The 56,879-nt window shown below is 60.2% G+C and carries 56 protein-coding genes, 2 tRNA genes and 1 other RNA gene (1 of these 59 running past the window's edge); 33 read left to right on the top strand and 26 right to left on the bottom strand.

What is annotated here, in order from left to right:
• The 4 genes from LJE93_01430 to ffs all read left to right on the top strand — a co-directional run.
• Nucleotides 1–291: the 3' portion of a nucleoside deaminase gene (locus LJE93_01430; protein MCG6947563.1), read on the top strand. Its footprint begins 189 nt before the window's first position; the window shows 291 of its 480 coding nt (coding positions 190–480); its start codon lies off the left edge, out of view; its stop codon occupies nt 289–291.
• An 18-nt stretch (nt 292–309) separates the two neighbouring features.
• Nucleotides 310–399 (top strand) — tRNA-Ser (locus LJE93_01425).
• A 26-nt stretch (nt 400–425) separates the two neighbouring features.
• Nucleotides 426–515 (top strand) — tRNA-Ser (locus LJE93_01420).
• A 26-nt stretch (nt 516–541) separates the two neighbouring features.
• An RNA gene (ffs, locus tag LJE93_01415) (signal recognition particle sRNA small type) lies at nt 542–641 on the top strand.
• 55 nt (nt 642–696) lie between these two features.
• Here ffs and LJE93_01410 read toward each other — a convergent pair.
• Complete coding sequence (locus LJE93_01410) at nt 697–1,803, bottom strand: hypothetical protein (GenBank protein ID MCG6947562.1); 1,107 nt, start codon at nt 1,801–1,803, stop codon at nt 697–699.
• A 59-nt stretch (nt 1,804–1,862) separates the two neighbouring features.
• Here LJE93_01410 and LJE93_01405 point away from each other — a divergent pair, with 59 nt between their 5' ends.
• Entirely contained in the window at nt 1,863–2,720 is an 858-nt protein-coding gene (locus LJE93_01405) for a hypothetical protein (GenBank protein ID MCG6947561.1), read from the top strand.
• 69 nt (nt 2,721–2,789) lie between these two features.
• On the opposite strand, the gene selB is transcribed toward LJE93_01405, so the two are convergent.
• Nucleotides 2,790–4,697, bottom strand: coding sequence for a selenocysteine-specific translation elongation factor (selB, locus tag LJE93_01400; protein MCG6947560.1), 1,908 nt, complete (start codon nt 4,695–4,697; stop codon nt 2,790–2,792).
• Nucleotides 4,698–4,873: 176 nt separating this feature from the next.
• Between selB and LJE93_01395 the strand changes: the two genes are divergently transcribed.
• Complete coding sequence (locus LJE93_01395; GenBank protein ID MCG6947559.1) at nt 4,874–5,443, top strand: class IV adenylate cyclase; 570 nt, start codon at nt 4,874–4,876, stop codon at nt 5,441–5,443.
• Nucleotides 5,440–6,402, top strand: coding sequence for an NTP transferase domain-containing protein (locus LJE93_01390; protein ID MCG6947558.1), 963 nt, complete (start codon nt 5,440–5,442; stop codon nt 6,400–6,402). The genes LJE93_01395 and LJE93_01390 overlap by 4 nt, the downstream gene beginning before the upstream one ends.
• Before the next feature lie 80 nt (nt 6,403–6,482).
• On the opposite strand, the gene LJE93_01385 is transcribed toward LJE93_01390, so the two are convergent.
• Complete coding sequence (locus LJE93_01385; protein ID MCG6947557.1) at nt 6,483–7,103, bottom strand: hypothetical protein; 621 nt, start codon at nt 7,101–7,103, stop codon at nt 6,483–6,485.
• A gap of 109 nt (nt 7,104–7,212) precedes the next feature.
• Nucleotides 7,213–7,560, bottom strand: coding sequence for a ComEA family DNA-binding protein (locus tag LJE93_01380; GenBank protein MCG6947556.1), 348 nt, complete (start codon nt 7,558–7,560; stop codon nt 7,213–7,215).
• Nucleotides 7,561–7,868: 308 nt separating this feature from the next.
• On the opposite strand from LJE93_01380, the gene LJE93_01375 reads away from it, so the two are divergent.
• The 4 genes from LJE93_01375 (at nt 7,869) to serS (ending at nt 11,521) form a co-directional block, all read left to right on the top strand.
• Nucleotides 7,869–8,489, top strand: coding sequence for a UbiX family flavin prenyltransferase (locus LJE93_01375; GenBank protein ID MCG6947555.1), 621 nt, complete (start codon nt 7,869–7,871; stop codon nt 8,487–8,489).
• Entirely contained in the window at nt 8,477–9,367 is an 891-nt protein-coding gene (gene ubiA, locus LJE93_01370) for a putative 4-hydroxybenzoate polyprenyltransferase (GenBank protein ID MCG6947554.1), read from the top strand. The genes LJE93_01375 and ubiA overlap by 13 nt, the downstream gene beginning before the upstream one ends.
• Before the next feature lie 69 nt (nt 9,368–9,436).
• On the top strand, nt 9,437–10,093 hold the full coding sequence (locus LJE93_01365; protein ID MCG6947553.1) for a deoxynucleoside kinase: 657 nt from the start codon (nt 9,437–9,439) through the stop codon (nt 10,091–10,093).
• A 144-nt stretch (nt 10,094–10,237) separates the two neighbouring features.
• Nucleotides 10,238–11,521, top strand: coding sequence for a serine--tRNA ligase (gene serS / locus LJE93_01360; GenBank protein MCG6947552.1), 1,284 nt, complete (start codon nt 10,238–10,240; stop codon nt 11,519–11,521).
• Between the two features lie 141 nt (nt 11,522–11,662).
• On the opposite strand, the gene LJE93_01355 is transcribed toward serS, so the two are convergent.
• Nucleotides 11,663–12,238, bottom strand: coding sequence for an HDIG domain-containing protein (locus LJE93_01355; GenBank protein MCG6947551.1), 576 nt, complete (start codon nt 12,236–12,238; stop codon nt 11,663–11,665).
• A gap of 198 nt (nt 12,239–12,436) precedes the next feature.
• Between LJE93_01355 and glnA the strand changes: the two genes are divergently transcribed.
• From glnA to LJE93_01330, 5 genes are all read left to right on the top strand, one after another.
• Complete coding sequence (gene glnA, locus LJE93_01350; protein MCG6947550.1) at nt 12,437–13,768, top strand: type I glutamate--ammonia ligase; 1,332 nt, start codon at nt 12,437–12,439, stop codon at nt 13,766–13,768.
• Between the two features lie 608 nt (nt 13,769–14,376).
• The gene (locus LJE93_01345) at nt 14,377–15,804 is read left to right on the top strand and encodes a cytidylate kinase family protein (GenBank protein MCG6947549.1); all 1,428 of its coding nucleotides are present in this window, start codon (nt 14,377–14,379) and stop codon (nt 15,802–15,804) included.
• Nucleotides 15,805–15,838: 34 nt separating this feature from the next.
• Entirely contained in the window at nt 15,839–17,371 is a 1,533-nt protein-coding gene (locus LJE93_01340) for an SLC13 family permease (protein ID MCG6947548.1), read from the top strand.
• 47 nt (nt 17,372–17,418) lie between these two features.
• A complete protein-coding gene (locus LJE93_01335) occupies nt 17,419–18,051 on the top strand; it encodes a carbonic anhydrase (protein ID MCG6947547.1) in 633 nt (210 codons plus the stop codon).
• A gap of 88 nt (nt 18,052–18,139) precedes the next feature.
• Nucleotides 18,140–19,201 carry a hypothetical protein gene (locus LJE93_01330; GenBank protein ID MCG6947546.1) on the top strand — a complete coding sequence of 354 codons (1,062 nt, stop codon included), beginning with the start codon at nt 18,140–18,142 and terminating at the stop codon, nt 19,199–19,201.
• Nucleotides 19,202–19,232: 31 nt separating this feature from the next.
• Here LJE93_01330 and LJE93_01325 read toward each other — a convergent pair whose 3' ends face one another.
• From LJE93_01325 to LJE93_01290, 8 genes are all read right to left on the bottom strand, one after another.
• Nucleotides 19,233–19,679 carry a ferritin family protein gene (locus LJE93_01325; protein ID MCG6947545.1) on the bottom strand — a complete coding sequence of 149 codons (447 nt, stop codon included), beginning with the start codon at nt 19,677–19,679 and terminating at the stop codon, nt 19,233–19,235.
• Between the two features lie 29 nt (nt 19,680–19,708).
• Nucleotides 19,709–20,959, bottom strand: a complete 1,251-nt coding sequence (locus tag LJE93_01320; protein ID MCG6947544.1) for a serine hydroxymethyltransferase — start codon at nt 20,957–20,959, stop codon at nt 19,709–19,711.
• Between the two features lie 47 nt (nt 20,960–21,006).
• Entirely contained in the window at nt 21,007–21,441 is a 435-nt protein-coding gene (gene rpiB / locus LJE93_01315) for a ribose 5-phosphate isomerase B (protein MCG6947543.1), read from the bottom strand.
• A gap of 9 nt (nt 21,442–21,450) precedes the next feature.
• Complete coding sequence (gene dgt, locus LJE93_01310) at nt 21,451–22,794, bottom strand: dNTP triphosphohydrolase (protein MCG6947542.1); 1,344 nt, start codon at nt 22,792–22,794, stop codon at nt 21,451–21,453.
• Nucleotides 22,791–24,002, bottom strand: coding sequence for a hypothetical protein (locus tag LJE93_01305; protein MCG6947541.1), 1,212 nt, complete (start codon nt 24,000–24,002; stop codon nt 22,791–22,793). Before LJE93_01305 ends, dgt begins: the two co-directional genes overlap by 4 nt.
• Nucleotides 23,981–24,781 carry an acetyl-CoA carboxylase, carboxyltransferase subunit beta gene (gene accD / locus LJE93_01300; protein ID MCG6947540.1) on the bottom strand — a complete coding sequence of 267 codons (801 nt, stop codon included), beginning with the start codon at nt 24,779–24,781 and terminating at the stop codon, nt 23,981–23,983. The genes LJE93_01305 and accD overlap by 22 nt, the downstream gene beginning before the upstream one ends.
• A gap of 127 nt (nt 24,782–24,908) precedes the next feature.
• The gene (locus LJE93_01295; GenBank protein ID MCG6947539.1) at nt 24,909–25,136 is read right to left on the bottom strand and encodes a hypothetical protein; all 228 of its coding nucleotides are present in this window, start codon (nt 25,134–25,136) and stop codon (nt 24,909–24,911) included.
• Between the two features lie 11 nt (nt 25,137–25,147).
• Nucleotides 25,148–28,123: a TonB family protein gene (locus LJE93_01290; GenBank protein MCG6947538.1), complete on the bottom strand. Its 2,976-nt coding sequence runs from the start codon at nt 28,121–28,123 to the stop codon at nt 25,148–25,150.
• Nucleotides 28,124–28,356: 233 nt separating this feature from the next.
• On the opposite strand from LJE93_01290, the gene LJE93_01285 reads away from it, so the two are divergent.
• The 8 genes from LJE93_01285 (at nt 28,357) to LJE93_01250 (ending at nt 34,271) form a co-directional block, all read left to right on the top strand.
• Nucleotides 28,357–29,112, top strand: coding sequence for a YebC/PmpR family DNA-binding transcriptional regulator (locus tag LJE93_01285; GenBank protein ID MCG6947537.1), 756 nt, complete (start codon nt 28,357–28,359; stop codon nt 29,110–29,112).
• A gap of 12 nt (nt 29,113–29,124) precedes the next feature.
• Complete coding sequence (ruvC, locus tag LJE93_01280) at nt 29,125–29,610, top strand: crossover junction endodeoxyribonuclease RuvC (protein ID MCG6947536.1); 486 nt, start codon at nt 29,125–29,127, stop codon at nt 29,608–29,610.
• A gap of 180 nt (nt 29,611–29,790) precedes the next feature.
• Nucleotides 29,791–30,447, top strand: a complete 657-nt coding sequence (locus LJE93_01275) for a MotA/TolQ/ExbB proton channel family protein (GenBank protein ID MCG6947535.1) — start codon at nt 29,791–29,793, stop codon at nt 30,445–30,447.
• 14 nt (nt 30,448–30,461) lie between these two features.
• A complete protein-coding gene (locus tag LJE93_01270) occupies nt 30,462–30,911 on the top strand; it encodes a biopolymer transporter ExbD (GenBank protein ID MCG6947534.1) in 450 nt (149 codons plus the stop codon).
• A gap of 12 nt (nt 30,912–30,923) precedes the next feature.
• On the top strand, nt 30,924–31,421 hold the full coding sequence (locus LJE93_01265; protein ID MCG6947533.1) for a biopolymer transporter ExbD: 498 nt from the start codon (nt 30,924–30,926) through the stop codon (nt 31,419–31,421).
• 13 nt (nt 31,422–31,434) lie between these two features.
• Complete coding sequence (locus tag LJE93_01260) at nt 31,435–32,157, top strand: TonB family protein (GenBank protein MCG6947532.1); 723 nt, start codon at nt 31,435–31,437, stop codon at nt 32,155–32,157.
• Nucleotides 32,158–32,166: 9 nt separating this feature from the next.
• Nucleotides 32,167–33,003 carry a DUF4388 domain-containing protein gene (locus tag LJE93_01255; protein ID MCG6947531.1) on the top strand — a complete coding sequence of 279 codons (837 nt, stop codon included), beginning with the start codon at nt 32,167–32,169 and terminating at the stop codon, nt 33,001–33,003.
• Between the two features lie 35 nt (nt 33,004–33,038).
• Nucleotides 33,039–34,271 carry a tetratricopeptide repeat protein gene (locus LJE93_01250; GenBank protein ID MCG6947530.1) on the top strand — a complete coding sequence of 411 codons (1,233 nt, stop codon included), beginning with the start codon at nt 33,039–33,041 and terminating at the stop codon, nt 34,269–34,271.
• Between the two features lie 53 nt (nt 34,272–34,324).
• Here the strand turns inward: LJE93_01250 and LJE93_01245 are convergent, their stop codons facing one another.
• Both LJE93_01245 and ftsE read right to left on the bottom strand, forming a co-directional pair.
• Nucleotides 34,325–35,179 (bottom strand): hypothetical protein, encoded by an 855-nt coding sequence (locus LJE93_01245; GenBank protein MCG6947529.1) that lies wholly within the window; start codon nt 35,177–35,179, stop codon nt 34,325–34,327.
• Complete coding sequence (ftsE, locus tag LJE93_01240; GenBank protein ID MCG6947528.1) at nt 35,176–35,844, bottom strand: cell division ATP-binding protein FtsE; 669 nt, start codon at nt 35,842–35,844, stop codon at nt 35,176–35,178. The genes LJE93_01245 and ftsE overlap by 4 nt, the downstream gene beginning before the upstream one ends.
• Nucleotides 35,845–35,946: 102 nt before the next feature.
• Here ftsE and LJE93_01235 point away from each other — a divergent pair, with 102 nt between their 5' ends.
• Nucleotides 35,947–36,678, top strand: a complete 732-nt coding sequence (locus tag LJE93_01235; protein ID MCG6947527.1) for a polyphenol oxidase family protein — start codon at nt 35,947–35,949, stop codon at nt 36,676–36,678.
• 7 nt (nt 36,679–36,685) lie between these two features.
• Here LJE93_01235 and rlmN read toward each other — a convergent pair whose 3' ends face one another.
• Both rlmN and LJE93_01225 read right to left on the bottom strand, forming a co-directional pair.
• Complete coding sequence (rlmN, locus tag LJE93_01230) at nt 36,686–37,726, bottom strand: 23S rRNA (adenine(2503)-C(2))-methyltransferase RlmN (GenBank protein ID MCG6947526.1); 1,041 nt, start codon at nt 37,724–37,726, stop codon at nt 36,686–36,688.
• Complete coding sequence (locus LJE93_01225; GenBank protein MCG6947525.1) at nt 37,723–38,085, bottom strand: hypothetical protein; 363 nt, start codon at nt 38,083–38,085, stop codon at nt 37,723–37,725. Before LJE93_01225 ends, rlmN begins: the two co-directional genes overlap by 4 nt.
• Nucleotides 38,086–38,174: 89 nt before the next feature.
• On the opposite strand from LJE93_01225, the gene LJE93_01220 reads away from it, so the two are divergent.
• The 4 genes from LJE93_01220 (at nt 38,175) to LJE93_01205 (ending at nt 41,117) form a co-directional block, all read left to right on the top strand.
• Nucleotides 38,175–39,146: a phosphotransferase gene (locus LJE93_01220; GenBank protein MCG6947524.1), complete on the top strand. Its 972-nt coding sequence runs from the start codon at nt 38,175–38,177 to the stop codon at nt 39,144–39,146.
• Nucleotides 39,147–39,166: 20 nt separating this feature from the next.
• Nucleotides 39,167–39,367, top strand: a complete 201-nt coding sequence (tatA, locus tag LJE93_01215; GenBank protein MCG6947523.1) for a twin-arginine translocase TatA/TatE family subunit — start codon at nt 39,167–39,169, stop codon at nt 39,365–39,367.
• A gap of 142 nt (nt 39,368–39,509) precedes the next feature.
• Nucleotides 39,510–40,724, top strand: coding sequence for a sensor domain-containing diguanylate cyclase (locus LJE93_01210; GenBank protein ID MCG6947522.1), 1,215 nt, complete (start codon nt 39,510–39,512; stop codon nt 40,722–40,724).
• A gap of 81 nt (nt 40,725–40,805) precedes the next feature.
• The gene (locus tag LJE93_01205; protein ID MCG6947521.1) at nt 40,806–41,117 is read left to right on the top strand and encodes a BolA family transcriptional regulator; all 312 of its coding nucleotides are present in this window, start codon (nt 40,806–40,808) and stop codon (nt 41,115–41,117) included.
• Here LJE93_01205 and LJE93_01200 read toward each other — a convergent pair.
• The 4 genes from LJE93_01200 to LJE93_01185 form a co-directional block, all read right to left on the bottom strand.
• Nucleotides 41,094–42,299, bottom strand: coding sequence for an aminotransferase class V-fold PLP-dependent enzyme (locus LJE93_01200; GenBank protein ID MCG6947520.1), 1,206 nt, complete (start codon nt 42,297–42,299; stop codon nt 41,094–41,096). The genes LJE93_01205 and LJE93_01200 overlap by 24 nt on opposite strands.
• An 8-nt stretch (nt 42,300–42,307) precedes the next feature.
• A complete protein-coding gene (locus LJE93_01195; protein ID MCG6947519.1) occupies nt 42,308–43,000 on the bottom strand; it encodes a GntR family transcriptional regulator in 693 nt (230 codons plus the stop codon).
• A gap of 78 nt (nt 43,001–43,078) precedes the next feature.
• Nucleotides 43,079–44,197 carry a hypothetical protein gene (locus LJE93_01190; protein ID MCG6947518.1) on the bottom strand — a complete coding sequence of 373 codons (1,119 nt, stop codon included), beginning with the start codon at nt 44,195–44,197 and terminating at the stop codon, nt 43,079–43,081.
• The gene (locus tag LJE93_01185) at nt 44,194–45,726 is read right to left on the bottom strand and encodes a cytochrome ubiquinol oxidase subunit I (GenBank protein ID MCG6947517.1); all 1,533 of its coding nucleotides are present in this window, start codon (nt 45,724–45,726) and stop codon (nt 44,194–44,196) included. The genes LJE93_01190 and LJE93_01185 overlap by 4 nt, the downstream gene beginning before the upstream one ends.
• Nucleotides 45,727–45,984: 258 nt before the next feature.
• On the opposite strand from LJE93_01185, the gene LJE93_01180 reads away from it, so the two are divergent.
• Nucleotides 45,985–46,452 carry a transcriptional repressor gene (locus LJE93_01180; GenBank protein ID MCG6947516.1) on the top strand — a complete coding sequence of 156 codons (468 nt, stop codon included), beginning with the start codon at nt 45,985–45,987 and terminating at the stop codon, nt 46,450–46,452.
• Nucleotides 46,453–46,592: 140 nt separating this feature from the next.
• On the opposite strand, the gene tyrS is transcribed toward LJE93_01180, so the two are convergent.
• Both tyrS and LJE93_01170 read right to left on the bottom strand, forming a co-directional pair.
• Complete coding sequence (tyrS, locus tag LJE93_01175; GenBank protein ID MCG6947515.1) at nt 46,593–47,816, bottom strand: tyrosine--tRNA ligase; 1,224 nt, start codon at nt 47,814–47,816, stop codon at nt 46,593–46,595.
• 27 nt (nt 47,817–47,843) lie between these two features.
• Nucleotides 47,844–49,838, bottom strand: coding sequence for a hypothetical protein (locus tag LJE93_01170; GenBank protein ID MCG6947514.1), 1,995 nt, complete (start codon nt 49,836–49,838; stop codon nt 47,844–47,846).
• 27 nt (nt 49,839–49,865) lie between these two features.
• On the opposite strand from LJE93_01170, the gene LJE93_01165 reads away from it, so the two are divergent.
• Nucleotides 49,866–50,816, top strand: coding sequence for a hypothetical protein (locus LJE93_01165; GenBank protein ID MCG6947513.1), 951 nt, complete (start codon nt 49,866–49,868; stop codon nt 50,814–50,816).
• Nucleotides 50,817–50,829: 13 nt separating this feature from the next.
• Complete coding sequence (locus LJE93_01160; protein MCG6947512.1) at nt 50,830–51,345, top strand: ferritin; 516 nt, start codon at nt 50,830–50,832, stop codon at nt 51,343–51,345.
• A gap of 12 nt (nt 51,346–51,357) precedes the next feature.
• Here LJE93_01160 and LJE93_01155 read toward each other — a convergent pair whose 3' ends face one another.
• A complete protein-coding gene (locus LJE93_01155; protein ID MCG6947511.1) occupies nt 51,358–52,224 on the bottom strand; it encodes a RimK family alpha-L-glutamate ligase in 867 nt (288 codons plus the stop codon).
• A 38-nt stretch (nt 52,225–52,262) separates the two neighbouring features.
• Here LJE93_01155 and LJE93_01150 point away from each other — a divergent pair, with 38 nt between their 5' ends.
• Nucleotides 52,263–53,648: a DUF4388 domain-containing protein gene (locus LJE93_01150; GenBank protein ID MCG6947510.1), complete on the top strand. Its 1,386-nt coding sequence runs from the start codon at nt 52,263–52,265 to the stop codon at nt 53,646–53,648.
• A 20-nt stretch (nt 53,649–53,668) separates the two neighbouring features.
• Here LJE93_01150 and LJE93_01145 read toward each other — a convergent pair whose 3' ends face one another.
• Both LJE93_01145 and LJE93_01140 read right to left on the bottom strand, forming a co-directional pair.
• A complete protein-coding gene (locus LJE93_01145) occupies nt 53,669–55,879 on the bottom strand; it encodes a GAF domain-containing protein (GenBank protein MCG6947509.1) in 2,211 nt (736 codons plus the stop codon).
• An 80-nt stretch (nt 55,880–55,959) separates the two neighbouring features.
• A partial coding sequence (locus LJE93_01140; GenBank protein ID MCG6947508.1) for a hypothetical protein occupies nt 55,960–56,879 on the bottom strand: 920 nt, incomplete at its 5' end.

The raw sequence follows: 56,879 nt of genomic DNA, 5'->3' as shown, positions 1-56,879 counted from the left end.
ATTGCCCTTCGAGCCGCCGGCCGACTGGTCGGTGATTGGCGCCTCTCCGACTGCACCCTTTACGTGACGCTTGAACCCTGCGCCATGTGCGCCTCCGCGTGCCGCGAGGCGCGACTTTCGCTCGTCATCTGGGGAGCAGGTGACGATCGGGCTGGCGCCTTTGGTTCAGTGATCGATCTCGCCGGGGACCCTCGACTCGGCCCCGAGCTTGCCCATCGTGGAGGCCTCGAAGCCGAAACCAGTCGCCAACTCCTCACGCGGTTCTTTGCCAAACAAAGGCAATCATCGTAGAATGCGACGCCCGAATGCGGAGAGGTGCCGGAGTGGTCGATCGGGGCGGTCTCGAAAACCGTTGACCTTTCACGAGGTCCAAGGGTTCGAATCCCTTCCTCTCCGCCAGCTTCTTTGACAAAAACACGATGTCCGGAGAGGTGTCCGAGAGGCCGAAGGAGCACGCTTGGAAAGCGTGTGTGGGGGTAACTCCACCGCGGGTTCGAATCCCGCCCTCTCCGCCACCTTTGGTTCGTGAGCCCGGCATGGAGCTCGGGCCCTGTGCATCGTCGTCCTTCGAACCGTGTCAGGCCCGGAAGGGAGCAGCACTAAGGGGGAACGCGACGAGTGCCGCAGGTCGCCTGGGCTCCATGGCGGGCTCGCTTCATGTTGGTCACTAAACCGCGCGCGGTCTGTGACCCAAGATCACTCTCGGTTCGAAAGACTTTCCGGTCCGAAACGCTCGAGAATCGCCTCCGCGGCGAGGGCTGCTCCACTCCGATTTGACGGTTCTCGAGGTGTATCTTCGAGAACGCGTCGCGCGCCTGTCAGCCATATTCCGCTCAGCAGTTCCTCCTCCGTGATCTTCTCAGCCACCATGTGTTCCTCCACCCAGCGAGCGAGCACCGGCGACTCAGGGAATCGGGAACGTTCGAGGTACAGCATGCCAGAGCGCGTGCAGTAGGCTTCCGCAACCGTGCTGTAGCCGAGCTTGCTCACAACCAAGTCGGCTGCCCCGACGAGGTCCGGATGGTAGATCTGCGCGTGAAAGGGGAGCAGGAGCAACCGGCCCCGTCGATGAATTCCAGTCGTTGATCCGCCGGGCACCACGATCCACGGACCGTCGTCGAAGCCAGTTTTCGAAAAACCGTGAGCATCCCACGAGACGCCGCCCATGCTCACGACGATCATCGGGTCGTCAGTAGAAACACCGAGGATCTCGCGCACCTTCGCTGGTTGAGTGCGTGGCATCCTCGCCACCGGAGGCACGTCGATCCAACCTTCCCTCGCATCGCAGAATGGTTCCGCTCGGATCTTCAGGTCGGCCAACAAAAAAACTTCTGACAACCGTCGGCCATGTTCCACGAGTTGCGGAGGTGCTCCCGGATAGCTGTTGTAGACCCAGTCCCAAGTGAAATTCGCAACCAGCGCGGAGGGGAGCGTCGCAGCCTTGGCGGCGGCAAGGCCGAGCGGCGAGATGTCAGCTATGACCAACGAGCACCGACGGGTTCGGAGCTGACCGGCCAGTTTTCGGATTGTTTCGGCTTCGTTCTCGCGAGCGTCGGCCAAGCGAACAACGGTAGCTTGGAGATCCTCGGACAGCGGTGATCTCTGGACCAAGCCGACATCACTCGGAAAACAACGGTAGCTAAACTTTCGCGAAAGAGATTCGGCAAAGAACCAGCGCGGCACCTCCGTGTAGATGTCGAAATGCATCTCCGGACATAGCAGGGTCATGGCCTCCATCACCGCGCAGGCGCGCGCCGCATGCCCGAAACCGTGAGGGGACACGAAATACGCCACCCGAAACATGGCGGTTGAGTGTACTACGCAGCGCATTGCGTCGATTCTGTACGTGGTACGATTTGCCTGTGAAACGTCTTGTCATGATCATCGCTATGCTGCTTATCGGCACGGGCTCGGTGGCCGCACAAAGCGCATCGGACCGGGCGTGGCAACAGCGACTGGACCTCGAGATCCCCCTGCCGGTGCCGCTCGTGGAGTTGCTTCCGGTCAATCCGTTCTCGGTGAGAGTCGACGAGACGCCAACCCTGGTCCAGTCAGAGGTTCCCCGCAAGGTCGAGGCCCGGGGTACGGCGACGGTAGCCGCCTTCGTTGATGCCAAGGGTGTGTGCCTCGGAGCCGTTCCGCTCGAGCTGCCCGTTCCTGGCCTCACCGCGTCCATCGTGGAAGATCTCTCCAAGACGCGCTTCGAGCCCGCGACAGCTGGCAATGCACCCCAGCCATCGTGGGTGGTGCTTGCGATCGGGATGGAAGGCAAGATCAAGGAAAGCCAGATCGTCGACCAGACGCTGGAAATGCCCGATCCGGCAAGACCGCCGGTTCCGTCGCCACCAGTGATCATGGTCCCGCCGGGCAGTTTGCGCGACCTCAAAGCGACACCGCACGCGCAGCTCACCAGCCTGCCAGTCCCACGCCGCGTCAAGGTCAACGCACCATCCCGCGAAGACGAAATCTACATCCACGCCTTGATCCACGTCAATCAAGCCGGGCGCTGCGACCGTTATGTGCCGTTGGAGCTCTACGACGCCGTCGACCGGTGGTTTTCCGCCTTTCTCGCCAGCTGGCAAATGCAGCCTGCGAAGCGAGATGGGGAGCCGATCGCGGTGTGGGTGGTGTATTCGGGCCGAGTCAGAATGAAGCTCTCCGGCATGTCGTCGACCACTGCGAGAGTTGTGCAAGACCGCGAGTACTCGCCAGCGCAGTAATCGGAGTCGTCAGTTCTCGGTTCACGGTACGTGGTCTCGGCGGTACAGCTGATCACGGTTCGCTGGCGGCTATGTGCGCCTCACGATTTTGCGCCGATTCCCTTGACGGATGGTCACGCGCTCCGAGTCAAGCCACTCCAGAATCGGAATCGCCAGTTTGCGGGTGAGGTGGAACAGTTCCTTGAAATCGCCTACCGCAAAATCCTCGACGTTCCACTCCCGTACGCGGCGAGACACCTCGTCGAGCACCGCCCGGTGAATGAGGTATTTCCCTTCCAGGCGGACCAGTCGATGGCGCTGGATCAGGTATTTGCAGATGCCTTCGACGGCAGCTGGTTTCACGCCAAGACGGCTGGCGGCGTCCGAGGGTGATGGTGCCTCGAAGCCGTCGTTCCGGTACAGCTCCTCGACCTTTCGCGCCAGCGCTTCTCCCGCCTCGGTCATGTGACTCGTCTTGCCCGGAGGCACTACCCGTCCCTCTGATATCTCGATGACGCCGCGAACTCGTAACTCTTCGAGATAGTGGTCTGCCAACTCCAGGGCAGGCCTTTTCAGGAGCTTCCCGACAAAATCCCGCGCCGGGATACCAGCCGATACGACCTCTCCTTCGAGCCTCCGTTTCAGCTCGTCCTCCGCCTGTTCTGCAAGCTCGACCAGCCGTGGTGTGGCCACCAAGACCGCCGGTCGCGTCGGAAGCGCATGCACCGAACCTCTTTCGAGCAGACGCCCGAGAGGTGCTTCGATGGCATCAGTCCGGACACCGAGCCGGCCGGCCATGGCCGAGGCGGTCAGGCCAGCGAGGCCTTCGCGTTGAATCCAGCTTTCCAGCAACTCCGGCCAAGCACCTGGATGAACGCCGGGCAATCGGTCGAGGTTCGCGCTGTCACGCCGTCGCCATCGTCGCAGGTGGGGATCGATCACCATTCCACCGGCAAAGGTGTTGACCGGTGAGGGGCGCCTGAGAACATATCGGTCACCAGGGAACAACAGCATCGGCTGGCGCAACGATATCTGGGCGGTTGCGCGTGCGCCAGGTGAGAGGGGACGCACCGAGAGACGATCGATTCTCGCTGGCACCCGTGCCGCGAGAGCGTGAATTTCAACCGCGTCGCCTTCATCGAGAGGACCGGGGGAGGAGGTCAGCAGCTCGAGATCGACCGTCACGAGCTGAGTGGTTTCCCACGGACCGGGCGCAATCAACTGATCGCCTCGTTTGATGGCCTCGCGGGCAACGCCGGCGAGATTGGCAGCAACCCTTTCGCCCGCCTCGACACGACTGCGCTCCTCACCGTGGACATGGAGTCTCCGCACCCGCGCGCTCATGCACCGGGGGAAAACCGTCACATCGGCACCAACCTCGATTTCGCCCCAGAGCGATGTTCCGGTGATCACCGTACCCGCCCCGGTCAGGCTGAAGACGCGATCAACCGGCTCGCGGTACGGGCGCCCCTCGATCTGCCGTGGGATAACCTCCCGCGCCTGATCAATCAGAACCCGCCGGAGTTCGGGAACGCCGCTTCCCGTGTACCCAGAGACCGGCACGATCGGGACGCCGGCAAATGCCGTCGGGTCCAACAGTTCACGAATTTCCTCCGCAACGAGATCGATCATCTCCTCGTCCATCAGATCGGCCTTGGTGAGGGCGACCGCACCCCCCGGCACACCCATCAGTCGAATCACATCCAGGTGCTCCCGTGTTTGCGGCATCACCCCCTCGTCGGCCGCCACGACCAGGAGGGCGAGATCGATCCCCGACGCACCGGCGATCATCGTGTGAACGAGGCGCTCGTGGCCGGGAACATCGACGAAGTGCAGTTGAATGTCGTTGTCCGTCAGCTGGGCGAAACCGAGATCGATCGTGATGCCTCGCGCCTGTTCCTCGGGCAAACGATCGCAGTCGGTGCCCGTAAGCGCCCTGACGAGCGTCGTTTTGCCGTGGTCGATATGACCTGCCGTGCCCCAGACAACGTGCCTCATCCGTTCATGGTACACGGTCTCCAAGTCGGCTACGTGGCGTCCGTTCGTGGACCCGTATAAGCTCTGGGAGAGGCCCGTGGGGCCACTTCGCCACCTTTTGCCGCGCTACCGAGAATTCTCCGTTCGTGGTGGTGATCGCGATCGGACGCTTCTGCAACGAAAGGTCATTGGTGATCATGTCGACAAGCGACCATTCCGAATTCGAGTTCAAGATTGCCGTGGATGAATTGAAACCGATTCGATGCGCCCTTCGTCAAGTCGGGGCGACTCTGCTTCAGCCGATGGCGCGGGAAACCAACCACCTCTACGACACCGAGGACGGGCGAATCGGAACAGGGGGGTTCTTGCTTCGCCTACGTCACCACGCAGAGAAGAACGTGATCACTTTCAAGGGGCCGGCTGATTTCCATGGCGCAATCAAACAACGAACCGAGTATGAGACGGATGTCGCCAACCCCGAAGCAATGGCTGAAATCCTCGACCGGCTCGGATTCCGGGTGGTCCTCCGATACGAGAAAGACCGCGAGGAGTGGCAGATGGACGGCATTTCGGTCGTTCTCGACCATACTCCGATGGGAGACTTCGTCGAAGTGGAAGGGCCTCCCGAGAAGCTCGTGGCAGCTGCGACAACTCTCGGGCTCGATATATCCGACGCTGCTCGTGGGTCCTACGTAGACCTCTGGCAGGATTACAGGACTCGTCATCCCGAGCTCAACCTGCCGCGCGATATGGTCTTCGGCGTATGAGTGCTCCTGGCTTCAAGACTGCGATGGTCCTTGCCGCCGGTCGTGGAGTCAGAATGCGTCCCCTGACCGCGGTCCTTCCGAAACCCGCATTACCGCTGCCGGATGGCCCGGTCATCGCGTCCGCGCTGCGTCTGGCGGCATCGGCCGGAGCGGAACGAATTGTGATCAACCTGTGTCACCTCGCGGAGGAAATGGCTGCAGCTGTGGCCGACGTTTCGCTCCCGGGTGTGAAGATCGAGCTCTCATTCGAACAAGAGCTGATGGGAACCGCCGGCGGTCTCGCGACGGCTCGTGACCGGGGATTGCTCGGAGACGAGGGGTCGATCCTGGTTATCAATGGCGACGGCGTCTTCGGTCTCGATCTGCGGGATCTGTTCGACCGCCATTTCGGCCGGGAGGACCTCGTGACACTCGCGTTGCTGCCTCACCTCGATCCAGCGAGATGGTCGCGCATCCTCCTCGGTACCGATGGCGCAGTCGAGACCATTCTCCCTCCCGGCAGCGCTGGCGATCAGGAAGCGTCGTTCCTCTATCCAGGCGTAATGGCGGTTCGTCTGGAAGCTGTCGAAACTCTGCCCTCGGACCCGGCTGAGGTGCCAGCCACTCTCTGGAAATCAGCCTATTCGGCGCGACGATTCGGCGGCGTCGTCGTCGCCGGCCACTGGCGAGAGGTCGGCACTCCGGGCGACTACCGCGAGGCAGTCTGCGCCTACCTGTCTGGCTCGACGGTCATCCACCCATCCGCGGTGGTCGGCTCGCAAGCCAGAATCACGAACTCGCTTATTGGAAGAGGGGCGTCAGTGATGGATGATGCGACCATCGAAGATTCGGTGGTCGCGGAGGGAGCCGCCGTGCGTGCAGGGGGGTTGGTAAGAGCGTCAGTGCTGCTCGGAGAAACGACTGTCGCCCCGGGAGAAGCCGTCGTGCATGATGTCCGAGCTTTCACCCCTGTGCGGTGAGTAGCCTTCCGCCAAAGGCAAACAGACTGGGCGTTCGGATCAAGCCTGACTTCGTAATCCGGAAGCAATCTGACTATCGTTCAGAGCCCCTCTGATTTCCATTTCGGCCAACCCGACCGCCACACCCGTGAAATCACCCGCCCGGTTCCTCCGTAGACGCGCAGAACACGCATTCTCGCTCGATGGTCCGTGAGGTAGAGCGAAGCGGGTGTCGCCGTGCCTCGCGGGGTGAAGGTGATAATGTTCCCACGTCCGGCACGAACCGGGTCGGAGAGATTCCCGCGCAAACGGCCGCGTCCGGAGGGATCGGGCACGTACTCGCCCTGCAGGATTCCGAGCCCGGCGCCGCCCGCCTCGAAATGGAGAATTTCTCCGACCACTGGATCGACCTTGGCCCGGATGTCGCGACTACGAATTCCATCCCCATCACCATCTACAGCGATGAAGCACCGCCACGAACCGTCAGCACGCTCCTCAAAAACCGCTGCAGTCGAACACGCGTTCATCACCGCGAATGCTCGGCATCTGAAAAGCAACCCCTTGAGCTGACTGGCAGCCGCCCGCAGTGCTGCTGCGCGCCTCAATTCGCCGAGGTCCGGCAGCGCTATCGAGATGACTATTGCGAGAACCACCACGAACAAGATTGTCTCGACCAACGACATGCCGCGCGCCCTTGAATCAGGCGTACCTCTCACTATCATGATCACCTCCTGTCAAAAACGCGGCCCCGAAGGGCCGCATCCCGTCCACGCTGAGTTATCTCGCCCGACCGGCCCCGCCAATCGTGGCCTCTCGGACGAGGGTTGAACATCAGTCTTCGACTCTCGAGCCGACGGTCGAACGTGCCAACCTCACCTTGGTGTTCAAGGTGGTCGCACCGCTGGTGACGATGTATGGCTTGAGCTTTTCGAAGGACCTTTCTCCGATGCCCTTGACCGCGATGATCTCGTCAACCGAGCGGAAAGGGCCGTTCGCCTCTCGGAACTCGATGATTCGGCCAGCCAACGCTGGACCTACTCTCGGCAGCAACTGCAGCTCCTCGGCGGAGGCGTTGTTGATGTTCACCACCCCGTTCGGCTGCTGGCCATCAGCGGCTCCCGCCGCAGCACTGAGGACTATCGCGATCACAAGGCATGAGAGGCAAATTCTTCGCTGCATCGTTTTTTCCTTTCGTTGGTTTGTTGATCGTTGGGGCTACAGACGGGTTTTCAATCATCCATGGCTACCTCCTTTTGCTCGAGGAGGCCGAGAGCATCGCCCGTGCCAACAGCTGGAATTCGATCTAGTGTTTTTTTTTCAGGTATTTAGACTGAATAGCCCAAGTCTCGCGGTAAATCGCGTGACAATATATTCTGACAACTTCCCGCGAATACCTTCCACGTAAGGTGGAATAAAATTTTGTCGGTGTCTGGCTGCTATACTCCCCCGATGACTCGGATGCACCCTACCGACCACAGAATCGGACTGTGACCGTGAGCCGTGATCTCGCGCTGCTGGTTTCGGGCGCCTCGGGTTCGATCCTCGCGAAGCAGTTCGCGATCGCCGCGCTGACCGGCGGCGAGGTCGACGCGCTGCATCTCGTTGTCACCGGTGCAGCGGGAAAGGTGCTCTCCCACGAACTCGGTCCCGAGTGGGCCAGTGCAAGAGCATTCCGGGAAAGTCTTCCGCTCGACGACGGCTTGCGCGCGAGGATCCGGCCTTACGCGGACTCGGATCTCGCTGCCCAGATCGCCTCCGGGTCTCATCGGCTGCACGGCGTCATCGTCCTTCCGTGTTCAGCCGGGATGGCGGGCTCGCTGGCCAACGGGATCTCGCGTGGCCTCGCTCAGCGCGTGGCGGATGTCGCACTGAAACAGCGGTGGCCATTGTTACTGGGTATCCGCGAAACGCCGATGTCGTCGATTCTCCTCGAAAACCTTCTGAAGCTCGCGAATGCCGGAGCCCACATCGTGCCACCACTGCCGGCCTTCTATCTCAAGCCGGATGACGCGACCGCGCTACGGCTCTTCGTGGATCACTACTGCTTACGCCTCCTCGACCTCCTCTCGATTCCCGCGGCGGACGTCGGTTTGAGATGGCAGGGTTGAAGCGCAGCCTATCGCCGTGGGTCGCCGGCTTGCGGGAAACGGGGGAGATGATTGCGTTCAAACACACGATCTTTGCTCTTCCGTTCGCAGTCATCGCCCTCATCAGCGCTGCTGACACGGGCTGGCCGTCGGCTCGGACCTGGTTATGGGTTCTCGTCGCGATGGTCTCGGCGCGGACCGCGGCGATGGCTTTCAACCGGCTTGCGGATTATGACTTCGACTCCAAGAACCCACGAACCGTCAATCGCGCGCTGCCCGCGGGCCGGCTCGATCGACAGTTCGCATGGATCGTCACCGGTGCGTCCGCAGCTGTTTTTCTGATTGCGGCGGCAGCGCTCGGTCCGCTGTGTCTGGCCCTGGCGCCACTGGCACTGGCCGTACTACTCGTTTACTCCTACGCCAAGCGCTTCACGGCAGCTTCCCACCTGTGGCTCGGGCTGTCTCTCGGAATCGCACCGATCGGAGCGTGGATTGCCGAAACCGGAAGGATTGACTGGCCGGCTCTCGTGCTCGCCGGTGCGGTGGCGTTGTGGGTCGCCGGCTTCGATGTCATCTATTCTCTTCAGGACGAGGTGTTCGATCGCGAGCACGACCTCCACTCGCTCCCAGCGCGCTTCGGTGCCGAGCGAGCAATCACCGTGGCCCGAACCTTTCATATCATCGCGTTTGTGGGATTTTTGGCGTTCGCACTGGCCGCTGGCGGCGGCATGCTGCGCCTGCTCGCGGTCGTGTCGGCCGGCCTCCTGCTCGCCTGGCAGCATCGGCTCATCAGATCGGACGATTTGCAATCGATCGACGCCGCGTTCTTCACCGCCAACGGCACCCTCGCGATGGCGATGTGCATCTTTTTCGTGGTAGCGAAGCTGATTTCCGCATAGCTCCGGGCATCAGAAACCTTGTCGCGGGCCCTGCTAATATCGCAGAAGCCCGATGAGTGGACGCACTTCATGACGCGGGACAAGATCCCCTTCCGACATGTCGCGGTCGAGGGTCCGATCGGGGTGGGAAAGACCTCCCTCGTCGAACGTTTGGCGGACCGATTCGAGGGCGTCATGGTGCTTGAAGATATCACCAACCCCTTCCTGCCAGCGTTCTACGAAGGTCGCGAGGGGGCCGCCTTCCAGGTGCAGATCTACTTCCTGTTGTCACGCTTCCAGCAACAGCGCGAAATCGCCCAGATGAACCTCTTCCAACGCCTCGTGCTCGCCGATTACAGCTTTCCGAAGGACCGAATTTTCGCCTACCTGAACCTCGACGACACCGACCTGAGAGTTTACGAAAAGCTCTATCCGGTGCTCGAGCAGGAAGTTGCCAAACCGGATCTGGTGATCTACATGCAAGCCTCGGTCGAGGTGCTCCTCGAGCGGATCAGCAAACGAGGTCGTGACTTCGAGCACGCTATCGATCCGGAGTACTTGCAGCGGTTGAGCGAAGCCTACTCGTACTACTTCTTCCACTATCACGAGACGCCCCTGCTGGTCGTCAACACGGACGAAATCGACTTCGTCACCAACCCCTCGGACTTCGATGCGTTTGTCGAGCAGATCATTCGCACCCGCCGAGGCACCCAAGTGTACGTTCCCGTCGGTTCGAAACGTAGTTGAATTCCAGGACGCGGAATCACTCCTCACCCACACGACAACCGTCCGGAACGCGTTTCAGGGGCATTCGGGCTTCGCCTTCATTCATCAATTCCTCTGCCCGCCCGTTCCCCGCAGGCTGATATAGTCTCGACCGGAGAAATAACGATGCTCGCCCGTGACCTCTTTCGAAGCAATCCCGAGTTGGTTCGCGCCATGCTTGCCGCGCGCCACACCGAAGCGCCTCTCGACCGACTCCTCGAGGTCGACGCCACGTGGCGCGTGGTGCTGGTGCGTCTCGAGGAGCTCAAGGCGCGACGAAATACCGGCTCGAAGGAGATCGGCGGACTCTATCGAGAAGGACGACGGGACGACGCCGAGGCCTTGAAGACCGAGATGTCCATTCTGGGCGACGAGATCAGAGAGCTCGAAACGCGGGCAAGGGCGCTCGAAGACGAACTCACCGGGCTCGAGTTGCAGATCCCCAATACCTTCCACGAGAGTGTCCCGATCGGCGAGGACGAGGCGGACAACCGGGTTGAGAGGAGCTGGGGAAAGCCTCCGAGCTTCGACTTCGAACCCGTGGCTCACTGGGATCTCGGCCCGAACCTCGGTCTGATCGATTTCGAACGTGCGGCCAAGGTTGCCTCGAGTCGCTTTGCGGTGCTGCGAGGGGCTGGCGCTGCGCTCGAACGCGCCCTCATTTCTTACATGCTCGACCTCCACATCGGCGCCCATCGTTACACCGAAATTATCCCGCCCTACCTGGTCAACTCCGTATCTCTCCATGGCACCGGCCAGCTTCCGAAGTTTGCCGAAGACCTTTTCCGTGTCGAGGATTTCGACCTCTACCTGGTGCCGACCGCCGAGGTGCCACTCACCAACCTCCATCGGGATGAAACCCTCGACGAGACGGAATTGCCGATCCGGTACTGCGCATACACGCCCTGCTTCAGAGCCGAAGCGGGCTCGCATGGTCGTGACGTCAGGGGATTGATCCGTCAGCACCAGTTTCACAAAGTCGAGCTCGTCCAGTTCGTTCGCCCCGAGGAATCGTGGGATCGGCTCGAGGAGCTCACCGGTCACGCAGAAGCGGTGCTCCAAGGCCTCGGCCTGCCCTACCGTGTCGTCACCCTTGCAAGCGGTGACCTGGGGTTTTCTGCCGCCAAGACCTACGACGTCGAGGTCTGGTTGCCCGCCGTAAGTACCTACCGCGAGATTTCCTCCTGCAGCAATTTCACCGACTTCCAGGCGCGAAGGGCGCACATTCGCTATCGACCGTCCGACGGCGGCAAGGCGCGACACCTCCATACGCTCAATGGCTCCGGACTCGCCGCCGGCCGAACCATGGTGGCCGTGCTCGAGAACTACCAGCAGGCCGACGGCTCGGTCATCGTTCCCGATGTGCTGCGACCGTACATGGGCGGCCTCGAAGTCATCGAACCTGCCTGAACGACGTCTCCCTCCAAGCAGGCGGACGAACCCACATCAACCACAAACGCACCAAGACACCTAGGGGACACAAGGAAATTCACCTTGTGAACAACTTTGTACCTTCGTGTCTTCGTTGTTCAGGGCGGACGGCGGACAATCCTATTCGGGTGGTGGAAGCTCCAGCTGATCGGCGACCGTCGCCATCGCTTCACGCACGAACTCGATGTGTTCACCGAGCTCGACGCCCAACTCCTCAGCGCCGTTTCGGACGTCATCGCGGTTGACGCCACGGGCGAATGCCTTGTCTTTGAGCTTCTTCTTGACCGACTTCACCTTGACCTCGGCGATCGCCTTGTCAGGTCGCACGAGCGCACAAGCGGTCAGAAAGCCTGACAGCTCATCGACCGCGAACAGGGCCTTCGCGGCTTTGCTTTCTCGTGGCACACCCATGTAATCCGCGTGCGAAGCGACGATTCGCACCCAATCTTCCGGCCAGCCGCGATCACGGAGGATCGCCGTGCCGACGTGGAGGTGAGTGTCCTCGGTCGGGTTCTGTTGATAGTCGAAATCGTGGATGAGCCCGATCACGCCCCACATTTCCTCGTCCTCGCCGAAGGACCGGGCGTAGGCCCGCATCGCGGCTTCCACGCAAAGTGCATGTTTGATCAGGCTGGGATTGTCGGTGTACTCGGTGAGCAGCGCCCACGCATCCTCACGATTCGGTGCGTCACCCATTCTTGCCTCCGCTGGTCAGTATAACGTCCGCCTGTGCACGACCGATGCCACGTTCCCCCCGAACACAAAAGGATTGAGATGCATTCGCATCGTATGTGCATTTTGACTCAAAAATTCTATACATTCTGCAAAAAATCTCTTGACTTTTCGCAATTTCAAAACCAAAATCTCCCGAACGACATGCTTGGAGGCAACACTGTGCCAAAATTAACTGCCGAAATCCTCGCCCAGGCCAAGGAAGAGAATGTCCACTTTCTTCGGCTCCAGTTCACCGATATCGACGGCATCATCAAGAACGTCGAGGTCCCTGAAAGCCAGTTCGAAAAGGCCCTCGATGGTCAGATCATGTTCGACGGCTCCTCCATCGAAGGCTTCACGCGAATCGAAGAGTCGGACATGCTTTTGGTCCCCGACCTCAAAACATTCCAGATCTTCCCGTGGGACGCCGGACAGGGCAAAGTCGGCCGCCTGGTCTGCGATATCGCGAACCCCGACGGAACTCCCTTCATTGGCTGTCCGCGCGGCGTGCTGAAACGCGTTGTCGCCAAGGCCGAAAAAATGGGTTACACCATGATGGCCGGTCCCGAGGCCGAGTTCTTCCTCTTTCAGCGCGACTTGAACGGCGAGGCAATCGCGGCGACGCACGACTCCGGCGGTTACTTCGATCTCAGCCCTCGCGACCTTGGCGAGGAAGCGAGACGAGACATTACGCTGGTGCTGGAAGCGATGGATCTCGAAGTAGAAGCCGCCCATCACGAGGTTGCCCCCGGCCAACACGAAATCGATTTCAAGTACGGCGAGGCGGTCGCCACAGCCGACGCTGTCATCACCTTTCGCTTCGTTGTCAAGAAGGTCGCGCTCATGCACGGCCTCCATGCTACCTTCATGCCCAAGCCATTGGCCGGGGTCAACGGCTCCGGCATGCACACTCACCAGTCTCTGTTCACCGCGGACGGCGAGAACGCGTTCTACGATGCGGACGGCCCGTGGCAGCTTTCGAAGGTCGGGCGTGCATACATTGGTGGCCTCCTCGCTCACGCTCGCGCGTTCGTCGCCCTGACCAACCCTCTGGTGAATTCGTACAAGCGACTGGTGCCCGGGTACGAGGCCCCGGTCAACGTGGCGTGGTCTGAGAAGAATCGCTCACCGATGGTCCGAGTTCCCGCCCGCCGCGGGGTCGGCACGCGCTGCGAGGTGAGGATTCCGGACCCGGCGTGCAATCCATATCTCGCCTTCGCCGCGATGCTCGCGTCCGGGCTCGACGGCATCGAACGCGAACTCGATTGCGGCGAGCCCGTCAACCGCAACATCTTCGACATGAGTATGCGAGAGAAGAAACGTCTCAAGATCCACCAGCTCCCGGCAAGCCTCGACGAGGCGCTCGATTTCCTTGAAAAGGACACGATGCTCCGCGAAGCTTTGGGCGACCACATCTTCAAGCACTTCCTCTTCAACAAGCGAACGGAGTGGTCGGAGTACATCAAAGAGATCCACGACTGGGAGCTCGAGCGGTATCTCGATAGATACTGATCGGAATATTTGCCCCGCGACAGCTTGGTGGGCGTGTTTACCGCGGTGATCTAGAGCCAGGGCAAGATCGCCCGCCGGATGCTGAACCGAACACGGTCCACATCTATGGCTGTCGACGCCAACGGGGTCATCTGGTCCTTGGCCTTTTCCAGTGAGAGTGCCGCCTCGTCATCGATAACGACCGCGCCTATAGACGGCCTTCTGGACCCTGCGATTGTTACGCGAGAGTAACATCGCCTACCCTGTGATGCTCGTGTCGAACGTTGCCAACCCACCGGGAAAACGTCTCAAAATCAATGGGTTGCGTGGTTCGGTATTGAACCATGTCGTGGCACGCTTCTTGCGAATTTTTCTTTCGGCCCCGGTGCCGTGGATGACCCGATTCCGGATCATGAACGGGTCGTCCCTCCGACACGAGGCGGTGTTAATTCATACCGTTGATCCGCACGCCCCAATGGCGATGTCGTGTCGCGAACGCGACGCGAGGTGGGATGTGACCGCCAAACGGACGACCGCAAACGACCCATCGGGCTCGCCGAATACTACTCGAGCGTACACTGTCCCAACTACCGGTCTGCCACCGACGAGTGAGTAACGGGGGTTCAACCGTGCCCATCATCACCATTTCACGCGGATCCTGCAGCGGTGGCGCTCTTCTCGCAGACGAGCTCCACGAACGCCTCGGCTGGAAGGTGCTGAGCCAAGAGGACGTATCCTCGGCTGCAGCACAGACGTATCGGATGACCGAACAAGAGCTCTTCCGAGGTCTCTACCTTCCGGCCAACTTCTTCCAGCGATTCACCCACCGTAAGACGCGTTACCTCCTTGCCACCCAGGCGACGGTGACCGAACTCCTCCCGGAAGGCGATGGCATTTACCACGGCCTTGCCGGACAGTTTCTCTTCGCCGACCTGTGCAACGCGTTCAAGGTGCGGATTGTCGCGCCCATGGAGTTTCGGATCGATACGTGCATGCAGCGTCTCGGTCTCAATGAGGATGAGGCGAAACGTTACATCAGAGATACCGACGAGTACCGTGCACGATGGGGTCAGCAGATCTTCCACGCCGACATCAACGACTCCGATCTCTACGACCTCGTTGTCAACCTCGAAAACCTCAGCATCGACCATGCGGCGGCGATGATCGCTGAAATCATGCAAGGTGACGACTACCAGCCGACTCCCCAGTGTATTCAGGACTACAAAGACTTCGCCCTCGAACGCAAGATCAAGGCGGAGCTCTTTTTCAATTCGCCGTACACACCCGAGATCGCTCAGGTCGAGGTTCGGAACTCCGAGGTCATACTGACCGGAGGAAAGTCTTTCGTTGCGGCTGAACAGGAGCTGATTGAATTCATCAGCCAAATCCAAGGCGTCGAGAAGATCACCACGGATCACGGCAGTGTGGCACCCATCGATGTTCGGCTCGATCCGGATTTCGCACTGTCATCACGAGACGCCAAGGCGAGCGACGTCATGTTGCCGCCCGAGAGGTATCCGCACTGTCAGTTGAGCTGTACGATCCGCGAGGCGATCGTCGCTCTTAGCGCATCGGCGGTCAAGCTGCAGGACGGCTACATCATGTTGCCGCGCTACGTCCTGGTTTTGGACGACAACGATCGACTGGTTGGCATCGTCAGCCGACGAGAGCTCTTCAAAGGCCTGATCCCTCACCTCCGAGATGACCGTGAAATAGAGGCGCACATCAAGGAGCTGGTCCCCTTCGGGGGCTCCATGCCGAGCGAGCTCGCCATCCGATGGACCTCCCTGTTTTCGCGGTCTGCCATCGAAGCGTCGACCAAGCCGATCTCATCGGTCATGGTGCCGATCAAAGGCACTGTCCAGGTCGACGACACGCTGTCGACAGTCATTTCAACCATGCTCCACCACGGGGTCGACCTGGTGCCGGTCCTCGACGGTGAGAAGGTTGCGGGCGTGATCTTGATGACCAACATTTTTGACATCGCCGCGCAGTTCATCATGGAGTACGGACAGCCTGCCGAGGCAAGCAGCGGCGAGGACGGCACCGATGCCTGAAACAACGCCGGCATCCGCCCCCGACACCAACTCCATGTCCCGTCGACGCTGGACCATCCGATTTCGCAAACGAGCGGAGACGCCAGTCGACTGGAAACGGCTCTTTTTCATTCTGCTCGGGATCTCGCTGTTTTTGACCGTCTATCTGTCGCCGCCGTGGCCGGATGCGATCGACCCGATGGGGGAAGCCTTCGAACTGAGTTCTCAGGGCAAGGCAGCGCTCGGTCTGTTCCTCTTAGCCGCAGTGTGGTGGGTTTTCGAGGTCGTCCCGATCGGCATCACCAGTATCACGATTGCGGTCGTTCAGGTGCTCTTCCTGATCCGACCGGACGTCATGCTGGTCGGCAGCGACGATCCCGTTCGCGGCGGCGAACTCGCCTTCAAGGAGTTCATGCACCCCTCGGTCTGGTTCATCTTCGGGTCGATCGTCATCGGCATGGTGTTCACAAAGACCGGTTTGACGAAGCGGTTGGCTTACAAGATGCTCGTTCTGGTAGGCGAGAAAACCAGTCGCATCTACCTCGGTTGTTTCATCATGACCGCCGCCCTCACCCACGTGATGGCCCATACGGCGGTTGCAGCTACGATCTTCCCGTTGTTAGTGGCGATCTACAGGCTCTATGAAGAGGGCGACGAGCCAACGAATTTCGGCAAAGGACTCTTCATTGGCATGGCGTACGTTGCCGGTGCAGGCAGTATCGTCACCCTGCTTGGTGCGGCCCGCGGCGCGGTGGCGCTCGGCTTTTACAATGAGATCTCCGGTCAGGATGTGACCTTTTTCGGCCTCACCTGGTACATGTTCCCGATCGGATGGACGATGGTGTTCGTCCTCTGGGCCTTCTTCATGGTCTACTACACGCCCGAACGGGCGTCCATCCCGGGACTCCGTGAACGCGCGAGGGACCTCTACACCCACCTCGGTCCGATCACCCCGAAGGAGATCCAGGCTGCGGTCATCGTGGTCGGGGCGGTGTCGATCATGAGCCTGCGGTCGTTCATTCCGGCACTGAAAAACGTCGATAAGAGCGGGGTGATTCTGCTCGCAACAGTGCTTTTTTTTGTCCTCAAGATCCTCGACATTGGCGATCTCGAAAATGTGCCTTGGAATATCATTCTGCTATTCGGAGGCGCGATGAGCCTCGGCTACTGCTTGGTGTTGACCGGCGCCGCTGACTGGCTGGCGATCAACACCGTTTCCTTACTCAAGACTGCACCGCCCCTGGTTTTCATCCTCGGTATGACCTTCTTTGTACTGATGATGACAAACTTGATCATGAACGTCGCCGCAATCGCCATCTGCCTTCCGGTGGCACTCAAAGTCGCACCCTATCTGGGAGTCGGTGGGGAGGTCATTCTCTTCGGATCTCTGGTTGCAGCCGGAATGCCATTCTTGCTCCTTGTCGGCGCCGCACCTAACGCCATCGCCTATGAAAGCAAGCAGTTCACATCCGGTGAATTTTTCAAGGCGGGGATTCCCGCCAGTTTATTGCTGATGGTAGTGATCACGGCTTTCGTCATCTTCATCTGGCCCGTGATGGGTATGGAGGTAACGATCGCCACGCCCTGATCCGCCAACGGAGGGGCCAACAAACGGCAGAGATTGGAGGGAATGAATTGCCGACTTCGAAGCTGATGACTGGATATCAGAAATTCAGGGAGAAGTTCGACTCCCACCACGAGGTCTTCGAAAAGCTCGCTGAAGAAGGACAGGATCCAAAGGTCTTGTGGATCGGATGCTCGGACTCTCGGGTGGTGCCAGAGATGATCACCGGTGCCGATCCTGGCGAACTCTTTATCCTGCGCAATATTGCCAACGTGGTGCCCCCGGCCGGCTCAAACGCCTGCGCAACCGGTGCGGCCGTGGAGTACGCGGTGATTCACCTTGACGTACACCACATTGTCGTCTGCGGTCACACCGACTGCGGCGGCATCAAGGCCCTTGAAGCACCGTCCGAACCGGACAGCGAGCCGCACATCGCCGCCTGGCTCAAACTCGCCCTGCCCGCGCGCGAGCGAGTCCTCAGATCACATGCTTCTGAGGCCGATCTGTACATCGAGACGATCAAAACGAACGTGCTCATGCAGTTGGAGAATCTCCGGACCTACCCGTGCGTGGTCGACCGCGAGCAATCGGGGGATCTTGCGATCCACGCGTGGCTGTACGATCTGCATACCGGCGAGATCTCCGAATATGATGAGGGCCGTCGCATCTGGGACACCGTCGCTGAATCCGCTGCTGGAGGATAGTCTCAGGTCTTTGGGCTCAGCAACCGTGCCTCGATGTCAAAAACAAAAAACCGCACCTGGGAGTTCACCTTCGCAAGTGGGATCGAAAATGAGGATCGCCAACGGTGCCTTGGCGGAGGCTCTCTTTGCCCTCGCCGAGTCGGAACCGCCCGGAGACCGGCGCCTGGCACTGCTGCGCGCCGGGTATTCCGCCCTCGACAACCCGAACGATGCCGAGCATGACCTTCGGCGCGACACTCCCAGCTGGCTTCAACCGTTGATCCAGCAGCTCCTGGCGTGTCGAGGCGAAGATGCTGTTCACGCCGCAGTCGAGCGCCTTCGAGGTAACCAGCCCCCACGCCGGCGCAACACCCGGCAGGGATATCTGAGCCGCGTCGAGATGACCGAAACGCTTCGCGCAGGTCCGATGGATCTCCACCCCCAACGAATGCGCGGAGCCTGCCACTGGCATACCCGACACTCCGACGGCAAGGCGTCACTCGAGACCATGGCCCGTGCGTGCGTCCGTCGCGGTTATGCCTGGTCGATGGTCACGGACCACTCGCGCGGCCTCGAGGTGGCCTCTGGTCTCGACCGGGACGGCGTTCGACTGCAGCAGCGCCGGGTCGAGACTTGGAACGACCAACGAGGAGAAGATCACCGGATCTTCCAGGGCCTAGAGGTCGAGATCCTTGAAGACGGCACCCTCGACGTCCCCAAGGTTGAGCGCCTCGAGGTCGAATGCGTCGTCGCCGCCGTTCACAGCAACTTCGACATTGATCGTGACCAGACCGAACGCCTCGTGCGCGCCGTGAGCACGCCCGAGGTCCACATCCTCGCCCACCCTCGGGGCCGACACTTTCACCACCGCCCAGGTCTCAGAGCGCGATGGGAGACTGTCTTCTCTGCCTGCGCCGACGCTGGCGTCGCGGTCGAGATCAACGGCTTCCCACGGCGGCAGGATCTCGACCCCGACCTCGCCCGACTTGCGGTCGATTCCGGCTGTGAAATTCTCCTCGCCTCCGACGCCCACGCTGTTCCTCACCTTGAGTTCGACGGTTTCGCGGCCGCCATCGCCATGCGTGCGGAGGTACCCCGCCAACAGGTTCTCAACGTCAGGCACGCGGACGAGTTCGAGGTCTGGTTGGGGGAAAGGCGAGCGGGGAATTAGCTCGCATCATTCATCAAGTCTCTCATGCGGGCTAAATGCCTTCGAGTACCACCTCATCGTACTCGCGCTCGAAGTGCAGCTTGTGCTTGAGCTCCTCCTGCGCCAAGCCATTGAAGAGTTCGCGCAGAGCCGGGTCGTCGGTCGCATTGGCGAGCCCGGTGTAAAGCTCGTAAGCGTGCTGTTCTGCCTTCATGGCAAAAAGCAGGGCGCCCTGATAGTTCATTCCGGATCCCGGTTCGATCTCGATCAGGCGCTCGGCGATGCCAAGGGTCTCCACCTTCTCGACGCTAAGGTGCGGGCGCTCTCCAGCCTTGACGGCTTCGAGCTTCTCCCGGTGCTTGATCTCCTCGGCGGCGAATTCCATGAGGGCCTTGCGCATGCCGGGCCGGCGGGACTGCTCGGCAATTTCAACATAGAGATCGTGCGCCTTCTGCTCGTTAGCGATGGCGAAGTCGAGAATCTCGTCGAAGCTCTTCACGTTCGCCTCCAATTCGGAATTCTGGATTCCTAGTACAACGGGAACTTGGCGGTCAGGGCGTGGACTTCGGCCTTGACCGCCTCCATTGCGGCCGTGAAGGCGGCCATTTTGGTCTCGTCCTCCTTGTCCTCGTCGGACCGCAAGACCCGATCGATCAACTCGGCGATCGTCTCCATATCGGCCAGTCCCATGCCTCTGGTCGTGACTGCCGGGGTACCGATGCGCAGCCCGGACGCAATGTAGGGCTTGCGTGTGTCGAAGGGTACGGTGTTCTTGTTGACCGTGATGTCGGCTAGCCCGAGCCATCGCTCGGCCTTCTTACCGGAGATGAAGTCGGCGCCGAGATCGATGAGGAAGAGGTGGTTGTCGGTGCCGCCCGAGACGATTCGCCAGCCGCGCTTCTTCACCGCCTCACACAGCGCCGCCGCGTTCTCGATGACTTGCCGTTGGTATTCCATCCATTCCGGCTGGAGGGCCTCGGCAAACGCCACCGCCTTGGCCGCAATCACGTGCATCAAGGGGCCGCCTTGAACTCCCGGGAAAACCGCCTTGTCGATCGCCTCCGCCCACTCAGACGTGCACAGGATGATCCCGCCCCTCGGCCCGCGCAAGGTCTTGTGGGTGGTCGAGGTGACGAACTGACAGTGGGGCACGGGTGAGGGGTGGAGGCCGGCGGCGATGAGCCCGGCGATATGGGCGATGTCCGCCATCAGCAAGGCACCGGCTTCGTCGGCGATAGCGCGGAGACGTTCAAAATCGATCGTCCGGGGATAGGCGGAGGCCCCACAGACAATGAGCTTGGGCTTGTGTTCGATAGCGAGTTCGCGCAGGCGATCGTAATCGATGGTCTCGGTCTCCCTGTCCACCCCATAGGCTACGACCTCGAACTCCTTGCCCGAGTAGTTCAGAGGGTGGCCGTGGGTGAGGTGACCACCGTGAGTGAGGTCCATGCCAAGCATGGTGTCCCCGGGTTGCATCACCGCCAGGTAGACGCCCATGTTGGCCTGAGCCCCCGAGTGAGGCTGCACGTTGGCGTGCTCGGCACCGAAAAGCTCCTTCACCCGTTCGCGGGCCAGATCCTCGCCGACGTCCACATACTGGCAGCCGCCGTAATAGCGACGACCGGGATAGCCCTCGGCGTACTTGTTGGTCATCACCGAGCCCATCGCCGCCAGCACTGCCGGCGACACGAAGTTCTCTGACGCGATCAGCTCGAGACCTTCGTTCTGGCGCCGCCGTTCGTCCTCGAGCGCTTGCGCCACTACTGGATCCGATGCCATCACGGCTTGATTGTGGAGAGCGAAGAACCGTTCCCTGAAGCTATCGGTCATTGATCCTCCCGTTCGATCTTCTCGACCCGCCGCTGGTGGCGACCGCCCTCGAAGGCGGTTGTGAGGAAGATGCGCACGATCTGCTCGACTACGGCCTCACCCGTGGTCCGTGCGCCGACGCATAGCACGTTGGCGTCGTTATGAAGACGCGCCATTTCGGCGGTCAAGGCATCGTGGCACAGTGCCGCCCGAATCCGAGGATGCCGGTTTGCGGCCAGGCTCATGCCGATCCCGGTACCGCAGATGAGGATTCCGCGATCGGCTCGACCATCGGCCACGGCTTCGGCCACGGCGTGCGCGTAGTCGGGATAGTCAACCGAGCCGGTAGCGGCGGGGCCGAAATCTTGGATTTCGTGTCCGGCCTCGCCGATGAGCTCGATGAGCCGCGCTTTCAGATCGACTCCCGCGTGGTCGGAGGCGATAACTATCATTGAACCCCCTCAGATCGTAGTCAGGTCCTGCTCCGGTGACGGCAGCTGCAGCCTGCGATACTCCTCGAGGGCAAAACGGTCGCTCATCCCCGCGAGATGATCCACGATGAGCCGCGCGAACCCGGAACTCGAATGGTAGCGCTCGGCAACAGTTCCCGCAATTCTCTTCAGGGGAAGGTCTCGCAGGTACGGCAGGGCACACTCCTCGGCCGCACGCCGTAGGAGGTAGTCGGGCAAAGTGGCCGGTGCCGTCCAGTAGGTTCCGAAAAGGGCGGTCAGCACCTTTCGCGCCCGCCAGTCCTGGCGGCTGACCGGTCCCTGGTTGATGATCCGGGCATAGATGAAGCTCTTGAGCTCGTCAAAGAGCTCGGCGATCTCGGGCGACATCCACACCGCAGTCTGCGACACCGCACGGGAAAGTCTGACGAAGTCGGCGTGATCACCGATCTCGTGCTGCTCGAGAAAACCTCGAATCCGCTCGGCCGATGCGGCCACGACATCCGAGATGAAGAGCTGGATGAGGCCCCGCACGAGGGTATTCTGGCGAATCCAGTTCCGTTCGCCGTAGTAGCGATCAGAGCCGATTGTCTCGATCACCCGTTGTGCAGCAGCCAACTCCTCGACCGTTTCCAGCTCTACCGATCGCGCGCGCAGGCCGTCCTCGAGATCGTGGGTCTGCTGGGCGATCTCGTCAGCAATCGCCACCGCCTGCCCCTCAAGGTGGCACGGCTGATTCAGGAAAAGGCCTTCACGGTCGGGCAGCGGAAAATGGTAGTCCACCTTCCAGGTGGTGTGTTTGAGGATCGCCTCCCTGACCTGGTCAGTGAGATTCAACCCCGGTGAATCGTATCGTCGCTCGAGAAGGTCGACGACTCGCAACGATTGGTAGTTGTGTTTGAACCTGCCGACTTCCGCCACCACAGCCTCGGGTAGCTTCACTTCGGGGTTTCCACCACGGAGGATCTCGTCGAGAACGGTCTCGCCGGTGTGACCGAAGGCGGTGTGACCCAGATCGTGCCCAATCGCAACCGCTTCCGCGAGGTCCTCGTTGAGGCCGAGCGAACGCGCGATGGTGCGCGCCAATTGGCCAACCTCCAGGGTGTGGGTCAGCCGGGTTCGCGGATGATCGCCGACATGGGGTACGAAGACCTGGGTCTTGTGCTTGAGCCGCCGAAAGGAGCGCGCGTGGAGAATCCGGTCACGATCACGTTGGAACTCGAGCCGGATATCCGCTGGGTCCTCTTCTACCGGGCGCCGTCGAGTCGACTCCGATGAGCGAATGGCGAAGAGGGACAATCGATTCTCCTCATCGGCCTGGAGCTGCCGACGGCGGCGCACGAACAACCGGCTCATGAGCGGGCCACCGAATTCGCATCGGCGAGGAGGTCGCCGGCGACGCGCATGCTGCCAGCGGCCATCACCGGATCACGCAGGAGATCGAGGGCAGAAAACGCGTCGGCTGCGACAACGGCTTCCGGGAACGCCGCCACGAGACCTTCGACCGACATCGCACGGTCATCGTCAAGGCGATACACAGCGACGTCGCCAACCTGCGGCCTTAACACTTCCGCCATCTCGGCCACCGGCTTGTCGTCGAGGCAGGAGAAGAGGAGATTGTATCGCATGTTGAGGGTGCCGAGGTGCTGTGCGAGGGCTTCGGCGGCCTCAAGGTTGTGTGCGCAGTCAATCAGGATTTCGCGTCCCGCGACCCGGTGCCTACTGAGACGGCCGGGCCAGTCCACCGCCTCCAGCGCTGACCGCATGCGGTCAGCGTCGAGGTCCACGAAGCCGGCTTTTTCTGCCTCGATCGCGAGCGCTACGGCGAGCCGGAGATTATCGACCTGAAATCTCCCGGAGAGCGATGGGCGAACATCCAGCGCGAGCCGACCCCATTTCAACCTGAGCAGCCCCGGGCTGTGGTTGTCGGATTGAACGATGGTTTCGGCGGCGACCGCGTGCGGCGCGTCAAGCTCGGCAACAAGGGCCCTATCCACTCCGGGCCCGATCACCGAACGCCCTGCGGCGGCCAGCGCCCGCCCTTTGTCACGAGCGATGGTGGAGGGCTCTCGACCCAGCCATTTGCCGTGGTCCGTGCCAACGTTGGTGATACCCGCGATCCCGCTTTCCGCCAGGCGAGTGGCATCCCAAGAACCTCCCATTCCGGCTTCGAGAACGGCTACATCGACGCCGGCATCCGCGAATATCGCAAAGGCTGCTGCGGTGAGCGCTTCGAAATAGGTAAGCTCCGGATAATCGTCCAGGCGCGCGAGTTCCCGAGAGAGCATCGACTCCTCGATCGGTCGACCGTTGAGCCGGATCCTCTCTTCTATCCGCACGAGGTGCGGCGAGGTGAAGAGCCCGGTGTCGAGTTCGTGCGCCCGCAGAATCGCTTCCAGCATCGCCGCCGTGGAGCCCTTGCCGTTGGTGCCAACCACCAGGATTGAAGAAAAATCGCGTTGTGGGTTGCCCATCTCCCGCAGAACCCGCCTCAAGCCGTCGAGTTGTGGTCTGATCCGGCCGGCCGGGCGGCCTCTGAGCTTCAGCGCAGCATCGATAGACATCGAGAGACAGTGCCCTTGAGTTCAGGCCGCGGAACAACCATGTCCAGCATGCCATGCTCGAGTAGAAACTCCGATCTCTGGAAACCCTCGGGCAGGGTCTGGCGGATCGTCTGTTCGATGACCCGCGGGCCGGCAAATCCGATAAGGGCGCCTGGTTCCGCAATATTCAGGTCGCCCAACATCGCGAAGCTCGCAGTCACCCCTCCGGTGGTGGGGTCGGTGAGGATCGATACATACGGGAGCCGCTTCTCCCGCAGACGGGCGAGAGCGGCCGACACCTTCCCGAGTTGCATCAAGGACAGGATGCCCTCTTGCATCCTCGCTCCACCCGAGCAAGACACGATGATGAGTGGCAGCTTGCGGTCGATGCAACGTTCGATAGCCCGGGTCAGCTTTTCTCCCACCGCTGAACCCATCGATCCACCCATGAATCCGTACTCCATGGCGGCAACGATTGCAGGGACCTTGTGTATCTCGCCCTGTGCGATAACCACCGCATCCGATCCGGCGAACTTTTTGTTATAGACCTTGAGCCGGTCCGGATAGGGCTTGGAGTCCACGAATCCGAGCGGGTCCGACGAGCGAATCTTGCCGAAGAGGCGCTTGTACTTCCCGTTGTCGAAGAGCATTCCAAGCCGGAGATCGGCAGAAATCCTGAAGTGATATCCACAGCGAGGACAGACGTGGAAATTGTTGGTCACCTCGCGGTGATACAGAATTTCCCCACAATCGGAGCACTTGACCCACAAACCCTGGGATCTACTCTTGCTGTTGGCCATCAAACGCTCCGCCCCCCCAAGAAAGAACACTCATGCGCTGACCCGTCATGAGCGACTGGTAATTGTATACCCTCTTGGCTTCCGCACCCCGACGGTGGCGGTGCTCAACTTCGTGACGTGCAGCCTATCAGCCCCCGGACTCGGGATTTTCTAGATCGTTCGGAATTCCGAGACGCTGGCAGGCGGCATCGTACATCTGCCTTGCGGCCTTCTGAGCACTCTGCAAATCAGAGATTTTTTCCTTCACTTTCCCGAGTTCAACCTGGATTTGACCCTCGAGGTCCTGAATTTCCGTCTTCGTCTGCTCGAGCGCATCTTCGTAAAACTTTCTTTGGGCATCTGTCAGTTCTGACATGTCCCCTCCCTTTATTGCTGGATTCTGAACGGTACCCGAATCGTCACCCACATGCGAACTCGGACGCCGTCGCTGGTCGCAGGCCTGTATCGCCAGTTCATCACGGCCTCTTCAGTCGCATCCTCGAAACCAAGGTTTCGTCCTTCTACTCTGGTGATTCGAACCTCTTCGACAGACCCGTTGATTCCGACCAGCGCCTCGACCTCGACCAACCCCTCGGCTCGCGCCCTTTCCGCCATGGCGGGATACGAGGGTGACTCTTGATAGATCACGACAGGTGGAACAACCCCCGGACCCTGAACAACGATGTCGCCCTCGCGAACCGAGGGCGTTGCTGTAGGCGGAATCGGCGTTGGTGTCGCCGTCGCCGGTACGCGGGTAGGCGTGTCGGTCGGCGCCGGGGTCGGGGTCTCCGTTGGCACCTCGGTCGGTGTTTCGGTAGGGGTCGGAGTCGGTGGTACAGGGGTCGGAGTCGGGAACTCCTCTTCGATGCGCTCGCGAAGTGCCTCTTCCTGCCTGGTAATTTCCTCGGCCGCCACTTCGCGAGCGCGGTTGATCATTTCCTCCTCCGACATCAATCCGGTCGTCGGTACCGGAGAGGGTGTTTCTGTTGGCAACGAACCGATCGGCACAGCCCCCCGAGTCGCCCTCGAATCTGATCCCTCGCGGCCGAAGAACCACCACCATCCGGCACCTGCAAGAACCAACACCAGAGCGATGGCTCCGAGGATTCCCCACACGCGTTTCCCGTCGGAGTCAGACCTGGTGGGCTGGATTACGATCCCGGAATCTTCGAATCCGAGGCCGACCTCATCCACCGCTGGCTTGGCATCTGTCGGCATGTGGGCGAAGCCATCGTCACCATGGGAAGCATCATCAGGCTCGATCGGGGGCGGTGTCTCTGCGCCGCCGCCAGTAGGTGGTTCGGAGGGAGGAGGCGGTTGTTGAGATTCCGGAGGCGGAGTCGTGAGCTCGGGCTCGGGAGATGCGGCATCGCTGGTTGCCGCGGCCGCAGCGTCCGCATCGATGCTCCTCAGAAACGCTACGAGGGTAGAGCAATCTGCCGACCACCCCCTGTTGCGCACGAGTTTTTCGAGATCTCGCTTCAGATCTTCCGCCGATTGATAGCGATCGTCACGTTCGGCGTTGAGGGCCAGGAACACGATCCGGTCGATCTCCGCGTCGACCTCAGCGTTCTTCATCGACGGTGCGGTGATGATTGGATCTCGCACCTGCTCGAGGACCGAAAGCTCGGAGGTGCCGGTGAAAACCTGCTCGCTGGTGAGCATTTCGTAGAGAACAAGGCCGAGCGAAAAGATGTCCGACCGGTGATCGATGTCCTTACCCCAGGCCTGCTCGGGTGACATGTACTGTAGCTTGCCCTTGAGGGCTCCGGCCCTGGTCTGGGTTGCCTTGGTCGCCGCTTTGGCGATGCCGAAATCGCAGAGCTTCACATCGCCGTCGTACGAGATGAGCACGTTTTGCGGCGAGACGTCCCTGTGGACAAGGCCTAAAGCCCGGTCCTCGAAATCGTGCTTCTTGTGGGCGTATTCGAGGGCGGATGCCAGCAAGTCGGTGATATAAATTGCAAGCTCGATCGGCATCCTCACGCCGCGCTTGCGGCATTCCTCGAGGATCGATCGAAGATCCCGGCCATCGATATACTCCATCGCGATGTAATGCGACCGGTCGATCTTGCCGAGATCGTAGATGTGAATGATGTTGTTGTGGTTGAGTTGGGCGGCCAGTTTCGCCTCATCAATGAACATCCGGACGAATTCATCGCTATCAGTGAGGCTGGATAGGATTCTCTTGATGGCGACAGTCTTTTGGAACCCCTCCATGCCCATCATGCGGGCTTTGTAGACATCCGCCATGCCGCCGGTGGCAATGTGCTCCTCGATGACGTATTGGCCAAACTCCCTACCCAACGGCGCCGAACCCTCAGGGGAAGGGGACGGTCTTGGCGTGACCGGAGTCTCCTCCTCAACCCGGGGGGGCGCGTCCGCAGCTGGCGGTTTCGCAGGGGTCTCCGCTCCCCGGGCTACCTTCTTGGGGGCCACGGGGGTTGGCTCTGGGGCGGAACCCGAGGGTTTCGCAGTGGGTGGAGTGGCCAGTTTAGGTGGAGATTCGGGCTTCGGCGGCCGCTTCGAATCGGCGGCACGCGGGGCTGCCTCCTTCCTGAGCGCCGCGATATCCATGCCGGACAAGGTTTCGGAAAGCAGCTTGTCCACGTCCTCGTCCGCCGATGACGGCGTGCTTTGCGGTGGCGTTGGGGTATCGTCTTTCAGAATCTCAGCAAGCACATCATCGACATCAGACGCCTTGCCTGTTCCTCCTTCGGTCGCCGCTGGTTTCTCTTCGGCCGCTGCCGGCTTCGGAGGTTTGACTTCGACCGCCCTCGGGGGCATCTCAGGAGCAGGCTTGGAACGTTTCTGGACCACGTCCGCGGGTGGCTGGACCGGCTGCCGTTCGCCACCTTCCATGTCCGACAGGATGTCGCCGAAGAGATCGTCGGACGTTATCGGCCCGTCTTTGCCATTGGAAAGTCCGGCGTTGCGACGTAGAGTTTCGAGCATTTCCTGCGGAATTGCCTGAGTCGCCGCCGGGCTCGGCGCATCGAGGGCAAGCTTCTCGACTCGATTGCGGAGAATTTCAGCGCCAAACGGGCGTTCGAGTATGTCCTGCGCACCGTAACGAACCGCGTCCTCACGCGGGTTATCTCCCTGGTAGCCGGACATGAGAATGAGGAACGGCGTGGCGCGCAGTCCCGCGCGGGCGCGAAGCTGCGTGATCGCATCCTCGATCTTCACCTTGGGGAGCACCGAGGTAATGATGACAATTGTGGGCTCGAAGTTGGCACAACGATCGACGGCAGCGTCAGTCGAGTCCGCGATTTCGAGGAGAAATTCGGGACCGGCGAGAGCCGTCTTCACGTGCTCCACGCTGCGCGGGTCGTATTCGACAAGGAGAATTTTCGTGCTCAATGATCCGCCCTCGATCTCTTCGCTGGTCGAAGAGCCCTGACCTCATTATCTGTCACAGGGTTGCAAAGTCAACCGTGGACGGCCGTGTCTCATCCTCCGCCTCAGCGCCTCTATAGTTGGTGGATTTCACCTGCCCGGCTCCGACTCCTCAGAGTATCAACGGCAGGGCGCTATAATGCGATTCCTTCTGTTCGTTTCGACCATTTGGTGCCGCGGGAGGACGGGGAGGCGTAATGTCGGGTCACAACAAATGGAGCACGATCAAGCACAAAAAGGGGCGAGCTGACGCCAAGCGCGGCAAGCTCTTCACCAAGATCATTCGCGAGATCACCGTCGCCGCTCGCGAGGGTGGAGGCGATCCTGAGAGCAATCCCAGGCTTCGCGCTGGCGTGGCCGCAGCGAAGGCTGCCAATATGCCTGCGGACAACATCAAACGGGCGATAGACCGTGGCACCGGTGATCTCGACGGGGTGGCGTATGAGGAGGTCAGCTTCGAGGGTTACGGGCCCGGAGGAGTCGCCGTGATGCTGGAGATTCTGACCGACAACCGCAATCGCACGACGCCCGAGATTCGCCACCTCTTTTCGAAGCACGGCGGAAATCTCGGCGAGAACGGTTGCGTCTCGTGGCTGTTTGCGCGCAAGGGTTTGCTCCTGGTCCCTCGATCGGATGAGATCGACGAGGACGAAATCATGGAACTCGCGCTGGAAGCCGGAGCCGAAGATCTCGACACGGAGGATCAGGACTACTATCGGATCTACACCTCACCCGACGAGCTACACAGCGTCAAGGACAGCCTGGAAGCCGCCAACAAAAAGCTCGTCATCGAAGCCGCACAGATGGAAATGGAGCCTTCAAGCACCACCCGCCTCGAAGGGAAGCCTGCCCAACAGATGATTCGTCTGATGGAAGCGTTCGACGACCACGACGACGTACAGAATGTGTGGGCCAATTTCGATGTCGACGACGAGCTCCTGACCGAAGGTTGATAGCGGTTCGGCATGGCTGTGCGTGTCCTTGGCATCGACCCCGGATCCAGGGCCACCGGCTGGGCACTGGTCGTGAGCGAAGGAAATCGATACCGACTCGAACGTTTCGGCGTCATCCGCCCGCGCGGGGAGCACAGGCACCAACGGCTCGCCGACTTGCAGCGGCGACTGGCGGAGACCGCTGGAAAACTTTCACCGGATTGCGCCGCCGTGGAGTCCTCTTTCTCCGGTCTCAATCCGAAAACCGGTCTCGCACTCGCCGAAAGCCGGGGGGTGATCCTGGCTGTGCTTGGCGAGCTCGACCTGCCTGTCGAATCCTACAGCCCGGCGCAGATCAAGTCCGCGGTTGTCGGTTATGGTCGAGCCGATAAGCAGCAGATTTCGTACATGGTTGTGCGACTCCTCCAGCTTGCGAAGGCTCCGCCACACGATGCTGCGGACGCCATGGCGATAGCACTCACACATATTCACTTTGGGGCATCCAGAACATCTCGTTGACGCCCCCAGGGGCTCATGCTACGATGCCCTGCCTTCATTTTCGAATGAGGCATAACAGGTCGCATCGACGCGAAACCCGCGAACGCTCGTTTGGGGGTTGAAAGGCCGGTGTGAAATGGGATATGGATGGGTCTGGAACCTTTCCGCGCTTGAGGACTCTAACCAGGAGGAGGCAAGACCGTGACTGGACAGGTAGCAGAGTATTTTCGCCAGGGTGGTATCTTCATGTGGCCGCTTCTTTTCTTCTCGGTGCTGGCGGCAACCGTGGCCATCGAACGCTTCATCGTGTTCTCGAAGGCCAAGATTAACGTCCCCGAGTTCTTGACCAAGATCCGAAAGGCATTGCTGGTCAATCATAACGTCAAGGAAGCGATCAAGATCTGCGAGCAGAGCAAGGGCCCAGTGGCCTCGGTGATGAAGGCCGGTCTGCTGCGCTATGGTCACCCCCGTGAGGACATCGAGAAAACAATCGAGAATGCTGCGCTCTATGAGCTCGATCGGCTTGAGAAGCGCCTCGGCGTGCTCGCAACCACAGCGAACGTCGCGCCGATGCTCGGCTTCCTCGGCACGGTTGCCGGCATGATCAAATCCTTTGCGACTCTTGCTGAGCAAGGTCTTACCAACCCCGCCGCAGTCGCGGTCGGCATTTCGGAGGCGTTGATCACTACCGCCACCGGTCTCATCATCGCAATTCCTGCACAGCTGACCTACAACTGGTACACAACAAAGATCACTCGTTTCGTGCGTGACATTGAGACCGCATCGAACATGTTGATCGAGACCTTCACCGAGATGGACAGCCAGCGTTACAGTCAGGGAGGCGAAGGCCAGGCCTAGAAGGGAGTCCGCAGATGGCACTCATCCGCGGTAGAGAGCGCAAAGATGCAGCACAGATTTTCACCGCATCGATGGCGGATATCGTGTTCCTGCTCATCGTGTTCTTCGTGCTCACTTACAAGGTCGAGGTCGACCGCACGAAGATGGATCTCCCGGACACCTGGGTTCGTATCAAGGTCCCCGAAAAAGCAGCGGTAATCTCGATTGCTCCGCCGGACGATCTCACAGCGCCATTGACAGTGCGCGTTTCCACGGGCGAAGAGATGTCCTTGCCTGTCAGCACCAACGAAGAAGTGGTGACATTTGCCTCGACAGAGGTGGCGCGGAACCCCAACAAGGAGTTCATCATAAAGGCAGATGAGCAGGTGCCGTATGAACACGTGGATGCGGTGCTCGACGCTCTCAAGCAATCGAAGGTCAAGTTTATTTACTTGTTGTCCGAGCAGAAGACCGTGGAAGAGTAGGCGGGAGCGACTATGAAGATCAAAAAGAAGGAAATTCAGTCGGAGATCTTCACCGGGTCGATGGCCGACATCTCGTTTCTGCTGATCATCTATTTCATGATCACGTCGGCATTTTCTGCGACCCGCGGTCTCGACTTCGCTTTGCCCGAAGAAACCGATACTCCTGAGATCAAGCAGGAAGATTCCATCGACGTCCACGTGATGCGTGGCGGCGCAATCGAGGTTGACACGAAGGGCCTGCCGCTCGAAGGGCTGCTTCCCTATGTGCTCGAGAAACTCACGCAGAATCCAGAAAAACCAGTGATTCTGCGAACCGACCCCGACGCGACATACGGCGACATGATCCGTGTCTTCGACACGCTGCGCCAGGCTCCGGACGAGTGGACGGACGCTGATGGCCAGCCGATGCACATGGATGTTCACGGGAACCCGTTGACGGAGATCAAGACCATCTCGATCCCGACCAGACGTGAGATCGAGAATCTGTGGTCGATGCTCGGGATCCAATAAAAAGGGGGAAGCCATGAGCGGTTCTCCAAAGTCCGCGCCGAAAAACAAGGGCGATCAACTGCCGTTGACGACCGCCGAAACGCTGGCTCTCGAAGCCAATCAGGACAAGAAGGCGGCGCGATGGGCACTGGGAATCGCCATCATCTTCCACGTCATCATCTTCGCCATGCATTGGCCCTCCTTCGCGAGTGGCCTGTCTGATGCCAAGGAAAAGAAGAGCAAAATCTACGTCGTCAAGCAGGTCAAGTTCAAACAGCCGCCGCGGCGTGAGATGCAGCAGATTCCGAAGCCGAAAACACAGAAGGTGCCGATTCCTGATCCGACCCCCGACGAGCCAGAGCCGATCCGGGACGAAGAGCCTGAAGAAGACATCGACTTCGTGCCCGATGACAACCTCGTCCTTGGTGTCCCTGACGCTCCTCCTCCACCCGAGCCTGAAGGACCAATTCGGTTCGTTGTCGGAGGCAACATCACCGAGCCGAAAAAGATCAGCGGTCCGAACCCGGTCTACCCAGAAGCGGCGCGAAGAGCACGGATCCAGGGTGTCGTTGTTCTGGAGTGCACGATCGGCAAAGATGGACGCGTGCAGAGCGTCAAGGTTCTTCGTGGACTGCCTCTCGGCCTCACCGAGACAGCCGTCGATGCTGTCAACAAGTGGAGGTTCGAGCCGTCGACTTTGAACGGGAAACCGGTGGAGGTCCTCTACATTCTTACTGTTCGATTCAATCTGCAGTAAACCTCCATAATGTCCCTGCATGGATCTTTGAGCGAGCTCCCTCTGCCCGACGTCATTCAACTCGTGAGTGTTTCGGGCAAGACCGGTATGTTCAAAATCCGATCTAACGACGTTCAGGGGAAAATCTTTCTCAAAGACGGCCAGATCGTCGACGCCCAGGTTGGCGAACTCCGTGGTGACAACGCGGTGTACGAAATGGCCATCTGGTCCGAGGGCACTTTTTCGTTCATACCCGGGGAGGTATCGGATCGAGATACCATTCACATGTCCAACGCCAGCCTCATGATGGAGGCGGCCCGTCGGCTTGACGAGTGGCGAGTGTTGTCGCGGAAGATACCCTCACTCGACTTGGTCCCATACTTCACCACCAGGGAACAGGTGGCCGACCAGGTAACTCTCAGTCCCCAGGAATGGATTCTCGTCACGCGCATTGATGGCGTTCAGACGATCGAGGAGATTGGCCGGGGACTCAAATGGACACCATTCGACGTTTCCAAGCTGCTATTCGGGATGGTCACCAACGATCTCGTCGCCCTGGGAAACCCGGGAGCCGGTGGTAGGGGCCATCAAAGGTGGCAAACTGGCCCAAATCCCGTCACTCTGCTCGGGTTGGCAGATAAGATTCGCTCCGTCGCGATCGATGTGGTCGGCTCCGGGGGTGAACGAACCATCGAAAAGCAGTACACTGCAGCGCGGACTCTGATCGAGCGGGGAGAAGGATTTCACGCTCTCCGAGGGATGGTAGAGCAACATACCAAGGCAATCTCCCTCCTCAAGGGCAATGAGACAGCTGCCATGTTCGATGAGCAGGTCCGGCCTTTGTTGGGGGAAATGCAAAGAACATGATAGTGATCTCGTGAGATGTACTGGAGGCACAGAAAATGAAATCGAGGGTCAGTCGAGCGGCGATTGCATGCACGGCAGCTGTCATAATGCTGGCGACGGCGGCGCCCGCGCACGCCGAGTGGAACAAGGGCCTTGAGGCCTACAAACAAAAAGACTGGGCAACTGCCGCCAAGGAATTCGAGGAGGTCACCAAGACCAATCCGGATTATGCGGGGGGCTACTACATGCTGGGAGTGTCGCAGCGCGCCCTCGGCCAGCTCAGCCCGGCCATCGCCAACCTCCGCAAGGCGGTGGATCTCGATGACAGCCAGGCATCCTACAAGATCGCGCTCGGCCAGGCGCTACTGCAAGCGGACCAATATCAGAACGCGTACGAGCTCCTGAAGCCGCTCAGCCTGAGCTCGATGGAAGCTTCGCATCGCTCCAGCTACGCCTTGCTCTTCGCCCAGGCAGCAACTAAAACGAACCGCCCGAGCGAAGCCGTTAGCGTGCTGTCGACCCAGGCGAGAGCGGATTCGAACAACTACCGCTTGCAGCAGGCTCTCGGATCGGCCTACACAGCAGCTGGCGACGATGCCAAGGCGTTCGAGGCCTTCAAAAAGGCCTACCAGCTCAACCCGAGGGACACGACCAGTGCACGGAACGCGGTGCGAGCAGGGCTTTTGCTTGGCCGGCGCTCGGGGTCAGATTCGGCAAAGAGCAATTACTACTCTCAGGCCGGCCAGATTGCCGACGAGTTGGCCAAAGCCTCGCCGACGTTCGACCACCAGCTTCTCGCTGGTGAAGCCTGGCTCGGAGCAAAGCAGTACCAGAAAGCGCTGCAATGGTTTGACAGCGCCAAAGCCAAGCAGTCCAGCAATCCTCTGGTTTACTACTACTCGGCACAGTGCAAGACGCAGATGAACCAGCTGAACCCTGCAATCGCAGATCTGCAACAAGCACTCAAAAACCGTCCCTCTGGAAAACTACGCACTCAGATCTATAACCAGGGTGGCTACATCTACGACAAGAAGAAGGACTACAACAACGCCATTCAGTGGTATTCGGAAGCTGGTAACTCCAAGATGGTGAGCGAGATGCAGACCAAAAGGGATGCAGCCGCGCAGAATGTCCAGGCGCAGCAAGAGTGCTCGGAGTTCAAGCGAAGGATCGACGCCCTCAAGCTCCAGGTCGATGAGCTCGAAAAGCTCGGGGACATCGAAAATGCCAAGCTGCTCCAAGAGCAGCTCCCCGGCCTCGAGAAACAGTACCGAGAAAATTGTGGTTGATAGAATAAATCGATTGATCAGAGCGCGGCCTTCGGGCCGCGCTTTTTTGTGTTTCAACTCTCCGCTGCGCCTCGCGAATGGCGGGCGAGGGTAACACCCGCCGCGATCAGGGGGAGCAGCACACAGACCGCGCCCTGCAAAACCAGCACCGGCGTCGAAATGGTTACTTCCGAGAGTCCGAGTGACGAGGTCAGACGCGAGAAGCTCGCCACGAGCATCATCGACCCCACGATCGCGAGAAGACCGGCTACCGTTCCCGGGATTACCACCGCCACCAAAAACGGGCCGCGGATCGTGCCTTCGGTCGCGCCGACGAGGCGCATGATGGCAATTTCATCTGCATGCCGATAGAGTTCCAGGTGAACCCACACAGCTGCCAAAAGAAGCGCGCTGGCCAGAAGGACGCCGCTCAGCACACCCACGACAGTAGCCAGGCGGCCGGCAACCTGACCGAGGGTCTGTTGGATTGAGGAGCGTGGACCAACCGCCAGGACCTCTTCCCGCCCGTCGAGAACAGCGACCGAATCGGGATCATCCGTCTGAATCTCGATCAGCGGCGGCAAGGTCGAGTCCCCCGTATCGATCAAATCTTCAAGGTAGGGAAACCAACGCTGGAGGCGGCCGATGACGTCACTGTTGGACACCTCAGAAATCTTCCATTCCGGGTTCTCAGATGCGCGGTCGGCGATCCAGCGACGTCTCTCGCCCGACTCCATCTGCGGGTGGAGCAGCACTGCCACCGAGCTCTTTTCGCCGGCCATCCCAGCTATCGGGTCGAGCCATTGGTGAAGAGCAACGCCGACACCCGCCAACGCAACCGGCACTGCCAGCGAAAATGCGAGAACTAAGCTGACGGCCGCACGTTCGCGCAGGATGACCAGACCTTCGGCAACCGCATGCCGGATCATGGTGGCCACATTCCATCGTAGTGAATTTGGCCCTGATGCAGGACGAGTGTCCGCGCGGGTATGGACTCGAGAATCGCGTGGTCGTGGGTCGCGACCAGCACTGTTGCGCCCTGGTAGTTGATGTCACACAGCAGACTGAGAAGCTCGGAGGCGAGGTCTGCGTCGAGGTTACCGGTCGGCTCGTCAGCGAGAATCAGACGCGGTTGGTAGGCGAGCGCACGAGCTATTGCCACGCGCTGCTGCTCACCTCCCGAGAGGGCATCCGGAAAAGCCGACTGACGGTGTTGGAGACCCAGACGTCGAAGCACCTGGGACGCCCGCCGGTGTGCTTCTCGCGGTGGCACTCCGTGAATGCGGAGCACAAAGGTGATGTTTTCGATCACCGTCTTGCGCCGCAGAAGCTTAAAATCCTGGAAAATGACGCCGATTTTGCGCCGCAGGAGGGGCAGCCGCGACCTCGACATCTCCTCGACTCGGCGTCCCGCCACCCAGACTTCTCCACGTGTTGGCCGCTCGGCTGAGTAAAGCAGTCTCAGCAGCGTCGTTTTCCCTGCTCCTGATGGCCCGGTCAGAAAAACGAACTCGCCGGCATCGACCTGCAGGTCCAGGGAGTCGAGAATCGCACGCCGATCATACTCCTTGGTAACGGAACGAAGGCGGATCACGGGTTAACAGGCGCTCTCATCGCCGGAGCTCGGGCTTGAAATGACCTCTGACCGTGATCTCTCAACACACCCCCCGGAGACCCCGAATTGTATCATTGGGCGATGCAAAGGCTGGACGGCCTGACATCCATCGGCGACGACCGTGTCATGGTGTTTGAAGCTGGTGGCGCGGCCATGCTCTTTGCCCTTGGCCCGCCAACACCCACCTTGTCATCCGATGCACGAATGAGACGACTTCTTGGCGACCTCGGCGATCGGGTCGACGCCATCCGCTGGTGTGAACAGATTCACGGTCGAATTGTCGCCTCGGTGGCCGCAGAGCCGGGTTGGCCTTTCAAACAAGTCGCCTGCGTCGGCAGGTGCGACGCCCTGATGACAGCCTCCCGGCGACTTGGTCTTGCCGCATGGTCGGCCGATTGTGTGCCAATACTTCTCGTCGGTGATGGTGTCATCGCCGCCGTACACTCCGGTTGGCGCGGAGCGGCCGCCGACATCACGGGGGCCGTGGTGCGGCAGTTCGAAGTCGAGTTCGGTGTCCCATCCGACCGACTCCACGCGGCCCTCGGGCCCGCCATCTCGGGCCCGCGGTACGAAGTCGGCAACGAGGTCATCGACAGCCTCCGTGTCATCGACGTCGACGAAGGACAATGGTTGTCGGGCAACCATGTCGATCTCCGCGGCTTTCTCCGCTCTCGCCTGGAGATTCTCGGCCTTGATGCGAAGAATGTTCACCTCGTTGGCCCGTGTACAGCTTCGACCCCCGAACTCGCCTCCTACCGGCGAGATGGCCAAGAAGCCGGGCGGCAGTGGTCGATGATTTACCGATTTGCCTAACCCTGGGCTAACGGCCCCTGAGCTGGCCGCACGCTGCCGCGACCTCCGTGCCCTTTGACCATCGAACTGTCACGGTCAATCCTGCGTCCTTGAGGCGCGCCGCGAATCGATCCACGGTCTTCTCGGGCGGGCGCCGAAGTCCAGGTAGAAATTCCTCGTCTTGGTTGAGTGGAATGACATTGATCTTTGCAGGAATACCGCGAATCAGATCTGCTGTGGCCTGGGCGTCCGCGACGGCGTCGTTGAATCCATCGATCAGCACGTACTCGAAGGTGATCCTGCGACCACGCTCCAACGGAAATTCCCGCAGGGCGATGAGGAGATTGGCGAGAGGATAACACCTGGATATCGGCATGATCTGCTCTCTACGCTCCTGATCGGGGGCATTCAGTGAGACAGCCAGCTTGGGACGTTTCGCGAGCCCGCCGAGCCACTCGATCCCGGGAAGGATGCCGGCGGTCGACACCGTGATTCTCTTCGGACTGACACGTTCGAAAAGGACCTCAAGCGCGGATCCCAGATTGGCAGTATTGAGCAGGGGCTCACCCATGCCCATGAACACGATGTTCACCCGTTCGATCTTCCGATCGAGGTATCGGAGCATCGTGCGGTACTGACCGACAAGCTCATCCGCGCGCAAATTTCGGCCCGCACCGACTGCACCGGTCACGCAAAAGGTGCAGCCAACAGCGCAGCCCGCTTGCGAGGACAGGCAAAGGGTCGCCTTGGCACCTTCGCGCATTGAGACACCCTCGACGTGGACGCCGTCTTCCAGGGCGAACAGAAACTTTTGCGCACTGTCATCGTCATCCACGATCTGCACCACCTCGGGCTCGTCGAGACGAAATCGGCGCTGGAGATCTCGACGAAGTTCAACTGGGAGGTCGGTCATATCGCTGAAATCCACTGCGTTGCGGTCTATCACCCAGCGTGCGATCTGCGCGCACCGAAAACCGCGATCGACATGGGGAGCGACGATGTCGGCGATCTCTTGCGAGCTCCGACCTACCAGATTGATGCGATCAACCCTCTCTGGCAGCAAGCTCACGTCCGCGGATCGCCGTCTGGCTCCGACTGTGGTCGCGGAAGGAGTTTCGGAGGCGAGCGGTGACGACCGGCGGTTATGCCGAGCGATTCCAGAAATCTTGCATCATCCACGCCAATTCGGTACTCGGGTATCACCGAGCCGTCTTCGACGTGGAGCCGCATCGTGCCGCGGCCAACCTCTATCGACCCGTCTTCACCGCAGACCAGGGACGTCTCCAACATCATCACGGCCTGCCATCCGTCATCGTGCAGTTCCTCGAGACAGTCCCGGACCTCCTCCGAGCGCACCACGGTCGAATGGAGGGCCTTCCCGAGCCTTCTGAGCAGCTCTTGCAGCCGTTGGGTTCTCGATTCTTCCATCATCCTCCGCCTGAACAACCTCTGGTCCAGGCACCTTCTTCCCATCCTACCTCATTGTCCGCGAGAACGACCTTTGCTAGCGTGGCCGCATGAAGATGCTCCAGCGCCTACCGGATCCCTGGGTTCGTGAACGGGAATTGGCTGGCGACGCGTCACACAGGCGGTATGCACGCATCTGGGATCGTCTCGGGCGCTCGGCGGTCATCGTTCGCTATCCGCGCTCGGTCCGCGATCAGCTCGAACGAGATCTCTCAGTGCGCATGTGGTGCGAGGAGCACGGTCTGAGGGTTCCGTCGCTTTTGGACCACGATCTTGGCCACGGTTGGGCCGTGCACGAGGATTTCGGGGTTGAAGACGCCGAGCGGACCCTTGAAATTGCTCGTCCTGATGAAAGGGTAGAGCTCGCACTTCGCTGCCTGCGACCCCTGGTCAGACTTGCCGAATTGCCGCCCGATGAACTCCCCCGGTGGAATTCACCGCTGCACGGCAAGCGACTTCGGTGGGAGCTTGCAGGGTTCGAATTGTGGGTCATGCGCCATCTTATGAACGCCAACCCATCGCCAGCTATCGGCGACTGGCTCGATGAGCTTGCGGCCATCATCAACGAGCACCCGGTGCGTGTCTGCCACCGCGATTTCCACCTCAACAACTTGTTCCTCTTGCCGGAAGAAGAGGTGGGCGTGATCGACTATCAAGACATTCTGATCGGGCCCGACACCTACGACATGGCGTCTCTCCTGGGTGAGCGCGCGATGCCTCGGGTGCTTGCTGCAGTAGAAAGGCAGAGAATTCAGAACGCATGGGCGACTGCAACTCGAGCCGAGGCCGGCTGGCCGGAGCGCTTTCTGTTGGTGCGGATCCAAAGAGGATTGAAGGTTCTCGGAACTTTTGCCCGTTTGACGGCAACCGGCGCCGCGTCTTATGAACAGTGGATCGAACCGCTGGCCCGCGATCTGGCCGCCGAGGTGGGTGATACAAATGCTCCTTCAGACTTGGTGGGCCTTCTGCTAGACTTGTCGCGGCGTCACGACGGCGGAAACTGTGGAACGGATCGCGAGTGACGCTCGACTAGGAGGTCCAAATGTTCGGAAGTCTGGGTCTTCCGGAGCTCTTGATTCTGCTCGCGATAGTCGTCCTGATATTCGGCGTGAACAAACTGCCGAAGCTCGGCAAGGGGCTCGGCGAGGGAATTCGCAACTTCAAGGATTCAGTGCGCTCAGAGGAAAAACCCCCTGCCGACGAGAAGGAAGAGGGTGCGGCCAAGGATGCCAGCGACGCGTGACCCGTGCTGACCGTACGGCAACCCGTGGCAGAAACTCCTTGGTCTGGGCAGCGATCGAACCTTCCTGTCCCGCGGCGTACTGATATGCGCCTTCTGACTCAACCGATATTGCCGCTGGACACTTCCTGATATTCTGGAGTGTATGGTTGAGGGCGTTCCGGCGACACGACCGGGAATTCACTGCATCGGTAGTGCCAAGCTCGCGCATTTTCTCAAGCGTGAGCACCGATCGGCAGCGGGGGCTGATCTCGATCTCGACCGGATTTTTCGCGAGCTTCTCCGCCGAGCCAACGATTTCCTACCATCAGAAGCGGGAACCATCTACCTCGATGACCCTCTGGACGTTGACGAACACGGGAACAGCCTTTCGCTAGTGGTGATCGCCGGGTTCGGACCGAAATCCGACGACCTCATGGAGGAACGGTTCAGCACTGGCAAGGGCATCATCGGCGAGGTATACCGAACCGGAGAGCCCTACTCATGCTCCGAACCTCTCGCCGACCCGGTCTTTCGCAGCGGGCCCGGTCTTCGGATCGGTTTCAAGATTGACTCCGTCGTCGGCGCACCGCTCACCGCCGACGGCCGTACGATTGGTGTCATCGAGCTTCTGAACCACTCGGGAGGAAGCGGTTACTCGGCCGCCGACGTTGCGCTTCTTGGAATCTTCGCGCAGACCATCTCCCTCTCGGTTCTCAATGCCATCGACGCCCAGCGAGCACGGGAAATCGCCAAGAGAGATGAACTGACCGAGCTCTATAACGATCGCTATCTTCACGGCAGCTTGGCGAGGATCATCGATGACGCCGTCGCGACTGGATCTGAGTGTGGAATCATTTTCCTCGACCTCGACCATTTCAAAGAGGTCAACGACAACCACGGACATTTGATCGGAAGCCGTTTGCTTGCACAGGTCGGAGCAACCCTGAAACAGATCATCCCCGGAGCAGGGGTGGCTGCACGTTATGGTGGAGATGAATTCGTGATTGCCTTGCCGGGCGCCGGTCGTCAGGAAACCTATTGGGTGGCGGAGACGATTCGGCAGAACATTGCGGATCGAGCGTTCGTCGTCACCGCCGATGTCGACAAATCCGAAGGGAGTGAGGAGCTTCGGATCGAGGGTGTGGTGACGTGCTCGATTGGCATCGCAACATTGCAGGCCGACATCCTGCCCGAACTCGACCCCGGCGATCATAATGCGCAAAAGGCAAAAGAACTGCTACTTCGCAAGGCCGATACCTGCATGTACGCGGCAAAGGAGCTTGGTCGCAATCGCACCGTGCCGTATTGGGAGCTCGCTCGCCGTCTCGCTGCAGGTATCGGGAAAGGCGCCACCGGCCCTTCGTCGGGCCCGGATTGATGAGTCCATCCCCAAACCGGGAAGATACTCCTCGGCAAAGTGGTTGTCTGTCGACAACCGGCTGGAGGATGCGATCCAACGATGGAAGAGTCAGACCGCGCACAAAAGATCAAAAACGCACTCCTGCTCGAGCTCGAAGCCCAATACGTATCGGTAGTCGACCAGAGTGCACTTCATGAGGGTCACGCGGGGACACAAGACGGTGCAGGGCATTTCCGGGTTGTCGCTGTCTCGGAGCGTTTTCGAGGTCTCTCCCGGGTGGCGGCGCAGCGTCTTGTCTATCAGGCCCTTGCAGACCTATTGACGAACGACATCCACGCGCTCTCGATGCGCACGCTGACCCCTGAAGAGTGGTCGAATGACGAGCGCTCACACGCGGGCGACAACGGTTGAAGGCCGCGACGTACCGAGCTTCGACCGAGCATATTTGGCCGTTTCGGCGACCGCACCGATTGCGTGTTCCACGTCCTCGTCGTTGGTGAACACGCCAGGCGAGAAGCGAACTGTACCGCCATCGTCAAAGGTCCCGATGCCCTCGTGGACCAACGGGGCGCAATGGAGGCCGGTCCTCGTAATGACATCGTGCTCGACATCGAGGAACGTACCAACCTGGTCGGCCGGCAGGCCGTCAATGTTGAACACGAAGACTGGCAGATGATCCCGTTCGAGATCTGCACAGTAGAGTCGAACTCCGTCGATGGCCGAAAGGCCCTCATGCAGGCGCCGCGCGTGGCACATTTCATGGTCGAAGATCGTTTCGACGCCACCGCGCTCAGAGATCCAGTTCTGTGCCGCCAGCAGGCCGGAAACGCCCATCGTGTTCACCGTGCCGAACTCCATCCTCCACGGAAAAGCATCCGGCTGCTGCTTGAGGGCGCTCATGACGCCGGTGCCACCCGCGCGACAGGGCTTGATATCGACGTGCTCGCCAACGTACATGCCTCCGGTACCGGAGGGGCCGAAGAGCGATTTGTGACCGGTGAAGCACACAACATCAACATTCATCGAGTCCACATCGATCGGCACCAGACCAGCGGTCTGGGCGGCGTCAATGGCGAACAGGACGCCGCTCTCACGACAGCGACGACCGACTTCCGTTACCGGCTGGATTGTTCCGATGACGTTCGAACCGTGATTCATGACGACCAGCTTGGTGTTGGATCGGATCCGGCTGGCAATATCGTCAGGGTCAACATAGCCGTCGCCGTCAAAGGGAACGAAATCCACCTCGACGCCGTGCTCCCGGTGCAAATACATGGGACGCAGCACCGAGTTGTGCTCGAGACAGGTGGTGATTGCATGATCTCCGGATGTGAGGACGCTTGAAATAAGAAGATTGAGCGCATCTGTGACGTTATGGGAGAAGACGAGGCGATTCGGTTCACTACCCCCGAAGAATTCCGTCAAGGCCCTTCGCGCATTGGCCAGTGTCTCCTCGGCCTCGAGAGCAAGGTCGAACCCGGTACGACCAGGGTTGACGCCCCGTGTCTGGTAGAAATCGCACATGTACCGTATGACCTCGGGCGGCTTCGGAAAAGTCGTGGCAGCGTTGTCGAGATAGACGAAGTCAGACATTGTGTACCTCATTCAATCGGAATATCGATCCTGTCTTCGATGAGCGCGCGCAGGATGCGGTCGCGCGATGATGAAATCTGTCTCTTCAGGCAGGCCGTCGCGTCATCCGCGTTGCCACCCGAAAGAAGCGTTACCAACTCTTCGTGCTCGCCCCGCATTTCAGACGCGAAATCGCCCAGGTCAAGACCGAGAAAGAAAAACCGCTGCATGCTTCCAAGGAGGTCTCGGAGGGCCGATACCAGCCGATCATTCCGGGACAGCGTTGCCAGCTGAATGTGGAAATCGAGATTTCGATCCAGAAACTCGACATAGGAGTCCCAATCGTGAAAAGTGTATTCGGTGCTTGCAAGCTCCTGCAGACGTTCGATATCGGTGTCCGTGGAACGTTGAATTACCAGCTTCACGGCCAGCGTTTCGAGACCAAGCCGAAGGTCGAAGCAATCCCCAATCTCTTTGAGAGAAATCTGATTCACCGAATAACCCCGATACGGTCGCCCGGTGAGAAGTCCCTCCTGGTCCAGCCGCCTGCACGCCTCGCGCACTGGAACGCGGCTGGTCCCGTAAAGCTCGGCAAGCTGGTGTTCGGTCAGCGATACGCCCGGGCGATGACGCAGCGTGATGATGTCGCGCTTGAGGGCTCGATAAACCTGCTCGGCTGCAGTCCTCTTTTCGACGATCTGTGCCAACGCTCCATTCCCCACGAAAAGATCGTATACAAACTGTATACAAAAATCAAATTCGAGACCAACCCTTCGAAAGGGCTCCGAGCTCAGTCGAGCCTATGCTGCGTCAGCGCCGTCAGCAGGCGATACGAGAACGCGCCGCACCATGTACGCGACCGTCGCTAGGCCAGCCACCAGAATCACGACGAAAAGCAGGAAGTTCCCCCACTGGGGCACGACCTGGAAGCTTGTCTGGGCGAGAGTTGGTTCGAGATACAGTCCTCGAATCTGATGTCGAGTGATACTCATGATGGCAATCGTCACCGTCATCGCAGCAAGGGTCCCCGTCACGAGAGTCGGCTTCTCCACCGGATTGGACACCCGTGCAAGCATCATCAGGAGGCCGATCCCGGCGAAAATGCCCAACGTCATCGGGCCGAGCGTCGCGATCCCCCCGGACATCAATCCCCGCAGCACCGGTCGCGGTAGCACCATCAGCAAGAGAAAGCCGTCCGCCACCTGGAGAACCGTTGTCCACAACGCCCACCGCCATGCCCAGCGCGCAATCGCGGTGTTGGTTTCCTCGTCGCTGCCGTCAGAAGCTCGCCTCGTCGCCCACCAGGTCGTCACTAGGGCAGCAAATGCGATGCCGGCGAGCACGAAGTGGAGGAGGCGCGGCCAGAAGGCGGGATCGCCGAGCACCGACCAGCCACCGTCCGCCAGGCTGGCCCACTTCTCGGGTTGGGCATGCACCAGGTTGACCGCCACGTGAATCATGGCGATCAGCACGAACATGAGTGCGCTTGCGCCGAGCCACAGTCCCCCACCTTCGCCCCGAGCCGGAGCGCCCCGGAACTTGTAGAAATAGGCGGCGTAATAGCCTGCCGCCAGCAATACCAACATGGCAAGCCACACTGGAGCGAGAAGGATGGTCGCAGTGTAGAAATACTGCTGATAGATCAGCTGGATGAAGAGCAGTGGTGCGATTCCGGTGGTGATGGTCAGAGAGATACCGTAATTGTTGACGGCCATCAGACGGCCAGCGAGAACGCCGCGAAAGTCGCTCCGCCTGCCTCCGCTCCTGAGGTGCGCAACCAGGGCGAGAAGCGTGCCGCCGAGGGTCAGATTCATGAATATCAGGTGGAGAATGAAGGTGAAGACCAAGAGGATGTGAAACAACCATGGTGGTCCCGGCAGGCCAGCGGGATCGACTGCGGGAATCAAGTTTGGGTTCATCGCTCACCTCCGTTCTCGTCCAACGCCACTCCATCGCCACGCGAAATGAAGGCGAGATACTCGACCAGGGCATCCAGTTCCTCCTCTGTGCCCACTATGGGCGGCATATAGGAGGAGCGAAACTCGCTAGTGTCGATGAGCTGTCCGCGAGGGATTGCAGAGTAAGCCTCTCCCATCTCGTGGAGCTCCGTCACGACGCCATAGATCATGCCGTAGTTGAAACCATCAACAAAACCTCGATCGGCAACGATCTCGTCCTTCGACGGCAGCATCTCGCGCATCTCTGAAGCAGTCACGTCCGTGTGACAGGACGCACATTCCGTTGCAAAGGCGAGATCGCCGCTCCCGGCGGGCTGGTCAGAGACCACCGCGATCATGTCATCGTAAGAAGGCAAGGCTTGGCGAATACCCTGGTATCCGTCGAGCGTGTGGCAGCTCGAACACTGGGCCCGGAAGATCTCTCGTCCGGCGCTGAGGGAGTCATTTGCGCCCCTCGCAGCCCAGCCGGAGCGCGCCAGCACACCGGTATCGTTGATCGCCTGGATGTCGCTGACGAGAAGGCCGTTCGAAAAGAGGTGACTGTGGATGAGAAACGGTTTTCGCGTCCCTTCACGAAGCCGCTCATAGCCACCGAAGAACGCGAAAGCCGCCACGGCCAAACACATCGCGGTCAGCGGCCGCGCCAGGCGTGGCGCAACAGAAAGAATGATCAACCCGATGATCAGCGTCAGAGCAAGGGCCCAAAGGGTGAAGCTGCGGGTTTCGGCAAGGGCTCGCAACGCTGGTTCAGCCCCACTAAAGAGGTTTCGCACCGTCGCCGGAAGAACCGCCTCCCACCACCGGTATCCCGCATAGGAGAGTACGACTCCGCCAACCAACCACCACCCGAGATAGCGAAGAACTCCCGACCGTCGATCGGCCATCGCCTTGAGAGCCGGAAACACCATGAAGGCGGTCGCCATCAGTATTGCAATGCCGGTGCGCAGGACGAGAGAGGGCCAGTAGGTCGGATTGAAAAAGCCATCCCAAAAGGCGTGGGTCTCGAGCCACCGCCCCGGCGTCAGCATGAAAGTGATGATGCCGTTGATGATCACCAACGAAAGGTAGGCTGCTACGAAGTAGAGCCAGCCGACGAGCAGGTGGGCGCCCTTCGAAATCTTGTCCCAGGTCGAGTAGTACACGAGGGCAGCAACGATTTCGATGATGAAGAAGACCCATTCGATCGCCCATCCCCAGACGTAGGTGTGGATCAATGCTGAGATGGCGGCCGGGGAAATCAGTCCCGCAACCACCCAGATACCAACCCCGGAGATCGCACCAAAAACCGTCGAAACGAGGATCAGGACGAGCGACGACCGTTTCGCGAGCTCACGCAGCTGGGCATCGCCCCGTTTCACCGCCAGCGTCTCGGTGACGACAATCAACAACCCGCCGCCGATCGCGAAATGCGAGACGATAACGTGCGGTATCGCCACCAACGCCATCAGCATCCCGCCACCCAACGCGAGGTCCCAGATCGGATAGTCCATAACACCCTCCAAAGGAACTCTGCGGAAAAAATACCACCCTCGATCTCGCGGCGCAAACCCCTCGAAATAAATCGCCTACATATGAACAATCTTCACCATGACACACCTCTTGAAGCCATCCCAGCGGGACGATTGCTCCGTCGGCGCCAGCAATCGCCGGTCAGGCACGTGCGGAAAACCATCTTCTGGTCTCTTGACACAACCTCTCATCGACGCTACCGTTTATCGAGACTATGATAATGAGACTGGATTAAAGGTATGAGCAGCAAACTTGCACAGAGGGCGCAGAAACTCTTCATTCAGTACCTGAGGGAAAACAACCTCAAGGTGACCCAGGAACGTCTCGCTCTGCTCGACGAGATTTTCGCCACCGACGAGCACCTCGATGCGGACGATCTGTTGGCGAGGATGAAGAGCAAGCAGCGAAAAGTATCCCGTGCAACGGTCTACCGGACTCTCGACCTGCTGGTCCAATGCGGACTGGTTCGAAAGAGCCGGCTCGGTCGCGAGCACTACTACTACGAAAAGATGGAGCCCGGTGGTGGCCACCATCATATGGTCTGTACCGCGACAGGAAAAATCATCGAGTTCTGGGATGCTGACCTCGACGAAAGGCTCCGTCGCTTGTGCCAGGAGCACAAGTTCCGACCGACCTTCATATCGATCCAGATCCAGGGCCTCAGCGAAGAAGGCCAAAAGGTCGAGCAGGATACGTCCTTCTTCTGATCGATACACCGACCAACCTACGCCCCGCTGCTGTTGTGGGGCTTTTTCATCAAGGACTTACGGTTCGTCGACGAAGCCCTTCCTGTCCCTCCGGCTGGGGGGCCAGAGCTTTCGCTCCTCGATTGCTGGGCTTGTGTGGATCAGGTGAAGGTTACCCTGGCGAACCGACGTTTTCCGACCTGGATCAGAATCGGGTCGATCCCGGTGGTTGCGATCGTGGCCTTGATGTCCCCCACCACCTCGCCATCAACCTTGACCCCGCCCTGCTGGATCAGCCGCCTCGCCTCGGAGTTGGACGAGGCGAGGCCGCCCTCTACGAGGACTCTTGACAGAAGCATCGTTTCACCGGTCGATTCAACAAACCGTTCCGGGATGTTTTGCGGGAGTTGACCCGAAGAGAAGACCCGCTCGAACTCTCGCCTCGCACCTTCGGCTTCCTCGGCTGAGTGAAACTCCGTGACAATTGTGGAGGCCAACTCCTTTTTGACGTCCATCGGATGAATTTCACCGTTCGCCACCCGTTGTCGCTCGGCCTCGATTTCCTCCGCACTGCGGTCCGTCAGGAGAAGCCAATACTTCCACATCAGATCGTCCGATATGGACATCAATTTGCCATACATCTCGGCTGGCTCATCCTCCACCGCCACGTAGTTGCCGAGCGATTTCGACATCTTCTCGACACCGTCGAGCCCTTCGAGAAGGGGCAATGTCATGACGACCTGTGGGTCCATCCCATGCTCTCGCATGAGATGACGCCCAACCAGCAGATTGAAGAGTTGGTCGGTACCTCCAAGCTCAACATCGACCTCGAGCGCCACCGAGTCGTACGCCTGGGCGAGTGGGTAAAGAAACTCGTGCAGAGCGATCGGTTGTTGGTTTTCGTAGCGGGTCCTAAAGTCGTCTCGTTCGAGCATTTGTGCGACCGTCACCTTGGCTGCCAACCGGATCCAGTCCGCCGAGCTCAGCGAACCCAACCAGCGTGAGTTGAAATCGATGACCGTCGACTCGGGATCGAGCAGTTTGAATATCTGGCGCCGGTATGTGGCCGCGTTCTCCTCGATCTCCTCGGGTGTGAGCTGAGGGCGCGTGCTCTTCTTTCCCGTCGGGTCTCCGATCAACCCGGTGAAGTCCCCTATCAGAAACACCACCCGGTGTCCAAGCTGTTGAAAATGGCGCATTTTGCGAATCACAACCGTGTGGCCGAGATGAAGATCGGGGGCAGATGGGTCGAAACCCACTTTGATCACGAGCGGCTTCCCGGTCTTTTTTGCCTTGCTCAGCTTCTCTGCCAATTGCTCGGCTGGAACGACGTCAACGCAACCTTTGGTCAGATAGTCGAGCTGTTCATCGATGTCCGATCGCACCTCGGCCTCCTCGTTCGAAATACCAGTTCACCTGTCGTCGAGCTCGACGATCGGCAGCACACCAGCCCCGGTATTCGGCAGCTGCCCCCAGATCGACACGCTCTCGAGCGCAGCGTTGATCTCCTCCGGTGCAATCGAGAGAATGGCCAGCTCGAGATCGGTTGCCGGTCTCCATCTGGCCGCACCAGAGGCGACCGCTGCGCACCGGCAGGCTTGTCCGGTGGTCCCGCTCCAGGCCGCCGCACTGGTAGCGGCCGCTCGTCTTTGAACCGGGTTGAGCTCGTCTTCGGTCGCCGACGCTGTCATGCGCGGCCAGATATCCTGGAGGGCAGCTTCCAACTCGTCGAGGCCGGCCTGTGCCTCGGCTACGACCAGCAACACCCGGTGCCCCGGAACGAAGGGCTGCAAGACTTCGATCGATCCCTCAGCCAACAACTCGGTGCCCCGAGCCTCGAGGAGTTCGGCCATCACGAGCACGAGAGATTCATCAAGCATTGCCGGAAACTCGAGCGCGGCGACCAGGACCGAGTCGCTTCCGGCTGCTGCTTCCCTGGTCTTGGGAACTGCCGCGATCTGTCCCACGGCGGCGCTGCTGACTCGTGATGTCTCACCCGCCCAGAATTTTCGAATCGCTTCCGATGCTGCCTCGGCATCCTCGGCCACGATGCCGAGCGCGAGATTCCCGGACGCCAAAAGGGTTGACGGGGACAGGCTCGATCCCTCCGCCACTCCGAGGGTACCAGCCATCAGACGTAACGCCCGGCGACGGGCACTCCCTCCGCCAGGCATGACCGGTCTGTTGTCTCCCTCCGCCTGCGCCGAGGCGAAACGGAGCGCTTCCGTGAGCTCGCTGAACTGCTCCACGGGAGCCGCAATCAGGATCTGTGGCGGTTCCACGTCGACTCGCACCCATCCGGGGCGTTGTTCCGACTCGCGAAGCTCTCGAGCCAAGCGAGCCAGCACAGTTGCCGCCACCTCCTCATCCAGATCCGGGATGACCACGGGCCTCATGCACAGGGCAGCAAGACTGAGTCCGGATCTCCCGAGTGCAATGGCAGACAGGCCATTTTCGAGTTGCATCGTCACCGGCGGTGCTGCGAACCGCGGATTGAACGACCTCGGGGGCAGGGTGATGAGAATGCTCCCCGGATGTTGGGGCAGCCACGCCATCGCCGCCGCGCGCACAGTCTGCAGAGTCACTCCGTCGACCCCGAACAGAAACTCACGAACCGCGGGAGTGCCACTGGAGAGCCAGAGCTCGAGCAACAACTCGGCGGCGTCCGGATGCTCTTCCAACAGTGCCTGCCTGCGCACGCGCAGACTCTGTGCTGAGGCGTCGACCCGCTCCTCCTGGACCGCAGGGTTCTCGGCGAACCTCGCGATGCCGCGCCGCAACCGGACGGAGGCGAGATCTGCGGATGACGAGTCGGCCTGTGCTTCGAGGAGAGCACGGTTTCCTTCAACGCGGCTTCGAACACCGGAAAGATCTCCATTAGCCAGGACATCTGGCAAGACATCCCAAAGGACCTCGATCGAGCTCCTCTTCGGATCTGAGGGGCTCGGCAGGTTCACTTCGAGCCTGATCTGGGCCTCGGTGCCGGGCGCTCCGAGCCGTCTTTCGACGCGACCTTCCACGACTGGCGTCTCGGGAGACTGCGAAATGGAATACGGTGGGCGGCCATCGATGATGCGATCGAGGAGGGTGCGAAGGTCCGGCACTGAAACCCCGCCAACCGCAATCACGACCGGCGGCACGGTTGTCGCCTGCTCGAGGGCCAGGGCTGATTCGAGCGTGTCAACCAGGGTCAGATCACCGCTCACGACTGCCTTGGACACATTGCGACCGTTCTCGACAACCGGCCAGATAATTGTCGTTGCATCCGTCAATGGTTGCGTCACGACCAACAATTCGGTGCCGTTCCCCAAGTATTCGGAGAATAGAGCCTGACCTCCTGCCGGCAACGCCACCGCCAACATCACAGGCAACACAAAGCATTGGAGATACTTACCTTGCACCCTCATCGCGGCCGTCATGGTAGCATGCCGGCGATGGAGACCGAACCTCGGACCACGAGCCTGTCCGTCATCGCCATCTCCTGGCTCACCGCTGCTCTCGCTTTTCCCTCGGCGCTGATTGGTGCCGTCTGTGGGCAGGGTATCGGTGCGCTCTTCGGTGGCTGCGATTGGATTGGAATCTCCATCCCTGTTGATCGACAGGTATGGGCGTTAGTCAATCAGCCGACTCTCAATTTTTCCTCGCAACCTGCCGCGTTCGGCTACTGGCTCGGCTCGGCCCTCGTACCGCTGGCAGTCGCGGCCGCCGCGGTCGGTTTTCTCCCGCGAGCTCGATCATTCGTCACAGAGCTTGCCGTCGTCCAGATGGCTTGGGCGATGTCGATCGCGGCCGTCGCCATCATGCCGATGCTGGATACGAATGATGGACACCTCGGACGGTTTCTTTCCCTCCACGGTTGGCCTGAATACTGGATTTGGGCGGGACCGATTCTCGCCGCTACAGTTTCTCTGCTACCAGCCCTTCGCCTACTCGAATTGGCGCGAAGGCGGCAGCCGGAAATCCGTCGTGCGACACGCATGATGGTCGTCGTCATCCACCTCGTGCTGCCGGCTGTTGCGTGGCTGATATTGATTTCCGTTGTGCGTAGCGCTGTGCCGGTGTTTGCGGCGGCGGCGGCCATTTTGCCGCTGACCGCCACGATCGTGTTCGCCTGGATTCGTTATCCGGCGCCCTACGTGTGGCCCCTCGAACTGCCAAAGCCCACGGAGATCATGGTTGTGGTGAGTGCAGCAGTGATTCTCGGGGGAACTCTTTGGCTCGCTGGCAGACCGCTGGAAAAAGGCGGGCGGGCGGGAGTGATTTGGGGCCATCCACAAGCGTTCAACAACATTCGCCCCTGGATCCAACCCTGGAGGTTGAACGGAAACGCTATACTGTCGGGCGGCGTCGATGGTGGATCCTCCCACCCGGAGCCATCCCAATAAAGGAGACCCAGTCATGAACCCAAAGGTCGAAAAGGCTTTGAACGAACAGATTCAAGCGGAGTTTTTCTCGTTCTATCTCTACCTGTCGGTGGCGGCGTATTTCACCGCTCACCACCTCGACGGTTTTGCCCACTGGATGCGGGTCCAAGCGCAGGAGGAATTCGCGCACGCGATGAAACTCTTTGACCATCTCGCCGAACGTGGCGGAACCATTGAGCTGATGGCCCTCGACGCGCCGCAACATGAGTGGCCCTCTCCGTCTTCTGCGGTCGAGTCCGTGCTCAACCACGAGCGGCACATCTCCCAGCGCATCAATCAGATCGCCGATCTCGCCTCGGCGGAAAACGATCATGCGACTACGGTGATGATGCACTGGTACGTGAACGAGCAGGTCGAGGAGGAAGCGACCGCCGACACGCTCTATCACCAGGTCAAGATGGTCGAGGACAGCCCGCACGGTCTCTTGATGATCGACCGCGAACTCGCCGGCAGGCCGGCGGCCGCCACCGACTCTGAATCCACTCAATAGCGAGCGGAATCCTCAGCGAGCGACCGCGTGCTCGACCAGCGCCCGGGCAACGTCTACGCCCGTCACTTCTTCGAGCTTGAGAAATCCTGGCGTCGGATTGACCTCGAGCACTGTCGGTCCGTCGTCCCTGGTGACGATGTCGACGCCGCAGTGTCCGAGTCCGATGGTCCTCGCTGCGGCAACTGCGAGAGCGGTTTCATTCAAAGGCGCATCGTACGCCTCCGCCGATCCGCCGCGAGCGGCATTGGAACGCCACTCCCCCACCGAAGCGTTGAAACGTGCCGCGGCTATGACTTCGCCCCCCACGACCAAAAGACGCACTGTGCTTTCGCCGCCCGCCAACCAGCGCTGAACGACGATCTCATCACCAACTCGCCAGAGAGAATCGAGAACTGCCTCGAGGTGGTCGCGCGTCGCACACCGTATGACACCGACGCCCATACGTGACCTACGTTGCTTGACGACAGCCGGAAGCCCGATATGACGGATCACATCTCGCGCCAGGGCCTCCGGGTCAGATCCTGCGATGGTAGGTGGAATCTCGAGACCCGCGTCATTGAGAGCCACCATGGTCGCCCAGTGGTCACGCGCGATTCGGATGGCTGCCGGAGGATTCGGGGTGCCACATCCGGCGGCCACCGCAGCATCCAGAACTGCCAACATGCTTTCGGGCCGCCAGTTCCCCACTCGGGCCAAGACAACCGAGGATTCTCGCGCCTCGTTTCCGATGCCAAGAGGCTTGATCTGGCCATCTGCCAGAAACGCGGTCACAGTGGCGGCGTCTACCAACAACACCGCAACATCCAGTTCTCGAGCCGCTTCCACAAGACGGGCGTTGGTGCGCACATCAGGGCGAGCGGTGAGGATCAAGAGCTGCACCTGCCGATGGTAGCGCAGCGGCCCGTTATACTGGAGGGATGATCGAAGGGAACCTCGACCGTCTCCATTTCGGGGATCTCTTGCAGTGGCTGCAGATGGGCGGCGTGAGCGGCCGCCTCATTCTGAAGGACACACGCGGCGAACGTCGGCTCGACTTCATTGAAGGCCGGGTGTGCTACGCCTCGTCCACGATTCCGGAGGAGCGGCTTGCCACCTGGCTCACCAAGCGCAGCCTGATACCAGTCACTGAGCTAAGGCGACTGCTTGCAACGTCGATGCTCCGTCGTGCCCTGTTCACCGATCTTCTTATCGCTGAAGGTCGAGTGTCGGCGGAAGATCTTCAAGCCAGCCTCACCGACCTCGCCGAAGCGATTACCAGTCGCATACTGATCGCGCCCGCGGTGAGCTTTGAATTCATACCGAACCACCCGGTGCTCGACATTCTCGGTTTGAGCCTGAACGTCGAGCCGAGTCACCTGTTGATGGAGGCTGCTCGGCGGTCCGACGAGAACGGTGTCGGAACGGTGGAACGCCGCTCGTACGAGCTTCCGTTTAGCGGTAAGGCGTTCGAGGATCTCTTCTGGTCGATGATCCGCGAGGGGGTGACAAGTGAAGATTCGATCGATGGAGTACAACTCAGCCAATTCCACGATCTGGTGGGCGATATCGTCAGCACCATCGCGCAGTGGCTTTCGTCGAGCCCCGGTCTCGTGCCCGTGCCAGCGGGCCAGATAGACGGCCTGAACGCTCTGTCCGGGAAAGAAGAGTCGATTCCTCTCGCAGGAAGGCCGCACGCCGTGTGGAACCAGATGGTGCTTGCGTGCACCGTGCAAAACCGTAGTCATCAGGGACCATTGTCCCTTCGCGAACTGGAAACCATCGCGGCCGATCTCAACCTGTGGGAGGAAATGGCTGGGAGCGGATTCTTGAACCGGCCCGAGGCACCGAAGCTGGATGGCCTGGTCCGTCAGGTGGTGGACACGTGGTCTCAGACGGCGGCAGCCGCAGCCCCTCATTTTGACGTGCCGCCCGAAACCGCATCACTCGCCGTGCACCTCGTGACCGTTCCCACCGATCTGGTGCTCTGGGTCCTCACGACTCTCCCGGTGCCCCATCAGGACCTGCGGAGAACACTGCTGAAACACATCTCGCGCAGGGTTGGCTCCAGGCTTGCACACCTGGCCGATTTTCCGTCCGCGATCCGGAGGGTGTTGGACCCACGATCGGCAACACCGCTCGGCGCGTGTCTACAGATCGGATGCGAGTGTCTGCCGTCCGCCTCCACCTGGCCCTCTACGGTTCCAGAGGGTGACGACGTCATGCTCGAGGTCGCCACGCCGGCAGTTCTCGCTCTCGCTTCAGACGCCGCGCGTGAAGTAGCCGACGTTGCACTTTCCCAAGAGGTGTTGTCGGGCGAAGACTGAGCCCTCAGGCGAGCGTTCACTCAACCCGGCGTAGAGCTGCCATCCGGGGTCGGTGTAGTCTGTGGAATTGACATCACGACTTCCGCGCCTCCGTTCTCGCCCCGACTGATGGCTATGGACCCCCCATGATTTTCCATCACACGCTTGGCGATCGTTAGTCCGAGCCCGATGCCGTGACGCTTGCCGGCGCTCGAGTCATCGCCTTGCCAGAACGCATCGTAGACGCGCGGCAGGTCCTGCTCGGGGATACCGGTGCCGGAATCGGTCACGCGAAGTTGAAGCCAGGGATCACTGTCATGGGTGACGCGACGTACCTCGAGCTTCACCTCACCGCCACCACCGAACTCGACCCCGTTCCTGATCACCGCTCGAAGGGCAGCCTCTGTGCTCTCGGGCTCGCAGGAAATAGTCTCCAGGCCGCTCGGAATGAGAACCTGAAGGCGAACATCCCGTTCCGTTGCGAGATCGCGAAGTGGTGCAACAGCCTTGCGAATGAGCTCCTGTGCGGGCACCGAGTGACGTTCGAGATCGCCGTCGTTTGATGCAATCACTGACGCTTGGAAAACGCTCTGAACGATCTCCATGAGCTTTTCCGCTTCATCGTGGATGATCGTCAGAAGGCGCTCTGCTTTTTCCGGCGGCACCTCCGTTCCACGGTGGAACAGCTTCGCCGCGGTATACAACGAGGTCACGGGAGTTCTCAGGTCAAGCGACAACCGGTTGATAAGCTGGTTCTTGACCCCGTCAAGGGCTTCAAGATCACGATAGGCCTTCTCAAGCAGATCCTGCTTCTCCTCGAGATCCATAGCGAGCTGACGGGATTCCTGAAGGCTCTCCTTGAGCGCGCGCGTTCGCTCTTCGACCTTCGTCTCGAGGCTTCTGCTGACCTCCTGCATCTGCCTCCAGGCGATCGCGTTAGCGTATCCCATGGCGGCGGTGGACGCCAGCACTGCGGCGGGCTGGAGATCATCCTGGTCGAAATCCGCACGGTCCTCATCACCGTACGTCATCAGGAGACCCACCGCTTTGTCCTGTGTCATCATGGGGACAGCCAGGGCAGATGTGAAGCCCGCATTTTCGATCGCCACCATGGCATCCCCACCATCGTCCTCGTTCGCCTGAGGTGAAAAAAGCCGCGGTCTCTTGTCTTGGAGGAGCACTTCAGCGATAGACGCTCCGGCCGAGTCCATCGCCTGCAGCAGAGGATCTTGTTTGAATCCATGAACAACGGCTTCACGCGCGCGACCGGTACCCGGGATGATGATGACCGAGGCCCCCCGCACCTGGAGCAGGCGAATGGCTTCGGTGATGAGAAGGCGCAAGACCTTTGCCGGATCTCGTTGGTTGCTAACGGCGTTGCCGAACTGGGAGATGCTGTCCATCACACGCACCTTGCGCGCTAGTTGCCGACTGACGTCGTCGAGTCTGGTGTTGAGTTGGGTCAGTTCCAGGTTGGTGCGAACCGCCTCTCTCACCAGAGCATCCTGCTTCAGCACCTCACCCGATTCGGCATCGGGGGGGGTCAAGGTGACCTCTACATCTTCGGCTGCCGACTCCGCATCTTCCACCGCACCAATGAAAGGCTGCACCGCTTTGTGCATCTGCGCCTGGAGGCGAGCTGTCGCCTGTGGGCTGGTTCCGACTCCGAGTTTGTCAGCCACCGACGCCAGGGTTTGCTCACCGATGGCGGCAAAAGCCTCGAGCACCCCCTCCCCGGTGATCGCTACAGTTGGAAATGCCTTCAGGCGTGCCGTGTTGAGGGAGGCGTCCATGTCGTCGATCGATTGAATCGGACCGAGATCCCTCTTGTTGTATTGAAGAACCACCGGCACCGTCTCGCGGTCGAGACCGTTGGCGTCCATGTTCTCCCAGAGGTTCTCGAGGCTTTCTTCGTTCGCTTCGAGCTGCTCGTTCTGGGAATCTGCGACGAACACGACCCCATCCGCACCGGCGAGAACCGTGCGCCGTGTGGCGTCGTACTGCACCTGCCCCGGTACCGTGTAGAGCTGCAGGGCGAGGCGATACCCACGAACGCGGCCGAGGTTCAAGGAGAGAAGATCGAAAAAGAGAGTGCGATCCGCAGCCGTGTTGAGAGAGTACAGCTTGGTTCGACGCTCCGGGTCGATCGTTCGGTGAATGTGCTGAAGACAGGTTGTCTTGCCGCCGGCCGCCGGGCCGTAATAGACGACCTTGATCTTGATCTGTCGGTATTCGTTGTCGAACTGGACCATACCTCTCCCGACGGCCTACTCCTGAACGTATTTTACCCCGTGGGAAATTTCCAACGAAATATCGTACGGCCCCGGGCCGCCTATCGAGCCCCGCGTCCAGTCTGCCGTACGGTCAGCACGTCACGCTTCGATGCCTGCGGAGCACTGGGTCGTCCGCCAGGCGTCGGGTGGGCCTTCGTGACGGACGCTCCCACGCGCGAAGGCTCCGCGGCAAGGAAGCTCGCGTCTCCCGTTCGCTGGTTGATAACGGTCGCGTAGGGAAAGACGAGGGCATCGCCCGGACCGTCCTCGAGATAGAAAACGAGAGCCCCACCGTCACCGCTCGCGCGGAGTCTGCGCTGGACATGTCCGTATGGCGGCACATCGAATATTTCGCTGGCCACGATATTCCCAGCGGCGTCCTGAACGTCGAGGCGCAAACGGGTCCAATCCGGGGTCCAGGAAGCCACTCCCGCATTGCACCTGAATGCGTTGCCGTCGTTGAGGAGCCCGGCTGCGTAGCCGAAATTCCACCAGTCGGTAGCTCGACCGATCACAAAGCCCGGTACCGTCAACCCGTACTCTCCGACACCATCGCCTGGCTCCGGCGTATAGGTGCGAGAGGTCACCAAGAAATGGCAATCCTCGATCGGATCGCAGCCGAGCGAAAGATCGGCGTATGCGAGGATGGCCGCCGATCCATCGAGACCGAAGTATTCCGGACCGAGCACATCCCACAGACTGACGGTCTCCCACGGATAGAGGGTGAGATCGATTGTCGGCACCTCGAAATTAACGCTGTTGCTCGGCAGGGCTTGAATGACGACCGGCAGATCGTAATTGTGTGGGTTATGGAGTGACAGATCGGTCCTCCAAAACGTACCCTTCGACCCGGCATTGTGGGCCGCAGCGGAAACCATCCAGTCCGCGGCAAGCTGCGCGGCCGCCGGCGCGGTGGTGGACGTCGCGATCGCCGCCAGCAACCCGATGATCACACCTCTCATCCGACCTTCTCGCATGT

It is taken from the genome of Acidobacteriota bacterium (assembly GCA_022340665.1).
Classification (GTDB): Bacteria; Acidobacteriota; Thermoanaerobaculia; order Thermoanaerobaculales; family Sulfomarinibacteraceae; genus Sulfomarinibacter.
This window is presented reverse-complemented; position numbering and strand designations above follow the sequence as displayed.

Bases quoted from the DNA above. Each gene is read 5' to 3' on its own strand.
- tatA (MCG6947523.1), top strand. From the start codon at position 39,167: ATGTTCGGAAGTCTGGGTCTTCCGGAGCTCTTGATTCTGCTCGCGATA.
- LJE93_01210 (MCG6947522.1), top strand. From the start codon at position 39,510: ATGGTTGAGGGCGTTCCGGCGACACGACCGGGAATTCACTGCATCGGT.
- LJE93_01265 (MCG6947533.1), top strand. From the start codon at position 30,924: ATGAAGATCAAAAAGAAGGAAATTCAGTCGGAGATCTTCACCGGGTCG.
- LJE93_01380 (MCG6947556.1), bottom strand. From the start codon at position 7,560: ATGCAGCGAAGAATTTGCCTCTCATGCCTTGTGATCGCGATAGTCCTC.
- LJE93_01205 (MCG6947521.1), top strand. From the start codon at position 40,806: ATGGAAGAGTCAGACCGCGCACAAAAGATCAAAAACGCACTCCTGCTC.
- LJE93_01250 (MCG6947530.1), top strand. From the start codon at position 33,039: ATGAAATCGAGGGTCAGTCGAGCGGCGATTGCATGCACGGCAGCTGTC.
- LJE93_01355 (MCG6947551.1), bottom strand. From the start codon at position 12,238: ATGGGTGACGCACCGAATCGTGAGGATGCGTGGGCGCTGCTCACCGAG.
- LJE93_01340 (MCG6947548.1), top strand. From the start codon at position 15,839: ATGTCCCGTCGACGCTGGACCATCCGATTTCGCAAACGAGCGGAGACG.
- LJE93_01190 (MCG6947518.1), bottom strand. From the start codon at position 44,197: ATGAACCCAAACTTGATTCCCGCAGTCGATCCCGCTGGCCTGCCGGGA.
- LJE93_01165 (MCG6947513.1), top strand. From the start codon at position 49,866: ATGGAGACCGAACCTCGGACCACGAGCCTGTCCGTCATCGCCATCTCC.
- LJE93_01200 (MCG6947520.1), bottom strand. From the start codon at position 42,299: ATGTCTGACTTCGTCTATCTCGACAACGCTGCCACGACTTTTCCGAAG.
- selB (MCG6947560.1), bottom strand. From the start codon at position 4,697: ATGAGGCACGTTGTCTGGGGCACGGCAGGTCATATCGACCACGGCAAA.
- LJE93_01365 (MCG6947553.1), top strand. From the start codon at position 9,437: ATGACGCGGGACAAGATCCCCTTCCGACATGTCGCGGTCGAGGGTCCG.
- LJE93_01170 (MCG6947514.1), bottom strand. From the start codon at position 49,838: ATGAGGGTGCAAGGTAAGTATCTCCAATGCTTTGTGTTGCCTGTGATG.
- ubiA (MCG6947554.1), top strand. From the start codon at position 8,477: ATGGCAGGGTTGAAGCGCAGCCTATCGCCGTGGGTCGCCGGCTTGCGG.
- LJE93_01260 (MCG6947532.1), top strand. From the start codon at position 31,435: ATGAGCGGTTCTCCAAAGTCCGCGCCGAAAAACAAGGGCGATCAACTG.
- LJE93_01145 (MCG6947509.1), bottom strand. From the start codon at position 55,879: ATGGTCCAGTTCGACAACGAATACCGACAGATCAAGATCAAGGTCGTC.
- dgt (MCG6947542.1), bottom strand. From the start codon at position 22,794: ATGAGCCGGTTGTTCGTGCGCCGCCGTCGGCAGCTCCAGGCCGATGAG.
- LJE93_01185 (MCG6947517.1), bottom strand. From the start codon at position 45,726: ATGGACTATCCGATCTGGGACCTCGCGTTGGGTGGCGGGATGCTGATG.
- LJE93_01330 (MCG6947546.1), top strand. From the start codon at position 18,140: ATGAGGATCGCCAACGGTGCCTTGGCGGAGGCTCTCTTTGCCCTCGCC.
- LJE93_01390 (MCG6947558.1), top strand. From the start codon at position 5,440: ATGAGTGCTCCTGGCTTCAAGACTGCGATGGTCCTTGCCGCCGGTCGT.
- serS (MCG6947552.1), top strand. From the start codon at position 10,238: ATGCTCGCCCGTGACCTCTTTCGAAGCAATCCCGAGTTGGTTCGCGCC.
- rpiB (MCG6947543.1), bottom strand. From the start codon at position 21,441: ATGATAGTTATCGCCTCCGACCACGCGGGAGTCGATCTGAAAGCGCGG.
- LJE93_01320 (MCG6947544.1), bottom strand. From the start codon at position 20,959: ATGGCATCGGATCCAGTAGTGGCGCAAGCGCTCGAGGACGAACGGCGG.
- ruvC (MCG6947536.1), top strand. From the start codon at position 29,125: ATGGCTGTGCGTGTCCTTGGCATCGACCCCGGATCCAGGGCCACCGGC.
- LJE93_01180 (MCG6947516.1), top strand. From the start codon at position 45,985: ATGAGCAGCAAACTTGCACAGAGGGCGCAGAAACTCTTCATTCAGTAC.
- LJE93_01255 (MCG6947531.1), top strand. From the start codon at position 32,167: ATGTCCCTGCATGGATCTTTGAGCGAGCTCCCTCTGCCCGACGTCATT.
- LJE93_01220 (MCG6947524.1), top strand. From the start codon at position 38,175: ATGAAGATGCTCCAGCGCCTACCGGATCCCTGGGTTCGTGAACGGGAA.
- LJE93_01295 (MCG6947539.1), bottom strand. From the start codon at position 25,136: ATGTCAGAACTGACAGATGCCCAAAGAAAGTTTTACGAAGATGCGCTC.
- LJE93_01395 (MCG6947559.1), top strand. From the start codon at position 4,874: ATGTCGACAAGCGACCATTCCGAATTCGAGTTCAAGATTGCCGTGGAT.
- LJE93_01270 (MCG6947534.1), top strand. From the start codon at position 30,462: ATGGCACTCATCCGCGGTAGAGAGCGCAAAGATGCAGCACAGATTTTC.
- LJE93_01245 (MCG6947529.1), bottom strand. From the start codon at position 35,179: ATGATCCGGCATGCGGTTGCCGAAGGTCTGGTCATCCTGCGCGAACGT.
- accD (MCG6947540.1), bottom strand. From the start codon at position 24,781: ATGGCCAACAGCAAGAGTAGATCCCAGGGTTTGTGGGTCAAGTGCTCC.
- LJE93_01285 (MCG6947537.1), top strand. From the start codon at position 28,357: ATGTCGGGTCACAACAAATGGAGCACGATCAAGCACAAAAAGGGGCGA.
- LJE93_01235 (MCG6947527.1), top strand. From the start codon at position 35,947: ATGCAAAGGCTGGACGGCCTGACATCCATCGGCGACGACCGTGTCATG.
- LJE93_01160 (MCG6947512.1), top strand. From the start codon at position 50,830: ATGAACCCAAAGGTCGAAAAGGCTTTGAACGAACAGATTCAAGCGGAG.
- LJE93_01305 (MCG6947541.1), bottom strand. From the start codon at position 24,002: ATGTCTATCGATGCTGCGCTGAAGCTCAGAGGCCGCCCGGCCGGCCGG.
- LJE93_01385 (MCG6947557.1), bottom strand. From the start codon at position 7,103: ATGATAGTGAGAGGTACGCCTGATTCAAGGGCGCGCGGCATGTCGTTG.
- LJE93_01410 (MCG6947562.1), bottom strand. From the start codon at position 1,803: ATGTTTCGGGTGGCGTATTTCGTGTCCCCTCACGGTTTCGGGCATGCG.
- LJE93_01225 (MCG6947525.1), bottom strand. From the start codon at position 38,085: ATGGAAGAATCGAGAACCCAACGGCTGCAAGAGCTGCTCAGAAGGCTC.
- LJE93_01150 (MCG6947510.1), top strand. From the start codon at position 52,263: ATGATCGAAGGGAACCTCGACCGTCTCCATTTCGGGGATCTCTTGCAG.